The sequence below is a fragment of the Streptomyces sp. NPDC088732 genome (genome assembly GCF_044751205.1).
In the GTDB taxonomy this organism is placed as follows: Bacteria; Actinomycetota; Actinomycetes; order Streptomycetales; family Streptomycetaceae; genus Actinacidiphila.
In genome coordinates this window covers 1-54,040 of the sequence record NZ_JBIVLI010000027.1, presented here as the reverse complement: position 1 = coordinate 54,040, position 54,040 = coordinate 1, and the positions used below count along the sequence as shown (strand labels likewise).

Annotated in this window: 56 protein-coding genes and 5 pseudogenes (1 of these 61 cut by a window edge); 34 read left to right on the top strand and 27 right to left on the bottom strand. The window is 68.4% G+C overall.

Features of this window, described 5'->3' with window-relative positions; translation table 11 throughout:
• Positions 1–839, bottom strand: the 5' portion of a protein-coding gene (locus ACIP9H_RS35050) for a hypothetical protein (RefSeq protein WP_401597395.1). 85 nt of this gene lie to the left of the window's left edge; 839 of the gene's 924 nt are visible here — the first part of the coding sequence; the start codon lies at positions 837–839; the stop codon falls past the left edge of the window.
• Between the two features lie 183 nt (positions 840–1,022).
• On the opposite strand from ACIP9H_RS35050, the gene ACIP9H_RS35045 reads away from it, so the two are divergent.
• A complete protein-coding gene (locus ACIP9H_RS35045; RefSeq protein WP_401597397.1) occupies positions 1,023–1,247 on the top strand; it encodes a multiprotein-bridging factor 1 family protein in 225 nt (74 codons plus the stop codon).
• A gap of 291 nt (positions 1,248–1,538) precedes the next feature.
• Here the strand turns inward: ACIP9H_RS35045 and ACIP9H_RS35040 are convergent, their stop codons facing one another.
• Complete coding sequence (locus ACIP9H_RS35040) at positions 1,539–1,997, bottom strand: hypothetical protein (RefSeq protein WP_401597399.1); 459 nt, start codon at positions 1,995–1,997, stop codon at positions 1,539–1,541.
• Positions 1,998–3,404: 1,407 nt separating this feature from the next.
• Here ACIP9H_RS35040 and ACIP9H_RS35035 point away from each other — a divergent pair.
• A complete protein-coding gene (locus ACIP9H_RS35035) occupies positions 3,405–3,797 on the top strand; it encodes a hypothetical protein (RefSeq protein ID WP_401597402.1) in 393 nt (130 codons plus the stop codon).
• A gap of 82 nt (positions 3,798–3,879) precedes the next feature.
• Here the strand turns inward: ACIP9H_RS35035 and ACIP9H_RS35030 are convergent, their stop codons facing one another.
• The 3 genes and pseudogenes from ACIP9H_RS35030 to ACIP9H_RS35020 form a co-directional block, all read right to left on the bottom strand.
• On the bottom strand, positions 3,880–5,013 hold the full coding sequence (locus ACIP9H_RS35030) for a hypothetical protein (RefSeq protein WP_401597405.1): 1,134 nt from the start codon (positions 5,011–5,013) through the stop codon (positions 3,880–3,882).
• An 896-nt stretch (positions 5,014–5,909) separates the two neighbouring features.
• Positions 5,910–7,724, bottom strand: a complete 1,815-nt coding sequence (locus tag ACIP9H_RS35025) for a thiamine pyrophosphate-requiring protein (protein WP_401597407.1) — start codon at positions 7,722–7,724, stop codon at positions 5,910–5,912.
• A 376-nt stretch (positions 7,725–8,100) separates the two neighbouring features.
• Positions 8,101–8,351, bottom strand: a pseudogene (locus ACIP9H_RS35020) (hypothetical protein); the annotation flags it as partial.
• 217 nt (positions 8,352–8,568) lie between these two features.
• Here ACIP9H_RS35020 and ACIP9H_RS35015 point away from each other — a divergent pair.
• On the top strand, positions 8,569–9,759 hold the full coding sequence (locus ACIP9H_RS35015) for a zinc-dependent alcohol dehydrogenase (protein WP_401597410.1): 1,191 nt from the start codon (positions 8,569–8,571) through the stop codon (positions 9,757–9,759).
• A gap of 51 nt (positions 9,760–9,810) precedes the next feature.
• Here the strand turns inward: ACIP9H_RS35015 and ACIP9H_RS35010 are convergent, their stop codons facing one another.
• Positions 9,811–10,866, bottom strand: coding sequence for an iron-containing redox enzyme family protein (locus tag ACIP9H_RS35010; RefSeq protein ID WP_401597413.1), 1,056 nt, complete (start codon positions 10,864–10,866; stop codon positions 9,811–9,813).
• 135 nt (positions 10,867–11,001) lie between these two features.
• Between ACIP9H_RS35010 and ACIP9H_RS35005 the strand changes: the two genes are divergently transcribed.
• The 5 genes from ACIP9H_RS35005 to ACIP9H_RS34985 all read left to right on the top strand — a co-directional run bounded on the left by ACIP9H_RS35005 (position 11,002) and on the right by ACIP9H_RS34985 (position 14,942).
• The gene (locus tag ACIP9H_RS35005) at positions 11,002–11,673 is read left to right on the top strand and encodes an HAD family hydrolase (RefSeq protein WP_401597416.1); all 672 of its coding nucleotides are present in this window, start codon (positions 11,002–11,004) and stop codon (positions 11,671–11,673) included.
• 55 nt (positions 11,674–11,728) lie between these two features.
• Positions 11,729–12,385 (top strand): HemK2/MTQ2 family protein methyltransferase, encoded by a 657-nt coding sequence (locus tag ACIP9H_RS35000; protein ID WP_401597419.1) that lies wholly within the window; start codon positions 11,729–11,731, stop codon positions 12,383–12,385.
• Complete coding sequence (locus tag ACIP9H_RS34995; protein ID WP_401963080.1) at positions 12,366–12,623, top strand: CDGSH iron-sulfur domain-containing protein; 258 nt, start codon at positions 12,366–12,368, stop codon at positions 12,621–12,623. The genes ACIP9H_RS35000 and ACIP9H_RS34995 overlap by 20 nt, the downstream gene beginning before the upstream one ends.
• A gap of 292 nt (positions 12,624–12,915) precedes the next feature.
• Positions 12,916–13,413 (top strand): DUF6328 family protein, encoded by a 498-nt coding sequence (locus tag ACIP9H_RS34990; RefSeq protein WP_401597424.1) that lies wholly within the window; start codon positions 12,916–12,918, stop codon positions 13,411–13,413.
• A 968-nt stretch (positions 13,414–14,381) separates the two neighbouring features.
• Complete coding sequence (locus ACIP9H_RS34985; RefSeq protein ID WP_401597427.1) at positions 14,382–14,942, top strand: hemerythrin domain-containing protein; 561 nt, start codon at positions 14,382–14,384, stop codon at positions 14,940–14,942.
• 570 nt (positions 14,943–15,512) lie between these two features.
• Here the strand turns inward: ACIP9H_RS34985 and ACIP9H_RS34980 are convergent.
• Positions 15,513–15,674 carry a hypothetical protein gene (locus ACIP9H_RS34980; protein ID WP_401963078.1) on the bottom strand — a complete coding sequence of 54 codons (162 nt, stop codon included), beginning with the start codon at positions 15,672–15,674 and terminating at the stop codon, positions 15,513–15,515.
• Between the two features lie 868 nt (positions 15,675–16,542).
• Between ACIP9H_RS34980 and ACIP9H_RS34975 the strand changes: the two genes are divergently transcribed.
• Positions 16,543–17,355 carry a histone protein gene (locus tag ACIP9H_RS34975; RefSeq protein ID WP_401597431.1) on the top strand — a complete coding sequence of 271 codons (813 nt, stop codon included), beginning with the start codon at positions 16,543–16,545 and terminating at the stop codon, positions 17,353–17,355.
• 4 nt (positions 17,356–17,359) lie between these two features.
• Positions 17,360–18,391 carry an SRPBCC family protein gene (locus ACIP9H_RS34970; protein ID WP_401597433.1) on the top strand — a complete coding sequence of 344 codons (1,032 nt, stop codon included), beginning with the start codon at positions 17,360–17,362 and terminating at the stop codon, positions 18,389–18,391.
• A 48-nt stretch (positions 18,392–18,439) separates the two neighbouring features.
• Here ACIP9H_RS34970 and ACIP9H_RS34965 read toward each other — a convergent pair whose 3' ends face one another.
• The 4 genes from ACIP9H_RS34965 to ACIP9H_RS34950 form a co-directional block, all read right to left on the bottom strand.
• Positions 18,440–18,931 (bottom strand): TspO/MBR family protein, encoded by a 492-nt coding sequence (locus ACIP9H_RS34965; protein ID WP_401963130.1) that lies wholly within the window; start codon positions 18,929–18,931, stop codon positions 18,440–18,442.
• Between the two features lie 826 nt (positions 18,932–19,757).
• Positions 19,758–20,990 carry a PP2C family protein-serine/threonine phosphatase gene (locus ACIP9H_RS34960; protein ID WP_401597467.1) on the bottom strand — a complete coding sequence of 411 codons (1,233 nt, stop codon included), beginning with the start codon at positions 20,988–20,990 and terminating at the stop codon, positions 19,758–19,760.
• A 250-nt stretch (positions 20,991–21,240) separates the two neighbouring features.
• Positions 21,241–21,396, bottom strand: coding sequence for a DUF6131 family protein (locus ACIP9H_RS34955; RefSeq protein ID WP_401597438.1), 156 nt, complete (start codon positions 21,394–21,396; stop codon positions 21,241–21,243).
• Positions 21,397–21,476: 80 nt separating this feature from the next.
• Positions 21,477–21,800, bottom strand: a complete 324-nt coding sequence (locus tag ACIP9H_RS34950) for a plasmid stabilization protein (protein ID WP_401597440.1) — start codon at positions 21,798–21,800, stop codon at positions 21,477–21,479.
• A 344-nt stretch (positions 21,801–22,144) separates the two neighbouring features.
• Here ACIP9H_RS34950 and ACIP9H_RS34945 point away from each other — a divergent pair, with 344 nt between their 5' ends.
• The gene (locus tag ACIP9H_RS34945) at positions 22,145–22,372 is read left to right on the top strand and encodes a hypothetical protein (protein ID WP_401597443.1); all 228 of its coding nucleotides are present in this window, start codon (positions 22,145–22,147) and stop codon (positions 22,370–22,372) included.
• Positions 22,373–22,528: 156 nt separating this feature from the next.
• Here the strand turns inward: ACIP9H_RS34945 and ACIP9H_RS34940 are convergent, their stop codons facing one another.
• Positions 22,529–22,732: a hypothetical protein gene (locus ACIP9H_RS34940; RefSeq protein WP_401597446.1), complete on the bottom strand. Its 204-nt coding sequence runs from the start codon at positions 22,730–22,732 to the stop codon at positions 22,529–22,531.
• A gap of 942 nt (positions 22,733–23,674) precedes the next feature.
• Here ACIP9H_RS34940 and ACIP9H_RS34935 point away from each other — a divergent pair.
• From ACIP9H_RS34935 to ACIP9H_RS34920, 4 genes are all read left to right on the top strand, one after another.
• Positions 23,675–24,292: a hypothetical protein gene (locus ACIP9H_RS34935; protein WP_401597449.1), complete on the top strand. Its 618-nt coding sequence runs from the start codon at positions 23,675–23,677 to the stop codon at positions 24,290–24,292.
• A 103-nt stretch (positions 24,293–24,395) separates the two neighbouring features.
• Positions 24,396–24,563 (top strand): hydrophobic protein, encoded by a 168-nt coding sequence (locus tag ACIP9H_RS34930; RefSeq protein ID WP_401597451.1) that lies wholly within the window; start codon positions 24,396–24,398, stop codon positions 24,561–24,563.
• Positions 24,564–24,833: 270 nt separating this feature from the next.
• The gene (locus ACIP9H_RS34925) at positions 24,834–25,019 is read left to right on the top strand and encodes a CsbD family protein (protein WP_401597454.1); all 186 of its coding nucleotides are present in this window, start codon (positions 24,834–24,836) and stop codon (positions 25,017–25,019) included.
• 679 nt (positions 25,020–25,698) lie between these two features.
• Positions 25,699–26,475, top strand: a complete 777-nt coding sequence (locus ACIP9H_RS34920; protein WP_401597457.1) for a hypothetical protein — start codon at positions 25,699–25,701, stop codon at positions 26,473–26,475.
• Between the two features lie 146 nt (positions 26,476–26,621).
• On the opposite strand, the gene ACIP9H_RS34915 is transcribed toward ACIP9H_RS34920, so the two are convergent.
• From ACIP9H_RS34915 to ACIP9H_RS34905, 3 genes are read right to left on the bottom strand one after another with little or no spacing between them, the layout of a single operon-like run.
• Positions 26,622–26,999 (bottom strand): hypothetical protein, encoded by a 378-nt coding sequence (locus ACIP9H_RS34915; protein ID WP_401597460.1) that lies wholly within the window; start codon positions 26,997–26,999, stop codon positions 26,622–26,624.
• Positions 26,996–27,679, bottom strand: a complete 684-nt coding sequence (locus ACIP9H_RS34910; protein WP_401597463.1) for an Asp23/Gls24 family envelope stress response protein — start codon at positions 27,677–27,679, stop codon at positions 26,996–26,998. Before ACIP9H_RS34910 ends, ACIP9H_RS34915 begins: the two co-directional genes overlap by 4 nt.
• Positions 27,670–28,302 (bottom strand): RNA polymerase sigma factor, encoded by a 633-nt coding sequence (locus ACIP9H_RS34905; RefSeq protein ID WP_401963073.1) that lies wholly within the window; start codon positions 28,300–28,302, stop codon positions 27,670–27,672. Before ACIP9H_RS34905 ends, ACIP9H_RS34910 begins: the two co-directional genes overlap by 10 nt.
• A gap of 150 nt (positions 28,303–28,452) precedes the next feature.
• Here ACIP9H_RS34905 and ACIP9H_RS34900 point away from each other — a divergent pair, with 150 nt between their 5' ends.
• The 5 genes from ACIP9H_RS34900 (at position 28,453) to ACIP9H_RS34880 (ending at position 30,942) form a co-directional block, all read left to right on the top strand.
• On the top strand, positions 28,453–28,938 hold the full coding sequence (locus ACIP9H_RS34900; RefSeq protein ID WP_401597363.1) for an Asp23/Gls24 family envelope stress response protein: 486 nt from the start codon (positions 28,453–28,455) through the stop codon (positions 28,936–28,938).
• 77 nt (positions 28,939–29,015) lie between these two features.
• A complete protein-coding gene (locus ACIP9H_RS34895) occupies positions 29,016–29,207 on the top strand; it encodes a hypothetical protein (protein WP_401597361.1) in 192 nt (63 codons plus the stop codon).
• 242 nt (positions 29,208–29,449) lie between these two features.
• On the top strand, positions 29,450–29,608 hold the full coding sequence (locus ACIP9H_RS34890) for a hypothetical protein (RefSeq protein WP_401597358.1): 159 nt from the start codon (positions 29,450–29,452) through the stop codon (positions 29,606–29,608).
• A gap of 64 nt (positions 29,609–29,672) precedes the next feature.
• Positions 29,673–30,314 carry a DUF6286 domain-containing protein gene (locus ACIP9H_RS34885; protein WP_401597355.1) on the top strand — a complete coding sequence of 214 codons (642 nt, stop codon included), beginning with the start codon at positions 29,673–29,675 and terminating at the stop codon, positions 30,312–30,314.
• Positions 30,315–30,333: 19 nt separating this feature from the next.
• Positions 30,334–30,942 carry an alkaline shock response membrane anchor protein AmaP gene (locus ACIP9H_RS34880; RefSeq protein WP_401597352.1) on the top strand — a complete coding sequence of 203 codons (609 nt, stop codon included), beginning with the start codon at positions 30,334–30,336 and terminating at the stop codon, positions 30,940–30,942.
• A gap of 368 nt (positions 30,943–31,310) precedes the next feature.
• On the opposite strand, the gene ACIP9H_RS34875 is transcribed toward ACIP9H_RS34880, so the two are convergent.
• From ACIP9H_RS34875 to ACIP9H_RS34860, 4 genes are all read right to left on the bottom strand, one after another.
• On the bottom strand, positions 31,311–32,156 hold the full coding sequence (locus ACIP9H_RS34875; protein WP_401597371.1) for an RNA polymerase sigma factor SigF: 846 nt from the start codon (positions 32,154–32,156) through the stop codon (positions 31,311–31,313).
• Positions 32,157–32,299: 143 nt separating this feature from the next.
• Positions 32,300–32,731 (bottom strand): response regulator, encoded by a 432-nt coding sequence (locus tag ACIP9H_RS34870; RefSeq protein WP_401597349.1) that lies wholly within the window; start codon positions 32,729–32,731, stop codon positions 32,300–32,302.
• The gene (locus ACIP9H_RS34865; protein ID WP_401597346.1) at positions 32,728–33,081 is read right to left on the bottom strand and encodes a hypothetical protein; all 354 of its coding nucleotides are present in this window, start codon (positions 33,079–33,081) and stop codon (positions 32,728–32,730) included. Before ACIP9H_RS34865 ends, ACIP9H_RS34870 begins: the two co-directional genes overlap by 4 nt.
• 110 nt (positions 33,082–33,191) lie before the next feature.
• Entirely contained in the window at positions 33,192–33,872 is a 681-nt protein-coding gene (locus ACIP9H_RS34860; protein ID WP_401597343.1) for an HSP18 transcriptional regulator, read from the bottom strand.
• A gap of 127 nt (positions 33,873–33,999) precedes the next feature.
• Here ACIP9H_RS34860 and ACIP9H_RS34855 point away from each other — a divergent pair, with 127 nt between their 5' ends.
• The 3 genes from ACIP9H_RS34855 (at position 34,000) to ACIP9H_RS34845 (ending at position 35,420) form a co-directional block, all read left to right on the top strand.
• Positions 34,000–34,434, top strand: a complete 435-nt coding sequence (locus tag ACIP9H_RS34855; protein WP_401597341.1) for an Hsp20/alpha crystallin family protein — start codon at positions 34,000–34,002, stop codon at positions 34,432–34,434.
• Between the two features lie 111 nt (positions 34,435–34,545).
• Entirely contained in the window at positions 34,546–34,935 is a 390-nt protein-coding gene (locus ACIP9H_RS34850; protein ID WP_401597339.1) for a DUF2267 domain-containing protein, read from the top strand.
• 53 nt (positions 34,936–34,988) lie between these two features.
• Positions 34,989–35,420, top strand: a complete 432-nt coding sequence (locus tag ACIP9H_RS34845) for a DUF2267 domain-containing protein (RefSeq protein WP_401597337.1) — start codon at positions 34,989–34,991, stop codon at positions 35,418–35,420.
• Positions 35,421–35,666: 246 nt separating this feature from the next.
• Here ACIP9H_RS34845 and ACIP9H_RS34840 read toward each other — a convergent pair.
• Together ACIP9H_RS34840 and ACIP9H_RS34835 are read right to left on the bottom strand one after the other, a co-directional pair.
• Positions 35,667–36,005, bottom strand: a pseudogene (locus ACIP9H_RS34840) (cytochrome ubiquinol oxidase subunit I); the annotation flags it as partial.
• A gap of 663 nt (positions 36,006–36,668) precedes the next feature.
• On the bottom strand, positions 36,669–37,277 hold the full coding sequence (locus ACIP9H_RS34835) for a TetR/AcrR family transcriptional regulator (protein ID WP_401963068.1): 609 nt from the start codon (positions 37,275–37,277) through the stop codon (positions 36,669–36,671).
• A 103-nt stretch (positions 37,278–37,380) separates the two neighbouring features.
• Here ACIP9H_RS34835 and ACIP9H_RS34830 point away from each other — a divergent pair, with 103 nt between their 5' ends.
• The 6 genes and pseudogenes from ACIP9H_RS34830 (at position 37,381) to ACIP9H_RS34805 (ending at position 41,264) form a co-directional block, all read left to right on the top strand.
• On the top strand, positions 37,381–38,391 hold the full coding sequence (locus tag ACIP9H_RS34830) for a zinc-binding dehydrogenase (protein WP_401597332.1): 1,011 nt from the start codon (positions 37,381–37,383) through the stop codon (positions 38,389–38,391).
• A gap of 20 nt (positions 38,392–38,411) precedes the next feature.
• A pseudogene (locus tag ACIP9H_RS34825) lies at positions 38,412–38,624 on the top strand (NAD(P)-binding domain-containing protein); the annotation flags it as partial.
• A gap of 182 nt (positions 38,625–38,806) precedes the next feature.
• A complete protein-coding gene (locus ACIP9H_RS34820) occupies positions 38,807–38,971 on the top strand; it encodes a hypothetical protein (protein ID WP_401963133.1) in 165 nt (54 codons plus the stop codon).
• 63 nt (positions 38,972–39,034) lie between these two features.
• Positions 39,035–40,123 carry an alkene reductase gene (locus ACIP9H_RS34815; protein WP_401597326.1) on the top strand — a complete coding sequence of 363 codons (1,089 nt, stop codon included), beginning with the start codon at positions 39,035–39,037 and terminating at the stop codon, positions 40,121–40,123.
• A gap of 430 nt (positions 40,124–40,553) precedes the next feature.
• Entirely contained in the window at positions 40,554–40,985 is a 432-nt protein-coding gene (locus tag ACIP9H_RS34810; RefSeq protein ID WP_401597323.1) for a hypothetical protein, read from the top strand.
• 33 nt (positions 40,986–41,018) lie between these two features.
• Positions 41,019–41,264: a hypothetical protein gene (locus tag ACIP9H_RS34805; RefSeq protein WP_401597320.1), complete on the top strand. Its 246-nt coding sequence runs from the start codon at positions 41,019–41,021 to the stop codon at positions 41,262–41,264.
• Positions 41,265–41,337: 73 nt separating this feature from the next.
• On the opposite strand, the gene ACIP9H_RS34800 is transcribed toward ACIP9H_RS34805, so the two are convergent.
• Complete coding sequence (locus tag ACIP9H_RS34800) at positions 41,338–41,955, bottom strand: TetR/AcrR family transcriptional regulator (RefSeq protein WP_401597318.1); 618 nt, start codon at positions 41,953–41,955, stop codon at positions 41,338–41,340.
• A gap of 419 nt (positions 41,956–42,374) precedes the next feature.
• Between ACIP9H_RS34800 and ACIP9H_RS34795 the strand changes: the two genes are divergently transcribed.
• The 4 genes and pseudogenes from ACIP9H_RS34795 to ACIP9H_RS34780 all read left to right on the top strand — a co-directional run.
• Positions 42,375–42,989, top strand: a complete 615-nt coding sequence (locus tag ACIP9H_RS34795; RefSeq protein ID WP_401597315.1) for an ester cyclase — start codon at positions 42,375–42,377, stop codon at positions 42,987–42,989.
• 148 nt (positions 42,990–43,137) lie between these two features.
• Entirely contained in the window at positions 43,138–43,905 is a 768-nt protein-coding gene (locus ACIP9H_RS34790; RefSeq protein ID WP_401597312.1) for an SDR family NAD(P)-dependent oxidoreductase, read from the top strand.
• 321 nt (positions 43,906–44,226) lie between these two features.
• A complete protein-coding gene (locus ACIP9H_RS34785) occupies positions 44,227–44,595 on the top strand; it encodes a DoxX family protein (protein ID WP_401597309.1) in 369 nt (122 codons plus the stop codon).
• A gap of 35 nt (positions 44,596–44,630) precedes the next feature.
• Positions 44,631–45,079: pseudogene (locus tag ACIP9H_RS34780) on the top strand (sigma-70 family RNA polymerase sigma factor); the annotation flags it as partial.
• Between the two features lie 352 nt (positions 45,080–45,431).
• Here the strand turns inward: ACIP9H_RS34780 and ACIP9H_RS34775 are convergent.
• The 3 genes from ACIP9H_RS34775 to ACIP9H_RS34765 all read right to left on the bottom strand — a co-directional run bounded on the left by ACIP9H_RS34775 (position 45,432) and on the right by ACIP9H_RS34765 (position 48,903).
• The gene (locus tag ACIP9H_RS34775; RefSeq protein ID WP_401597307.1) at positions 45,432–45,617 is read right to left on the bottom strand and encodes a CsbD family protein; all 186 of its coding nucleotides are present in this window, start codon (positions 45,615–45,617) and stop codon (positions 45,432–45,434) included.
• 272 nt (positions 45,618–45,889) lie between these two features.
• Positions 45,890–46,057, bottom strand: a complete 168-nt coding sequence (locus ACIP9H_RS34770; RefSeq protein ID WP_319660878.1) for a hydrophobic protein — start codon at positions 46,055–46,057, stop codon at positions 45,890–45,892.
• Between the two features lie 521 nt (positions 46,058–46,578).
• Positions 46,579–48,903 carry a SpoIIE family protein phosphatase gene (locus ACIP9H_RS34765; RefSeq protein WP_401597303.1) on the bottom strand — a complete coding sequence of 775 codons (2,325 nt, stop codon included), beginning with the start codon at positions 48,901–48,903 and terminating at the stop codon, positions 46,579–46,581.
• Positions 48,904–49,929: 1,026 nt separating this feature from the next.
• Between ACIP9H_RS34765 and ACIP9H_RS34760 the strand changes: the two genes are divergently transcribed.
• Positions 49,930–50,469, top strand: coding sequence for a phosphate-starvation-inducible PsiE family protein (locus tag ACIP9H_RS34760; RefSeq protein WP_401597369.1), 540 nt, complete (start codon positions 49,930–49,932; stop codon positions 50,467–50,469).
• On the opposite strand, the gene ACIP9H_RS34755 is transcribed toward ACIP9H_RS34760, so the two are convergent.
• The gene (locus ACIP9H_RS34755) at positions 50,443–52,617 is read right to left on the bottom strand and encodes an FUSC family protein (RefSeq protein ID WP_401963127.1); all 2,175 of its coding nucleotides are present in this window, start codon (positions 52,615–52,617) and stop codon (positions 50,443–50,445) included. The two genes, ACIP9H_RS34760 and ACIP9H_RS34755, sit on opposite strands and share 27 nt — an antisense overlap.
• A gap of 253 nt (positions 52,618–52,870) precedes the next feature.
• Positions 52,871–53,944: pseudogene (locus tag ACIP9H_RS34750) on the bottom strand (glutathione-independent formaldehyde dehydrogenase); the annotation flags it as partial.
• Positions 53,945–54,040 lie beyond the last annotated feature (96 nt).

Here is a 54,040-nt window from a genome sequence, read left to right as displayed (position 1 = left end):
GTGTCCACACCGGCGGCTGCGACGATCACGGTGATCGGGAGCCGCTCCTCGAAGAGCTCCAGCAGCCAGGTCGCGCGCAGGCGGCCCATGACCAGGCGTGGAAAGTCGTGGCTGCGCCGCGTGCGGGATAGGAAGTTCGTCACGGTGTTCGTACCGCGGCTGTGGCAGTTGGGCCGGAACAGATAGCTGGCGGTCCCAGGGTTCTCCAGACGCTCGGCCGCGGCACCCAGGACGCCCTCCCAGCGCCTACGGCACACGATGAGCCGCTCCCGGCGGCCGCGGGTGGCCACGACGACGGCTCCTGCCCCGCTGAGGGGCCGGCGTACGTCGTGAGCACGCAGAGGGATGATCTCGGGCGAGTCGAGGCCTGCACCGGCTCCCAGGGCCATCAACGTCTTGCAGCCCCAGCGCAGTTCATCGGTCGGCTGGCTGCCGGCCCAGCCCCACAGGTCGGCCAGTTCGGTGCGGCTGTAGGGACAGTTCGCGGTTGAGGCGGAGAGCTTCGCGGGAGCGCCGGTCAGGCACTCGCCACCGATGACGATCTCGCGCAGGCGTAGCAGCCGTGTGCGGTAGTTCCCGCGCGTTCCTGCCCCGACCTGAGGGCAGCCCACGGCGATGAACCGCTCGATGACCTCGCGCGAGAGCCAGACCTCCGCCGTGGCCGGCAGGCCTTCGCCGTTACAGAAGAGAGCCAACTGCGCCAGCGCCGTGAGCAACTCGCGCGCCTTGTAGGGCGTCAGCGGGTCAGCAGCCAGGACCACGCGGCGCACCTCGTCGCCGACGCGGCTCCACCCCGCGGGGGAACCGGCCGGACGATAGGAGTTGATCCGTTGACTCATCACATGCCGCCACACCAGCACCCCAGCGGACGGGGTGCTATTCGAATAACATCTATCCGAGGTGGAGGCCGGACGCGACTTGGGAGGACCGGATGAGTCAGACTGCACTTCATGCCGCAAGGAGATGCCCGCAGACTGCCACCGCGTGCTTATCGCATCAGCGGCACATGGCCTGAGGCCGTCATGGAGGAACACCACGGGGCCCGTGTCGCCCAAGCGCTTGCTGCCAAGCTCCAGGCCGCGATCGACGGGAAGCAGTGGTCCGTTGCCGAACTCTCCCGTCAGAGCGGCGTCGCGCGGTACACGATCACAAAGGCCCTCGCGGGGGAGGCGTGGCCGGACTTGTTGACGATCGCGAACCTCGAGAAGGCGCTCGACGTGGATCTGTGGCCTGGGCGCGGTGTATGACGTACGCCCGGTAATCACGCGCGCTCCGACGGCAGCGGTGGGCAGAGTCATTGAATACGCGAGATCGAACATGAGGTGGTCATCCCTTCGGGGGAAGGGCGGCACCATTTCTCGTAACCCGCTACCGGCGGCACGCGGCCGTCCGTAAAGTGAAGCGTGGCACGAACTGATCCGGCTCTGTGGAAGGTTCTCGGAATGTTCGTTGCTGTCGGCCGCCACCAGAGGCGTAAGTCCTGGTGGCGGCCTTCCTTTTACGCGCTCTCGCCAGGAGTGGTGCCTGTGCCGAGCACGCTAGCCGTGATCGACGTTGTACTGGTAAAGCGCACCGGGGTGCTTGTGGAGAATGCCGGCACGCCACATGTCGTCCATAGCGACGCGGAGAGCCTTCTCGTTTCCGTCCTGCAAGGCGGCAACGACCTGGGCCACCTTCCAAATGCGGCTGGGGTCCTGGACCAACAACTCCTTGACGAGCTGCTTGCGAGTGGGGCCTCGGGAGCCACTTGAGCCGGACTCCTCGTCCGGATCGCCGTAGTCGGGCGAGTGTAGGTCGTCTGCCTTGCGCTGATCAGGCACTCCGTTGCGTTTCCAGTCCTCGAAGGTGTCCTTCTGCTTCTTGAGGTGACGAACGTGTCGCAACCTTTGGCGCACCTTGAAGAGATCTTTTTGAGTTGCTTCCTCCTCCTGTTCGAGCATCTTGACGTACTTATCCGGATCGCTGGCGTACTCCGCCCATGGAAGGTCCTCAATCATGTGAGAACGGTATCCATGAGAAGGCACAGGGGAACCCCTTCGCAAGGGGTAATTCACCCGATGTGGCGACAAGATCGAGTACCTCAGGTGAGGTGTACATAGAGCGCTGCAAATTACCTGTGCCCCTGTTTTTGGCCCTGTCTGCATTTTTCCTGTCTCGAGGCACGGGTGACACAGGGGCAGGTTTGTTGGGTTAGCTAGCACAGTGGGCTGTGAAACCATTCCGCCTCGCCAATTGGACAGGTTGTGTGCCAGGCCTGATTTTCCAGGACGTGAGGCCTGTTTCGTTGAAGGCATCTGCGTGTGTATGTCTGTTGAAACCTGCTGCGCAAGGTCGGGTAGGGCTGGGGGCGGCAGATGGGTAGCTGGTGCGGCGTTTGCGTACAGGGCTGGATTCACAGCGCCTGCCAGAATCGACCGGCCCGTGTTGATGTTGCGATGGACTTCTGAAGGTCGGGTCAGGAGGACAGGTCCTGGTGGGCGGATGTTGTCTGAACAGTCCTGGGCCATGCCGACGGCAAGCCTGTCGACCTCTGGTCTGCCCGTCTCGACTGCCGCGTCCTAGTGGTTTGGGGGACAGGCCTGTGTAGGAGTTTCCTACTTGAGCTGTCCCCCACGGCAGCCAGACATTGTCGCGAGCCCGTGTAGGCAGGGCCGCTTCGAGAGAAGGTGGCTCCCGTACCGGGTGTACCGCGGTTCCTCAGGGAAGCCCCTGCCTCGGCGCCTTCATCAGTCAGGACCGGCAGGGTACGCGCAGACTATTGCCACTCGAGGGTCAAGGGCCCGTCAGGTAGCCATCCGTCCCAATAGCCATCCACGACATCCGGTAGCTCTGGCGGTAGGACGCGAGTCCCAGGCTGACGCAGCTGTGCCGGAGTCCACCACCTGGCGGGTTGGGTGGGATCCGCAGCCGCGATGTGTCTGATGAGCTCCGCGGGTAGGGGGCTCTCCGGGATGGCCAGGAGTAGTCGCCTCTCAACCCGGTGGCCTGAGGAGGGATGGGGATGCGACGCCCAGATGTGCCCGACCACAGATCCAAAGTGCACAGCGACGGTCCCGGCGGTTCCCGCCTTTGTGAGAGCCGACGCTGCGGACCCGTACGAGGCTGGGCTGGTCGTCTGGCCTGCCATGGGTGACCAGGACCCTGCCCGATCAACAAGTAGGACAGTGCGCCGGCAGCGGTCCAGCAGAGCAACAAGCGCAAGTCTTTGAAGGCGAGGCCCGGGAATCAGCATGTGGCTAGCCTGAGGGCATGTTATTCGAATCGCATTCCAATTGGTGCATACGGGTGAGGGGGCAGTCGGCGGTTATCGGAGCCGGAGGTTATCGTGGCCATCCTGTGCTCGTTTGTGTGTTTCGTCGCGAAAGTGAGCCGGGTGCTGGCCCTGCCGGAGCAGACTTCTGGGCATGACGAACAAGAACAGTGGTGTCTCGACCGACGATGCCTTGCGCGCCATGCGGCGCATCACCGGCCGTCGAGTCGAGGGCGATCGCGCCGCTGATGCTTCGGCCCTGGATGGTCGGACGCAGGAACGTGTCCGGGCGCTTACCCAGCTACTCGGCCGAGACTCAAGGGCGCGAGGACGCGGCCACGAAGATCCCATGGATGATTTCTCGATCATGCGCTGGTGGCTGCTGCAGCAGGAACACGAGGCCATCCAGGACGCTCTCGAGGCGGGAGAGACATGGGAGACGCTGGCGGGCTCGCTCAGCCTCGGGTCGGCGAACGCTGCCAAGGAGCATGCACAGCTTTTGGAGTGCGTCTTCGGCCCAGAAGAGGCGTCGCACGGGACGGACTAAGCAGGCCAGGCGGCTCGGACCCAGTGGGAGTGCGCCGTGCCTCCGGCGGGTCAGGTTCCGAATCGCCCCAGCGGCTCTTCTTCTAGCTGCTGGCGTACGGGTGTACGTACCTGCCTTTGTTGAACGGGGTGAACCAGGAGCCGAGATCCATCGGCGCGATGCCCAGGGACGCTGTCTCCGGGGCCTCGTCGATGCCGTCCATGGAGTCGTCGTAGAGCCACTCGAAGTCCATGTCCTCGTAGACGCCGTTGGCGAACACGTCGAGTGCCGACGACACTCCCGAGCTGAGAAGGCCGTGCGTGTCAAGAACGACGCTCGCCTCCCGTAGCAGCAGCTTCAGGGCCAGCTCTTCGGCGACGCAGCTGAGCTGTTGGAATGTGCCTTCCGTGAATCGGGTCGTCATGGCGAGGGCTGTCACCAGGAAACGGCGGGTGAACTGAGCGTTGTATTGGAGGGCGTAGCGGCCAGGCAGCTCATCCAGCAGCCACATCATTCCCTCGCACTCGGCGACGTTGCTGTTCTCATGGCTCAGGGTCTCGGCGTCCTGGAACAGTTCATCCACCAGCAAGCTCGTGCCGTACACCAGGGCGCCGGCCGCGAGTTCGGCGTCGCTGGCGGTGGTGCTGAAATCCTCGTCGTAGGTCGACTCCGGGTCGCCGTCCTGGAGCTCCTCTTCGGTCAGGCAGCCGAACATCCCGGGCCCGAACGCCCGAAGCTCGGTGGCCATGGACCGCATTGACCGTTCAGCTTCTTCGGCGTCTGCCTGGGCATCGAATGGCTCCGTTTCGGCTCCAGCCTGAGGCGACTGCCCGAGAATTGCCCGTCGGGCCGCAGGGTCGTCAGGGGGAGCATCGGGTCCATCCGCGGCTTCCAGGCTCTCGCGAGCCAGATCAGGGTGGAGCTCGACCGCACACCGCTCGATGGTCCAGTCAGCCAGGAGCTCGGACCTGTCCAGGAGCTCGGCGACTGCCGCGGACACGGATTCTTCGGCGAACTCCAATGCCGGCGCCTCCACGAACACCTTCACCATGGCCCCGCCGGGGTGGACGGCGACGATGCTGTCGAGGAGGTCGACCTCGATGCCGTCCGGTCCTTCGATTGCTTCGATCGCATCGAAGCCCTCTTTGAGCAGCGCCAGCGCCCCGGTCCGGTGCAGGGCGTCCATCTCCGCACCGCCGGCGGGAATGCGGGTATCCACGGTCACGACGTACACCACCCCGCCAGCCTGCCAGGCCCACGCACACTGTGAGGCCGATTCTGTGAGTCCGGCGGGAGCGCACCGGCCCCCGCGCAGCGGAGCAACTCGTCCGGGCTTGGCCGCGGGTCTCCGCGATAGGTCCACGCGTCGTGGCATTGCTGCGTCAACGGTGCCTTGGCAGTGCTCGACGGAGGGGGGTCGCCGCGTGAGCACAACCCCACGCTGGAATGGGTGCTTGCGGAGAAGGCTCATTCCGGCAACTTGGCTGTAGCGGATGCACCCTCAGCCATCCGGGTGCACGGTAGGAGTGCGGCCCCGCTCGCACACCCCGGCAAGTCCATTGCCCGCGCAGCGGGACCGCCCACTTTTCCGCTGGAGCGCCCAGCGAAATCTAGTGTTGGAGCCGTATCCGAACAGGGAGAAGCGGTGCTCGCAAGCGTTTCCGCCGATGAGCACGCTGATCGCGTCGGCGACGCTGTGCCACAGGGCTCACTCCTCCGCCACGCTGGCGCTCTGGTCCGTGCAGCACTCGACCGCCGGGTTGTCGGCGAGGTTGCCCAGGCGCAAGTCCTCCGGTCGCCCAGAAGCCGTTCGCCCTGCGGTCCCGGCAGGTCAGGCCGCGGCCAAATGCGCCGGGACGCCGGGGACGCTCGCGCCCCCGGCGGGGTCGAGGGTGCCGTCAAAGAAGGAATCCTCGATGCGGTCATGGTCGTAGAACCACTCGAGGCGCCTCAGATGGAATCGGGGCCCCGGGTGGGGTGCAAGTGCGGGACGCAGTGGTCGGCGGGGCCGATGCCGAAGCGTGGGCCAGGCCGCGAGACCACCGCGCAGCCTGGGGGCGGGCACGGTGGACGCGGGGCAATTCACCGCGTCCGCCACGTCCACCGGCCGTCCCGCTGCGGCGGAGGGGGTCGTCATCCTTGCCGGTCTCCGGGCTCGTGCTGCTTCCGGCCGGGGAGCATCTCCTGCACCTTCGCCTTGAAGCCCTGACGGACCATGGCGGCCCGGTCGGAGTCGCCCTTGAGGACGGAGGCGGCCGCGGCCTCGATCTGGTCCAGCGTGGCGTGCGGCGGGATCGGGGGCACGGCGGGGTCGGTACGGAAGTCCAGGACGAACGGCCGGTCCGCGGCGAGCGCCCGCTGCCAGGCGTCCTCGACGTCCGCGGGCTTCTCCACCCGCAGTCCGTCCAGACCGATCGAGCGTGCGAAGTCCGCGTACCGTACGTCCGGAAGCGACTGCGAGGGCAGGAACTGCGGGGCGCCGGACATGGCGCGCATCTCCCACGTGACCTGGTTGAGGTCGCCGTTGTTCAGGACGGCCACGACCATGCGCGGGTCGGACCACCCCTCGTAGTACTTCGCCGCGGTGATCAGTTCGGCCATCCCGTTCATCTGCATCGCGCCGTCACCGACCAGGGCGACCGCGGGCCGCTCCGGGTGGGCGAACTTGGCGCCGATGACGTAGGGGACCCCCGGACCCATCGTGGCCAGCGTGCCGGACAGCGAACCGCGCATGTCCGCGCGCATCCGCAGGTGGCGGGCGTACCAGTTGGCCGCGGACCCGGAGTCTGCCGCCAGGATCACGTCGTCGGGCAGGAGAGCGTCCAGGGCGTGCACGACGTGCTCGGGGTTGATCGGATCGGCCTCGACGGCCGCCCGCCGCTGCATGACCTCCCACCAGCGGGCCGTGTCCTTCTCGATCTTCTTGCGCCAACTGCCGTGCTCCTTGCGCTCCAGCATCGGCAGCAGCCGCGCCAGGGTGCGTCGCGCATCGCCGACGAGGTTGACCTCGAAGGGGTAGCGCAGCCCGACCATGAACGGGTCAATGTCGATCTGCACCGCGCGGGCCTTGCCGAACTCCGGGAGGAACTGGGTGTAGGGGAAGCTGGAGCCGATGACGAGCAGGGTGTCGCATCCGTGCATCAGCTCGTAGCTCGGCCGGGTGCCGAGCAGGCCGATGGCGCCGGTCACGTACGGCAGTTCGTCGGACAGGGCGTCCTTGCCGAGCAGGGCCTTGGCCACGCCTGCGCCCAGGGTGTCGGCCAGCTGCTCCACCTCGGCCCGCGCACCCCGGGCGCCCTGGCCCACGAGGATGGCGACCTTCTCGCCGGCGTTGAGCACCTCCGCGGCCAGTGCCAGGTCCGCGTCGTCGGGTACCGGTGCCGACGCGGACATGCCGAGGCTGGAGGGCACCATCTTGAAGGCGTGTTCGGGCTCGGAGTATGCGAGTTCCTGGACGTCCGCCGGAATGATCACCGCAGTGACGGTTCGCCGGGCCTGGGCCGTGCGCATGGCCCGGTCGATGACATTGGGCAGCTGCTCGGGAACGGTCACCATCTCGACGTACTCGGACGCGACGTCCTTGTAGAGGCTCAGCAGATCGACTTCCTGCTGGTACGAGCCACCCATCGCGCTGCGGTTGGTCTGGCCCACGATCGCCACCACCGGCACGTGGTCGAGCTTCGCGTCGTAGAGCCCGTTGAGCAGATGGATGGCACCGGGCCCGGAGGTGGCAGCGCACACCCCCACCCGTCCGGAGAACTTGGCATAGCCCACCGCCTGGAAGGCGGCCATCTCCTCGTGCCGGGCCTGCACGAAGACCGGCTTGTTGTCCGCCCGTCCCCAGGCGGCGAGCAGTCCATTGATGCCGTCGCCGGGATAGGCGAAGACGTGCTCCACATCCCATTCCCGCAGGCGCTGCAGGACGAAGTCCGAGACCTTGATCGACACGGGGTTTCCTTCCTCTGTCATCGGTGTTGCCGGCTGTCAGCGGCGCCTCAAGGCCGGGCCGAAGGACCGGGCCCCCAGGGCCGCTGCGGGCACGCGTCCGTCCCGCCGTGACGCTCGGGCCGCTCGGCGAGGCGTCCGCCCAGGGCAGGTGCACGCCGGTCGCTGCCGCTCTGCTTGATCTGGGGTGCGGCATCTGAAGCCGTCGGCGAGCCCGACGGCCTCGGGGGGCCGCGGCCCGCACGACGGGCAGAACCGCCCAGCTCACCCACCGCCATGGGCGCCGGGCCGCAACAGCCCTCGTCAAGCACGTCCGGGCCCGGACCTGCCAGGGATCAGTTCGCGGTCCGCGTCGTCGGTCAGTAGGGCGTGCTGGCGGCATTACGGCCCCATTGGTGCAGCGCCCGCCCAGGCTCGTCCCACCGCCGCGCCACAGCAGGGGCGCGCTGAACCTGGCGCACACGGCATGGCCGCGGCACCGACGTCCGGGGTTTTCGGCACCACGAGACCGTTGGGCACCTGGCGGTAGTTGGATCCGTCGGTGGTGTGCGCGCCCCGGGTGCCGCCGTTGAAGCGCACCTCCCCGTCAACCCGCTCGCGCAGTGCCCGTTCCAGCGGGGGTGCGTCCAGGCCGCGGTCCGGCCCGCTGAGGGTCTCCGCTCCTCGCGCATGCGTGCCGCCTCCCGCCCGGCCGGGCGGCCGAGTGCCGCCCCAAGGGTCGGCTGCCCGAAGGCCGCGTTCCCTAACGCTCCGGGCGCAACGGTCCACAGGCGGTTGGCGGGCCGTCCCTCGGGTACGCGACCCTTCCGCCCCGACGGAGGTCCATGTCCGAGAGGAGTGATCGACCATGCGCGCGACCGTGTGGCAGGGAAAGCGTGACGTGAGGGTCGAGACGGTGCCCGACCCGCGGATCGAGAAGCCGACGGATGCCGTCATCCGCATCACCTCGACCGGCCTGTGTGGCTCTGACCTGCACCTGTACGAAGTCCTGGCGCCCTACATGACACCCGGGGACATCCTCGGCCACGAGCCCATGGGCATCGTGGAGGAGGTGGGCGCCGACATTACCGATCTCGCTCCCGGTGACCGGGTCGTGGTGCCGTTCCAGATCTCGTGCGGCACCTGCTACATGTGCCGGGAAGGCCTGCCCACGCAGTGCGAGACCACGCAGGTCACCGAGTTCGGTTCCGGTGCCGCGCTGTTCGGCTACACCAAGCTGTACGGCAGGGTCCCCGGCGCCCAGGCCGAGTACCTGCGGGTGCCGCAGGCCCAGTTCGGGCCGATCAAGGTTCCGGACGGGCCGCCCGACGACCGCTTCGTCTACCTCTCGGACGTCCTGCCCACGGCATGGCAGGCCGTGGAGTACGCCGCAGTGCCGGCCGGCGGTTCCGTCGCCGTGCTCGGTCTCGGACCGATCGGCGCCATGAGCTGCCGCGTGGCACGCCATCTGGGAGCAGGCCGCGTGATCGGCATCGACCATGTGCCCGAGCGGCTCGCGCGGGCAGGGCAGGACGGGACAGATACGTACGACCTGAACGACTTCGACGACGCGGAGGAGCTGGTCGCCGCCGTCCAGGACGCCACGGACGGCCGCGGCCCGGACGCCGTGATCGACGCCGTCGGCACCGAGGCCCACGGCAGCACGTTGGGCAAGACGGCGCAGCAGGCAGCCGGCCTCCTGCCGCGGGCCTGGGCAGCCAAGCTGATGGAGTACGCGGGCGTCGACCGCCTCGGCGCGCTCCACCTGGCCATCGACATGGTCCGGCGCGGCGGCACCGTATCGGTGAGCGGCGTGTACGGCGGGATGAGCGACCCCATGCCGATGATGACCATGTTCGACAAGCAGATCCAGCTGCGCATGGGACAGGCCAACGTCCACCGCTGGAGCGACGAGATCCTGCCGCTGCTCAACGACGACGACCCCTTGGGCGTCGACTCCTTCGCCACCCACCACATGCCGCTGGAGCAGGCGGCACAGGCCTACGAGATGTTCCAGAAGAAGGCCGACGGTGCCATCAAGGTGCTGATGCGTCCCTGAGACCGCGTGAACACCGCCGGAAGCGGTCCGCCGCGCGACGTCGCCGGCCACTCAACTCCACAGCGCTTGTCGCCGCGTTGAGTGATCGGGCAGGGGCAGGCGCAGCGACGAGCGTCCGGTGCGCCATGCGTCGAGCACATGGGTTTCGAGGTGTTCCTCCAGCAGCGCGGCGGCGCGCACCCCGAACACGATGTCAGGTGTGAGCGCGGGTTCACGTGCGACGAGGTCACCCAGGACGTCGCGCCGCATGACCTGCTCGTGGACCGCGTCCGCGTCGATGTGTTCGGCGTAGAAGTGCCGGCACGCGGCGCCCCCGCCCAAGCGGTCGATGGCCTGCACCAAGCGGCGTGCGCTGGGAGCGGTGGTGATCTCTCCTGCGGCGAAGTGGCCGACGAGCGCGCCGCGCAGGCGGCGGTGCAAGCCCAGATGCGATACCAGGTTCACGGTGGCCAGTGTGACGGCGGGCACGCTGTCCACATAGTGCCCGTAGACCGGATCGAGTCCCGCATCCCGCATCAGGTCGGCGAAGAGCTGTGCGTGCACACGTTCGGCGCGCCCTGCTCCGAACTCGTCGTACTCGACCGCGACCAGCGCGGCCTTGGCGCGACCGGCCAGTCGGGGGATCACCCAGGCCTGCGGGTCCGCCTCTTTGAGCTGATACACCGAGCGGTGGACGAAATACTCACGCAGCTGGTCCCAATCCGCACGGTCACGCAGATAATGCCCCACGCTGGTGCCGTCGACGGGTTCGACGAGCATCGTGTCCAGTTCGGCCTCGAGGTCCGCAGCGCTGCCGACTCCCCTGGTGTCGGCGCGAAGGGCGCTCTCGAAGGCCGCTTCCAGGGCCGCGCGGAACCGCAGGAGCGCCGGATCCCACTCCCAGGAGGCGTCGACGTCGGCGAGCCCCCTGTAGTGCAGCTCGTAGCACACATGCAAGGCCAGTTGAAGATCGTCGCCGTATGGATCGGTCCGTTCGCATTCTGCGTCCGGGGCGGGTAGCGGGCGCGGAGGCGGTCCGCTGGTCAGTGCGTCCGTGACGAGTGCGGAAAGCGGTCCGCGCGCTGATGGGACCGCAGGCTCACCGCTGATGCCGGAGACCGTGGTCATCTCGCGACTCCCCTCCACGCTCGGGTACGGGGGCGCATGCCCCAGCGCCGGGAGTCCATGCCGGTCACGTCTATCCGGATGCGCGGAGGGTAGTCGCCGTGCGTGAACCTTTCATCCAGCGGGAGGGAGCCCCGCATGAGCGACGAGGCTGAGCGTGCCGCCCTGTTCGACATGGACGGCACTTTGGTGGATACCAATTACCTTCACGTCGTGTCGTGGTGGGAGGCGTTCCGGCAAGCCGGATGTGTCGTGTCGATGGCTGACATCCACCACGCCATCGGCATGGGCTCCGACCATCTGCTGGACCGGCTGCTGGGAGAGACCCGCGACCGCCGGGGCGACGACGCGATCAGCGGCGCACACAAGGCCCTCTACGGCGCCTATGGTCCGGCGCTCGCTCCTCTGGACGGCGCCGCGGACCTGCTGCGCGCGGTCGCGGCCAGGGGCTTCCGGGTCGTGCTGGCCACATCGGCCGACAGCAACGAGCTCGCGGTCATGCGGGCCGCGCTCGACGCCGATGACGTCATCGCCGACGCGACCAGCAAGGACGACGTTTCCGCGAGCAAACCGGCTCCCGACCTCGTGACGCAGGCCCTGGAGCGGGCGGGTGTCCCGGCCGGCCGAGCAGTGTTCGTGGGCGACACCGTCTGGGACATCGAAGCCGCCGGTAAGGCGGGGGTGCCCTGCGTCGCGCTGCTCTCCGGCGGCATCGGACGAGCGGAACTCGAGGAGGCGGGCGCGGCCGCGGTCTACCGGAGCCCCCGGAACATGCTGGCTTCCCTCGACAGCAGTCCGCTGTGGCGCTGACCGCGCCCGACCCGAGCGCACGTTTGACCGGTGACGTCCGGGTAGTGATCCACACATGCGGCTTTTGCGCCTGCCGGGGGTCTACCGGCCTCAGGACGACACTCTCCTCCTGCGGGATGCTGTGGAGCGCGAACCGCTACCGGACTGTGCCAACGTCCTCGATCTCGGGACCGGTTCCGGCGCGCTCGCCATGACGGCGGCGGAGCGCAGAGGTACGCACGTGACGGCGGTCGACGCCGCTCTGCGCGCGGTCTGCACGACATGGTTCAACGCCAGAATCAACGGCATGCGCGTCCGGGTCCTGCGGGGCGACCTCACCAGGCCGGTCATCGGTTGCAGCTTCGACCTGATCATGGCCAACCCGCCGTACCTTCCGTCACCGCTGGCCTGCCTGCCACGACGCGGCCGCGCGCTGGCCTGGGACGCCGGCCGTGATGGCCGTGCGCTGCTCGACAGGATCTGCATCGACGCCCCCTCCCTGCTGGCCCCGGGCGGCGTCTTGCTCCTGGTGCACTCAGGGCTGTGCGGCGTCGAGGACACCCTGAGCCGGTTGCGCCGTGCCGGACTCCGTGCCGCCGTCTCCGAGCGCCGGTGCATCCCGTTCGGGCCGGTGTTGCGCCGCCGTGCCCGCTGGCTGGAGGAGCAGGGGCTGATAGCGCACGGCACGCAGAATGAGGAACTGGTGGTGATCCGTGGTGAGCACCAGGGGTGAATCCGTCCCAACTCGCGTGACGATCACCGACGATGGCCCGATCCTCATCGAAGGTCCCGTCGAGGTCGTTCTCAGTGACGGCCAGCTCCTGCGATCCGACCGCTTCCTCGTTGCCGTCTGCGCATGCCGCCGCAGCCGTACTTTTCCGTGGTGCGACACCAGCCACCGTCGACGCACACGGCGTGTGGCGGCTTCGAAGGACCGACCGTCCACCGGTTGCGCCCCGGAGACTCGCTGACCACATGATGGGCGCCATTTTTATTCCCGGTGACGACGAGGCCGGCCACACGGGTTGTGCGCGATGGTCCGACCGTCGTCGTCCCAGAGAGCATCGCGTCCGTGCTGCCGTTGATTCGGGTCCCTTCATGCCGGTCGTCCACATCGAGGCACCGCGACCATCCCTGTACCAGCCTTCCTGCTTGCCCGTGAGCGGAGACACCGACTGGATGACGCGCCATCGAACGGTAGTCGCGGGGTTCGGGGGTACACGCGGCGGGAGGGACGACATCGCTGGAACCGGGGAGGGCCGCATGAACTCTGGAAGCAAGACGCCCCCCTCGGGGCGGGGGCGCGACGAGACCCGGGAGGAGCGCGCCGACCGGCAGTGGGGCGAGCTCATCCAGGAGGTGCGCGTCGCGCAGACGGGGGTGCAGATCCTCTTCGGCTTCCTGCTGACCGTCGTGTTCACCCCGCACTATCCGCGGCTCGGGGACACGGAGAAGGCGATCTACATCGTCACGGTCGTCCTGGGAGCCTGCGCGACGGGGGCGCTGATCGGCCCGGTGTCCTTCCACCGCCTGGTGTCGGGACGGCGCATCAAGCCCGAAGCCGTCCGCTGGGCGGCACGGCTCACGTTCGCCGGGCTGGTCCTGCTGCTGGCCACCATGACCTCGGCCCTGCTGCTCGTGCTGCGGGTGGCCACCCACGACGCATTCGTGCCGTGGCTGGTGGCGGCGGTCCTGCTCTGGTACCTGCTGTGCTGGTTCGTGCTCCCGCTCTGGGCCCGGATCCGGCTCGCCGAGGACTGAGGGCGGATCTCACCAGGTACAGAAGGCTTCGCCCGTACGGCCTATCCGCACGGGGCGTGCTGGTGCCGATGGTCCGAGTGTGCATTCACCGGTCCGATGAACCAGAGCCGCACGGTGTGCCGCGGCCCCGAGGCCCAAGCCTAGAAGGCAGGCTGGCACCCGTGCGAGAGCACGCTGACGGCGGCCGTCCCCTGCTGTTGCAGGTTCTCGACGAACTGTGCTTGCGCGGCCTGCTGACCCTCCATACGCCCACCCTGGTGCGACCGCCTACTCAGCGGGATCACGACGGCCGTTCTGGGTGGTGACGGCTGTGAAACCCCTGGAGGCCGTGGTGCCGGAGCCGCTCAACGAGGTGCACGACCTGCTCGGCCAGGAGATCAGGGAAGGGGCTGGCGCCCTGGGACGTTGCCCTCTCGCTGCACCGATCGCCGGAACTCTCCTTTGAGGGGCACGCCGGCGGAGGAGTGCGGTGGCGGCAAGGTCGTACTCACCGACGAGGGTGTTTTCGAAGGCGTCGATGCCGCGCCGATGTTCCACCCCGCTGTTCACAACTGGCGGTGGGCCCTCTGACGGCATCAGCCCAGGTCCGCGTCGCGTGTCCGGCCGTTTTTCCAGCCATCTCGCCCGGCAGGGTCTGGACCTCAGCGAACCGGTTCCGGGGGCCTGGCTCGGCTCTTCCGACACCGGTGACGTCAACCATCGTGCGTCGCCATCCGCCGGGCTCGCCGGCTTCGGATCACACAGCGTAGTTTGCCTACGGCGCAGCCGGTCCGCGGGGTCGCGCGGCAATGCTCGCGGCCGGCGAGGCTCTCGCGCGCACCGCCGTTGACGTACTGCTCACGCCGGGGCTCGTCGACAGGGCGTGGGCCGTGCACGATCCGCCGGCCGAGGGATGCGTGCGTGCCTTCGGCGAGATCGGGAAGCCGCCTTTGAGGAAGCGTTCGTCTCTGCCCGAGAAGGAGATCGTGATGGGACACGGCGGCAACGTCATCGCAGAGCTCACGGCGGACCACCGCGAGGTCGAGGAGTACTTCGCTCGCCTCCAGGCCCTTCCTGTCGGCGACAAGCAGCGCCGTGACGTGCTCGACGACCTGACCATCGAGCTCGTACGGCATTCGGTCGCCGAGGAGATGTACCTGTACCCGGCGGTCCGGGAGCACGTGCCCGGGGGCGGGCCGATGGCCGACAAGGAGATCGAGGAGCACGCTGAGGTCGAAAGGGTCCTGAAGGACCTGGAGGACGTCGACGTGGACGACGCGCGGTTCGACGCCCTGGTGCTCAAGCTGATCACCGACGTCACGGAGCACGTGCGCGAGGAGGAACAGCAGCTCTTCCCCAGCCTGGCCCAGGCCTGTACCCCCGAACAGCTGACGGAACTGGGCGATCAGGTCCGTCGGGCCAAGAAGGTCGCGCCCACCAGGCCGCACCCGAGCGCACCGGACACCCCTCCGGGCAACAAGCTGCTGGCTCCCGGCGCGGGTCTCGTCGACCGGGCCAGGGACTTCGTCACCGGACGCGGCAGGTCCTGACCGACCTTGGCGGCAGGGGCCGGCCGACACCCGCCGGCCCTGCTGCATTGCGCACCCGCGATCGACATCGCGACCTGCTTACGCCGATGCCGCACGCAGCCAGACTTGTGTCCGCTTGACCGCGGCGCCACAGCTCACCGGGCGATCTTGGGCGAGCATGTCCCCACGTGACCGCGTCGGCGGCCCAGTGGGAAGAGCCGACGTCGTTGAGGGCCTGGACCGCGTCCCCGCTGACCTTGTGCCCGCCGTCCTCGTTGCCGATCGGGCATACGCTGCGACTTTGCCGTAGGCAGCGGTCCCAGATCGTCGGATTCGGATCGCCCACCGTCCAAGCGTTCCAGTACGCGCTGGGCGGCGCTGCTTGGTGGCTCAGCCAGAGCGACTCCCGGTCGCAGGCCAGGCGTTCCGCTCAAGCATGTCCACTGACCCACCCCAGGACGTGTGTTGTGGTCACCCGACTCCCCGGTCACGCCCTGCTTGTACAGTGCCGGCTAGGGAGTCATAGGTGACCGGTAGAGCACGGGCATCACACAGGGGTGCGCTACGCCTCGAACGCATCCGCGGGGCGTGTCAGCGGGTCTTGTCGTCCACGGTGCGGAGCTGCTGCAGTCGGGCGATGAGCAGCTGGATGACCGGGGTCCGGTCCCGGTGTTCGCGTTCGTACCGCAGTACCTTCTGCGCGCCGTCCTGGTCGAGTGTGCCGACCCGGCCTTCGACAGAGATCCGCGGCAAGTGTTTGTAGTCGGGTATCGGAAGCTCCTGGGTCACCGGAGCGGGAGTTATGTCATCAGGCATATCCACCGAAGTCACTCCTCAGCATGTCTAGTTCGGCTTCCCGGCCAACGGGCCGCAAAACAGCCCGAGTATGCACGGGAGGTCGGCGTGCCGATCTTCCACGTGGCAGACGTCGGAGCTGCCGGTTGCCGAGGGCAGCCGTCGGCGTCCATCCAGCAGGTCCGGGGGTGGGTCCGCGCCGCCGTCCCGGTACGCGGCCCGCGAAACGCAGCCCGCCACACCACTTCGGCTGGGGCGGGTATGCATCGAGGCACGCGGGGACGTCCCCGGGCTTCTGGGAGCCTGGAACCTCCACCGCGTGACGTAGTTCGCGCACACGTTCGACTGTGGTGAGGTGAGGACCCAGCCACCCACCTTCGGTCGCCGCTGCGGGTCGCTGTCCCTCGTAGTCCAGGCCGCGTGTCGGTTCCGCAACGTCCGTCTCAACGTGTTGGTATCGAACTCCGCCTCCAGCCCCGGCCCCTCGGCGCCCGACTCCACCCCTACTGCGCGCTATGCGTAAAAGAACTCGTCGTTCTCCGAGGGTTGTACGACTCCTATTGGCGCACCCGGGACCGAGCTCACGACATGGCCGGCCGCCCGGACAGCGCCGGTTGCGTGCCCTCGGCGTGGCCTCCATTGGTGGGGGACTTCTTCCCGCATGCGTCTGCTGAGATCACCGCTCAGACTGGAAAGAGGCGGAGAGACGAGCACGTCAACGGCTGCTGCTCCATCGCACACTCCACCTGCGAGGTAGACGGCCCGCATACATGGGTGCCACTCGCCAGCCGGAGCCCCTGCTCGGCAGCCCCTGAAGGGAAAAACAATGGCTGATGTACCCAAGGCCGCTCTTGCTGCCGCGGTTCTCGGCGGCTACGTCCTGGGGCGGACGAAGAAGGGGCGGGTCGCGTTCGCGATGGCGACCTACCTGGCAGGTCGCCGTTTCGGGCTGGAGCCGCAACAGCTGCTTGTGGAAGGGGTCAAGCGGTTGCGTGAGCTTCCGCAGTTCGACGACCTCAACAAGCAGCTTCGCGGTGAGGCCCTCGAAGCCGGACGCAGGGCGGTGAGCGCGGTGGCCGACCGCAAACTCGCCGATCTGGCCGACTCCTTGCATCAGCGCACCGAACGCATAGGCAGCAGGGGCCAAGAGGAGCCGCACGACGAAGACGAAGAGCCCGAGGACGACTACGAGTACGAGGAAGAGGAGGAGGAGGAGCCGGAGGACCAAGAGCGCGACGAAGAACGGGATGAGCCTGAGGACGAGTACGAAGAAGATGAGGAAGAACCTGAGGAGGAAGAGGACGAGTACGAGGAAGAGCCGGAGGACGAGCACCAGCAGGAAGAAGAGCCCGCCCGTCGCCGTCGCCGTCCCGCCAAGGAGCCGGACGAGGAGCACGCTGCGAGTGCCCAGCGTCGTCGCGGTCGTCCTGAGAAGGCCGCCGCCCGTAAGACACCTGCCAAGAAGTCGGCCCCCGCGAAGAGGGCCCCCGCGAAGAAGGCAGCGGCGAAGAAGGCAGCGCCCGCGAAAAAGACGTCGACGGCGAGAAGGTCCTCGGCGTCGCCGAAGAGGACCACCGCAAAGACGAGCGGTGCGAAGAAGGCGACGGCGAAGAAGGCATCTCCAGGGCCGCGGAGGTAGACGCATGGTCGGGACGGCACGTGACACCGAAAATGGGCAGGGCTCGGGACTGGACCAGCTACGCGGAGCGCTCAAGGAGTTCGTGGGAGCCCAGGCGGAAAACCTTGCGGGCAAAGCCGGCGGCAAGCTGGGCGACCTCACCGACGGACTCTCGGGGGTAGCGGAGAACGGTGGCGTGCTCTCAAAGGCCGGTTTTCGGATGCTCCAGGGGGACTCACCGGTCAAGGCTCTGGTCGGCGAGAAGGCGAAAAGTGTGAAGGAAAGTGTGGTCGGCAAGGTCAAGGAGACGTTCGGTGGCGGAGGCGGCGGGAAGGGACGTAAGTCCGGCACCACCAAGGTCATGAACATCATCGAAGTGCAGGACGTGGGCATACCTATCCGTGACGCCTACGACCACTGGACCCAGTACGAGAAGTTCAGCAGCTTCACCAAGGGCGTGCGCAGCGTCTCGAAGGGTAAGGACGCCGACAGCGACTGGAAGGTCAAAGTCGGTCCCTCAACGCGTGGTTGGAAGGCTACAGTCCAGGAGCAGATACCGGACGAACGTATCGTGTGGACCTCGGAGGGAGCCAAGGGCACCACCCGTGGCTGCGTCAGCTTCCATGAAATGACACCCAATCTCACCCGCATCGTACTGGTCGTCGAGTACTACCCTTCCGGCTTCTTCGAGAAGACCGCCAACATCTGGCGTGCTCAAGGGCGGCGGCTGAGGCTGGATTTCAAGCACTTCCAACGCTACGTCACCTTGACCGACGAGGAGCCGGAAGCCTGGCGGGGTGAAATCCGTGACGGTGAAATCGTCCGCACACACGAGGAAGCCGTCGAGGAGGAGCAGCAGCAGGACGCAGGCGCCGACGAAGGCGCCGACGTCTACGCCGATGATCAGGACATGGAATATGAGGAGGGAGATGAAGGCGAGAGTGAGTACTACGACGGAGACGAAGACGAGGGGGAGGAAGACGACAACGAACTGCAAGAAGGTGAATACGAAGACGAGGAATACGAAGACGACGAGGAAAAGCGGGACGATCGATGATCGTCGGTGCGAATCGCCACGATGAAATAGTAGGTGAGGCCTTACGCGTCAGGGACGTCGGTCGTGTTGGACGATCGCGGCGCTGAGGGCGGTGGCGTACCAGCACCAAGCTGCATACGGCAGGAGGGCGGCAGTACCTCGCCGATCGCTGCGGGATACGGTGCGGATGACGTGGAGGTTGCTGACGTCCAACAGCAGGTTGCTGGCCAAGCCAGCGCGTGGGCTGCGGGCTGCGAAAAAGCTCCAGCTCCAGGCTGCGTTCAAAGTCAGGTTCACCGTCAGCGCGACTACCAAGTTCCTGCGCTCTGGCTCGCTCGCCCGGTTCCAGGTCCGTCCCGCCGACCATGCGATGGTCGCGTACAGCGGCGTCCAGACTGTCGGAAACACCCATGACGGCGGTTGCCACGGCGGTTTCGGTAGTTCCCGGTACCAGGCACTGTTCGTGTCAACGGCTGCAGCACCTGTTGCTGCTGCGGCGGCTACAGCGATTGCTGCACCAACGTAGGGCCTCCAGTTCAGCTCTGTGCCGAAACCCGGCATGAGTCGCGAATAACCCCCGCGTTCACTGATGAGCCTCATAGGCATAGACCTTCTTCGTTAACCCGTTATGGCAGATGGCTGTGCGAATTCTGACAGGGAGTAAGGCGTAAGGCCTGGCAGGCGCTGCACAGTAGTCAAGCGATCAAATAATTACGTCTTCGCCACTCGGCCTCAATTGTGCCTCGACGGGGGCCGTTTTGTACCCAACCTCTGCCTCGCTGTTGCCGAGCGCCGAAGCATTTCCCCCTGGTGGCCTGGTTGGTCACATGCCGAAGGAGTCAGTCCTAGTCTTTCCCGTGTCCGTCCGGCGGGGATGCGATGGCAACGGCCCTCGCTGTGTCCCCAGAGGATCGTTCTGTCGATGCGGACGCGGCGACCCCCGGCTCTGCATCTGGTCGGAACCACTGCCCCTCGCCGGGCCTGGAAGTGGCCTCGCTTCCGCGGGTGAGTGATCCCTCGGAGCGGAGTCTCCCGTAGAAGAGAACGGGCGCATGGTCCCGGGTCTCCACGCTGGGCCCGCCCGTCATTATCCGTTGGAGGTCACCCGTAAGGAGGCCCACCGGTTGCGCCTCCCGCCGGGACCGGCCACCGTGGTGTTTGTTGCTTGAGGGCTTCGTTCATCCCCCGGCGGAGTCCTCTGCCCATGAGCCGGCCCCCGCCACGGTGGTGTGGTGGGGGCCGAGCCGTGCGCCACGCAGGTACAGGTCTCGCGCCAAAGCCGCCAACCGCGGCGCTGGTTTCTGCGCAGGGACAGCCAAAGTTCGAAGTGGTCGAATGTGGTGGCAGCAGAAGTCGGGACGCCGAGGGGCGATGGCAACCGGCCCTCTTAAGAAATTTCCGGCCCCCTGGGGTTGTGCGATGCTCCTCCGATTACCCTGCTTTCGGCGCCAGGCACGGGGTACGGCCCATGCCACTCACAGATCAGGACGGTGGCATCGTCCTGGAGGCGCCCGCGGTGGTGATTGAGGACGGCGTGCATCAGACGGCGCAGCGTTTCGGGAACTGGCAGGTCCTCGGCCTGCTGGCGGATGATGAACTCGGTGAACCGGTCCAGCCCGAATTCCTGGCCTTTCGCGTCCCGCGCCTCGGTGACGCCGTCGGTGTACAGCAGCAGGCGGTCACCGGGTTGTAGATGCGCATGGCACAGGTTCACGGGAAGGCCGAGACCAGTGCCCATCGGGTGGGAGGGGGAGCAGACGCACATGGTGACCGAACGGTTGCCGCGGATCAGCACCGGTGGGGGGTGGCCGCGATTGACCCACGTCAGGCGGCCAGTGGACAGACTCAGGTCGGCCAGCACACCCGTGGCATAGCGGGTATGCGCGAATTGCTCGATCAGCACCTGATCGATGCCCTCGCTCATCGCCACCAGGCCGGCGTCGTGACGACGCTGATTTCGGCAGGCAGCCATCGCCAGGTTCGCCGTCAGTCCAGCTGCGGTGTCGTGGCCCATGGCGTCGAACACCGCCAGGTGCAGTACGTCACCGGCCAGTGCGTAGTCGAACGCATCACCGCCGACACGGTAGGCGGGCTCCATCTCGGCACAGACCACGATCTGGCCGTTGGCGAAAGTCCGGGGCGGCATCAGCGCCCATTGCATCTCCGCGACGATGTTCATCGGTTCGCTGCGGACCAGACGGGCGTGGGAGTCGCTGAAGGACCGTTTGCTCACGAGGTGCAGGCCGACCAGCGAGGCAAGGTGGCGGGCCGCTTCGAGCGCCTCGGCATCGGGGACATCCACCCGCAGGACACCCAGGCGCTGGGTACCGTCGAGGACGGGAACCCAGTGCCGCTGCAGCCCCGCCACAGATCCAGGCTCCGCCATGGTCCGTGTGAGGCGAAACGCCCGCCCTGGCAAGGTGGTCTCGATGGACAATTCATCACCATCCTGCCCGGCATTGACCCCCCGCCCGGTCAGTTCCCGCAGCATTTGCTGTCGCAGATCCGCCACATAGACGCGGACGTCCTGGAGACCGGCAACGGCCGCGTGCTCGGCCACCAAGCCCGGGAGCTGTTCCATGCTGGCCAGGTGACCGGCGCCCAGCAGCCCGCTCAGCATCCCCAGTAGGTCTTCCGTTCTCACCACGAAACCTTTCGCCACCTTGTCTCAGCGGCCGGGCGTGAGGTGCTCTGATCCACGGTGCGTCGAATCCGGCAGTGCGCAGCACGTCGGCCTCGGTCGTTCCACGAATCGTGTTGATGCTGCAGGCCTTCTGCCACGCGAAGGTCATCGGCGGCGGCGGCGCGGAGGCGACTTTCCGCGGAGGCTTTCCTGCCATACCAGGAAGGTCGCCTGAGCATCCAGGCATCTACCAGTAGTGCCGTCGTCCGCCAATGGCGTGGCCCAAGGCTCCCATGACCCACAGCACGAGGCCGATGACCACCAGGATGATGCCGATGGTCCACAGAATCGAGATTCCGGTGAGGAATCCGATGATCAGCAGAATGATGCCCAGGATGAGCATGGTGCCCTCCGTATGCCGGCGTTGAATGGGCGGTGGTGCGCCTGTGCCGTGCGTGCCTGACCGCTGGTTCCGCTCATCGGCTACTTGTCGAGAGCGCGCTCGAGTTCGGCCTTGTTCATGTGGGACCGGCCGTCGATGTTCCGGCGCTTGGCCTCCGCATACAGCTGGTCGCGGGTCGGTCCCTGTGATCCCTTGCCCGACCGTTGCCCGCCGCGGTGCCCAGAGGGCACGTCCTCGGTTGAACTGCGGCTGGCGGTCGAGGACTCGCCGGCCCGGGCGCGTTCCTTGTTGACCGTGCGCGCGGCGATTTCCTCGGCACGCTTCTCGCTCTCGCCGCGCTCCTTCGCACTCTCCTTGATGTGCTCGTACTGCCGTTCGCGCTTGCGGTTCGACCCTGCTGGCATCTCTTCACTCCACTTTGTGCGGTATGTCCATCGAGAAGCGACTACCCCTGCGGTGCATCCTCACCCGCATTCCGTCCTGGAGCAGGCCCAGCGTCTGGTCGTCCTCGGCTTTGGCTGCGGGTTTCCCGGGTGCAGGCCCTACAAGTGGTGGCTTTGGGGGCTCGCTCCCCTCGCTGCTCCACCCGGGCGGCACTTTGCTGGGCGGATAACGTGACCCGATTTGTTGGTCAAAGGTCAAGGCCGCCCGAGACCCTTCAACGCGCGGCCCCGCAGCGCACCAGGCCGTACGTGCACTTACGCTCCTGTGCAGCACGCTTCACCAGACGATTACGGGAGCGTTGGTCATGCCCAAAGCCCGGCTCAAGTGCCGTACGCCCGCCTCGGCCGCCGCCGTCGTCATCGCCGGCACCGGGCCCGGGGACGCGCAGCACCGCGTGCGCCAGGACGGCCGCCACGTCGTGATTGCCTACGCCAATGCCGGCTGGCCGTTCGACGTTGCTGAATGGGCGGCGCTGGAAGGGCACGCCAGCGACAAGGCCGCGGCCCGCATGATGGTCAAACTGCGGGACTAAACGCCGCAGCAGCCGGCTTGCGGCGAGTCAGGGTGCGTCCGGTTGGGCCAGCGCTCAGTCTTGATGTGCAGCCCCGTTCGTATATGAGTCGCGCACGCCTATCGGGCGGGGCTGCTCGGGCGTGAGCCCTCGCCATGCATGGCTGCGGCGGGGTTGCTACTGCCAGACGGCCGGGCCCTCGTCGCGCCAGTCGATGAGCTCGGGGTCGGTGATGTCGACTGTGTCGGGGTCGAGACCGGCGCGACGCAGGAACTCCAGCAGATCGTCCGCGTTGAAGGCGACGCCGAGGATCTCTTCCTCCGTCCGAACCTGCCGGCCGCCGCTCGGTGACACGGGCATCACGATCACGCGGTGGTCCATTCGCTCAGGATGACCCTGGGCGAATGGCGGCGCATCCTGGAATTGCGGCCCTGCCTGCGCATCGGCAGCTTCGGCGCCTTCGGGGCAGGGCCGCCCGGAGAGAGGTCCGGCGCCGCCCTGGCTAGGCCGCGTCGGATACTCCACGTCACCCATTGAGCGCCCTCCGCGTGCGCCTGTAATCGAGACCGGGCAGGCTCGGGGGTGCGAGCCCGAGGGCCACGGTCCGGAACCCGCCAGGCACTCGCGCCATTGGGATCGGCCCCCCGCTGCGGCGAAGCGACGGGGGGCCGAGGTCGTTGCACCTACGGTTTGGGCGCCGGCAGATCATTTACGGGACGTTCGTGGTCCCGACTGCGGCCGTGCAGGGGCGCGGCTCCGGGAGAGAGCGGTTGGTGCCGATTGCGCCTTGACGGTTCGAGACAAGAAGATGGACGGTACTCGCTGTACTGCAACAGGTATGCCCTCGCGCAGTGTTCGAAGGCTGAAGCTCGTCGTCCTTGCCGGCGCCATCGGGCACTGGACCGGACTGCCCTCACCACCTCCCACAGCGTCCCCGCCCGGGCGATTTGCCCACCTTGTTTTCCATCAACAACGCAACGCGTGCGGGGAACCGCTTCCGCCCGTCAAAAATGGGGACGCTTTCCGACTGGGAGACCGCGATCGGTCTGTCGCAGTTCCACGTACAGATCGAGGAACACGGCAAGGTGCCCACCCGGCCAGCGCCGTCATACAGCACGGGGCCGCCACTAACCAGGCAGGCCGCCCCGGGTCATAAGCCATGGCCGGGCCCCGAAACGTGGATTCTTCGCTGTCAGATCGGCACCTTGTGGGCTCTGCCCGCCCGTTCGTACCAGCCGCGATGGCGGCGGCGGCCGCGGTGGGTCACGGTGGGGGAACACCGGCGGGCGCCGCTGTGTGAGCGCTATCCAAGGAGCCGGGAGCATGTCCGAACGCCATACGGTCTTGCGGAGCTTGCACGATGTGGGGCTGGCCGCGTGGTTCGGCGGCTCCCTGATGGGCGCGGTCGGTCTGAACGGCGCCGCCCGGGCTGAAGGCAGTGGCGAGCGGGAGACCGCGCGGATCGCGGCCTGCGGCTGGGAGAGGTGGAGCCCGGTCAACGCTGCCGCGATCGGCTGCCACCTGGTCGGCGCCGGCGGCCTGCTCGCGGTGAACGCGCCCCGGGTCGCCGTCCAGCAGGGCGTGGCGACCTCCACCCTGGTCAAGACGGTGCTCACTGGGGCCGCGCTGGCCGCTACCGCATACAGCGGCGTACTCGGAAGGAAGATCAAGCTCGCCTCCTCCGACCGTCCGGAAGACGCGCAGAAGGCGACCGAGCACCCCGTCGACATCACCACCGCGCAGCGACATCTCGCCTGCCTGCAATGGCTGGTGCCCGCGCTGACCGGCGGACTCGTCATCGTCAACGCCCTACACGGAGAACAGCAACGCCCCGTCCAGCAGGTCCACGGCGTGTGGCAGCGAGCCCGCTCCCTCGCCCAGCACACCACCGCACTCCCCACCCACGCGCCAGCCGTCCCCAGCTGGCACATGACGCACTGACCCCAGCACATGCACCCCGGATCGCTTCCCGCGGCCGGCTCCGGCCCTGTTCACGCGTAGTGCTCGCATCGCGGGGCAGACGCGCAGTCAGGAGGTCGACGACATGGTTCCTTTGATTCTTGTTCTGCTGCTCGCCCTAGTCCTGTTCGGCGCGGGCTTCGCCCTCAAGGCGCTGTGGTGGATCGCCATCATCGTGCTGGTGGTGTGGGCCCTCGGGTTCGTCTTCCGAGCCGCCGAAGGCGGCGGACGCCGCCGCTGGTACCGATGGTGACCTGACACCACCCCAGATCAAGGGCGGGGTTCGTGCCGCCGACCGGGCCGCGAGCCCCACCCCTTGCACTGTTCGGCCACGGCCCGGGGTAGGCGAGCAGCAAGCGGCTTGCTGGCACCGCGCTCCCGGGAACCGGCGGACCTCCCCGGCGAGCCGCCCCGTCACACGCGGCCGGCAACAAGAGAATCGCCCGCCCGGCACGTTTGCAGCGTTGTCCGGCGGTCAGACGCACAACAATTCCTCGACGTCAACGGCAGAAAGGTGCACCGTATGACTGCCAACGAGAAGGCCAAGGCGAAGACCGAGCAGGCTGTGGGCAAGGCAAAGGCGGCCGCGGGCAAGGCCGTGGGCAACGAGCGCTTGACTGCCAAGGGCCGCGCCGAGCAGGCCAAGGCCGACGCCCGCGAGGCCAAGGAGAAGCTCAAGGACGTCGGACAGGACATCACCCGGCCCTGAACCAGCAGCACGAGCCACATTGCGTGTGGGGCCGCCCCTAGGGGCGGCCCCACACGCACGTCTGCGGCACTGATCACGAAAGTGTCGGGCTGAACCGGTCGGCCCGTCCTACGTTGGAATGCGTCCGTCCGGCCGGTGCAGAACACGTTGCCGCGTGCGCCACCGGCCGGACAGACACCTGACAGGACGCCGTGCGGCGCCTGGTGGTTTGGACGTTGGCCAGATCGTCCCCGACGCCGTAGTGGAAGGTCCGCTGGACCACAGGAAGGGTGTACTGCGCCAGTTCCTTGCGCTCGATGAGACGGCACGGCACAGCTCGTGCAGGTCTGGCGGTACGCCGTAAACGTGACGTGGCCGACGGTTCGTCGTTGAACCCATGAGACGCACATCGCCTCCAGCACGGGGCCCCGGCCACCAGTGGCCGGGGCCCCGTGCTGTTCGTAGGCGTCATCCGACGGCCGCGCCCTGGGAGGGGCCTCCACAGGTAGGCGCCGCCGGGACGGCCAGGAGCGGTCGCGGCCTGCTCTGGTCGGCACGGCTCTGCCTGAACCGCCCCGTCTCAGCAGGCGGCATCACCATGCGTCAGATACGGTGACCGAGCGTGCATGCCGTCGTGTATGCGTCTGGCATGTGCCAAATGCGGCCTACGGCCGGCCTTTACTCTGAGAGAGGAACACCAGTGAACGCTCGAATCGGGATGCGCTGCGGCAAGGCGCTTGCGGTCATAGCCCTGGCCGCGACAGCGGCGTCGACGATCTCGGGATCGTCGACTGCTGTCGCGGACGAAAAAGGTCTCTTCTCGGACCACTGGGGGGTGATCACCCGCAACACGATCGGCTCCCCCGTTGCGATACTGCGGAGCGGGCCGTTCGGCTCCTTCGGCGTGCAGGGGCCTGCGTCCCAGCCGCCCTACGGCACCGGCAGCCTGGGTATCGCGGTCGCGAACAATTCCACCACGCTCACTCCTCCGAGTGAGAAGGTTGACTTCGGCAACGAGCGCGACTTCTATGGCAACCCGGTGCTCGGCTTGACCAGGGTCGGCTTCCACGTCTTCCAGACCGGCGAGAACGTCGGCTACGGCGGCCCGAGCAACATGCCGAACATCAGGTTCGAGATCGACCCGAACATGACCGCCGGCGACAACTACTCCACCATGGTGTGGACCCCGCCCCCATTGCCGGTGGTCGACCGCTGGAGCCCCTACCTCGACGCCACCACCACCGGCACCTGGTTCCTCACCGGCAACGAGACCTCCTGCACCCAGACCACCCCGTGCACGTTCGCGCAGCTCAAGGCGTCCTTCACCGGAGGCGTGGGGCAACCGACCATCCTCACCGTCGCGGTCGGCAAGGGGCGCGACCACATGTGGATCGGCGCCGTCGACGGCCTCCGCATCAACCGCAACGTCTACGACTTCGAAGCAGACGGCGTCAAAACCCGCCTCCAGCCCTTCTGACAGGACCAGGCCAGCAGGGCAATCACATGCATCACCATGTGGCGTGCGTCCACGGCCGGCTGATGCGGGCACTTTCCGGTGCCGGGCCCATCCCTGGGCCTGGCACCCATAGAGAGGTGACCGCTGCCGTCACGGGGATCGTCAGCTCAGAGTGGCGGATGGCTCATGCGTGTGATGGTGACGATCACGGTGAGAGCCTTTGCAGGCAAGCCGTGGGTAGCCAGCAGCGTGAGCAGGGAAGCCGTGGTCCGGTCGTGAACGGTGCGGGCTACATCCAGAGCTCGCAGGCCTTCGGTCATGACGCAACGCACCTCCACTATCCAGCCCGAGCCTTCCTCGCCGGACGTGACCCGGATGCCGGAGCGCGGTGAAGCGAGACCGTCGCCTCTCACGCCTGGGACCTGCCGTGAGGCAGCTTGAGCCAGTCGGCTGGCGAGGGTGGGCTGCAGAGCGACCACCCCGGGGACCGCGAGCGTGGTCTCGGCGGCGACCTGCCGGATGTCAGCGATGGTGCAGGCGGTCATCGGGTGCCGTCCTGCCCGCCGCCGCCCTGAGAGACCGAATGATGCTCCCGGGCTGCCTGCTCTACGTCGATCACGGTGACGTCCACGGCGGTCACCCTCAGTCCCAAGGCATGGTCGGCTGCGGCGTTGACCGCGTGCCGTACCAGCGCAGCGGTTTCCTGCAGCGGCCGGCCCAGAACAGCAGCCAGGGTGATGCTCACCGACACGCCCGCCGACTGGTCGGCTGGAATGATGCGGCAGCTCGCTGTGGTGACGCCGGGTATCGAGTCAGCTGCGCGCCGCAAAACGGCGGCTGCCGTATGTTCGGCGATCTGGAGACTGCGCGTGACATCGTCCAACGGCACCATGGGCCCCAGGCGCACCTCGTTCCGGATGATGTCCATGACGCGGGAGATCAGCTGCTGCGAGCTGGGTGGTTCTTGCTCCCGCAGGGCTGTTGTCGCCGTGTTCAAAGCGGCCAGGCCCTCCGTGGCTTCGCGGCAATAAGGGCAGGTGGACAGGTGGTTGTCGGCGGCCGGGGTGGCGTCCCGCGCCTGTTCCCACGCGTGGCTGAGGGTGCGCCCGCAGGTGAGCAGTTCGTCACCGGTGAACCGGCGGACCTCTTCGAGGCTGTCGCCGTCTAGGGACGCCGATCGGCTTCCGGAGTGCGGGGGCCGGGGTGGACGGTCGTCTAGCGCCATGTGCCCAGTGCCTCCTTCAGGGTTCGCCGTGCTCGGAAGAGCCGCCCGCGGACCGTCTGCTCGGTCGTGCCGGTCACGTGGGCAATCTGTGCGTAGCGCAGTCCGTGGAGTTCACGCAGGATCCAGCAGATCCGCTGCTGCGGTTCCAGAGCACTGAGGGCGCCGGCAAGGGCATCGGACAAGGCGTCGTGTTCGGCTGCCCGTGCTGGGGAGCTGCCTATGCCCGCGGCAGTGGGTTCGGGCACTGAATTCAACGGTACCGGTGTCGGCTGGGCGCGCAGGAGGTTCAGGCAGCGGTTGACGGTGATGCGGTACATCCAAGTGCTGAAGGCCGAGGCGTGGCGGAATTCGGGCAGCCGCCTCCAGGCGCTGATGAAAGCGTCCTGAACGGCATCCTCTGCGTCCTGGAGGTTGCCCAGGGTGTGAAAAGCCAAGGCGAGCAAGGGACTGCTGTGGCGCCGGACCAGGATGGCGAAGGCTTCCTCATCGCCTTCGCCGGCGCGTATCGCCAGCAGATCATCCGGTGCGGAGGCCAAGCCGTTGGACCAGGCCGGGGCAGATGGCTCGGAAGCCGAGTTCAGGCCGGCCGTTCCGCGTGAGGAGGCACTGACGCTGTGTGTCATCACCGCACCTCCTCGCGGCCTTACACGTGCCCCACATGGGCCGCTTGATGCTTATTTACGGAAAGACGTGACGATTTGCCCAGCGGGTGTGTCGAACCTTGTGACGGGACACCTGAGCGGTGCCCACAGTGACCAATCGAGGAGACTGCCATGACGGACACCAGCGACCGTCCCTCCACTGGACTGGGCGGCTCCGAGCGCATCGGAACCCTGCTGAAGGGACCCACCGGCGCCGACACCAGCCCCGAAACGCGGGGCAAGACCACCATTGCCGATGGTGTCGTGGCCAAGATCGCGGGAATGGCGGCCCGCGAAGTACCCGGCATCCACAACCTTGGCGCCGGCATGGCCCGCGCCATCGGCGCAGTGCGCGAACGCGTTCCCGGCGGGGGGCCTGGCGTCAGTCGCGGAGTGAAATGCGAGGTGGGCGAGAGCCAAGCCGCCGTGGATCTCGACGTCGTCGTGGAGTACGGCTGCCCCATCGTCGACGTGGCGGCGGAGGTCCGAGTCAACGTCATCTCCGCCGTGGAACGCATGACCGGCCTGGAGGTCGTCGAGGTCAACCTCGTTGTCGACGACGTGAACCTGCCCGACGAGGAAGACGAGACCGAGCCGACCGAGGGCCGCGTCCGGTGAACATCGACAGCGGGCGACGCGGTCCCCCACCGGGCGGAGCGCGGCGCACGAACGCCCGTGGGACAGGTGAGTGAGAGATGAATACAGCAATAGCGGGTCTGGCAGCCGGGATAGCCCTGGGATTCGCCGGGTACTTCGGCGGATTCTGGGCCTTCCTCCTGGTGGCAGTCCTGGGCGCGGTGGGCTTGGTCGCCGGTCTGGTCATGCAAGGCGACGTCGACCTGCTCACTCGGCGGCAGCAGGACCACTCCGCTCGGAGGCCACGGTGAGTTCCACCCTTCCCGCCGCCGAACCACCCGAGCATCACCGCCGCGAGCAGGCGGACGGCCCCATGACGCCTGCCCTACGGGGAGCGACGGTCATACCGGACCGTGTCGTGGCTCGAATTGCCACGCGGGTCGCGAGCACAGCCCTCAAGAGGCTCACTGGTCCGCGGCATTCGCCCACGCGCCCGGCATCACCTGACGTTCGTGCGACGACTCACGACGGCACGGCTCGACTGGCGCTGTCGGTGGACCTTCCCTACCCCACGGACATTGCCGTCACTTGCCGGGAGCTCCAGCGCGAGGTCACCGAACGTGTGGCCCAGTTGACCGGTCTGCACGTCAACGATGTCGCACTGACGATCCGGCGCTTGGACACCGCCGACCGGCCGCACCGCGTCCAGTAACCCTCCATTCAGCGGAACCGCCCGGCCCCGGGCGCAGCTCCGCGCCCCACAGAGGATGGCTGCCATGAGGTCCAAGACCGAGGAACCTGCCACCCCGCACCGTTCCGAGAAGGACGCCTCCGGTACCAGGCCCTCGCCGAACGACACCCGCAGGCGAGGGAAGAAGGCACCTCGCCTCTGGTCGGACCGCCGCATTCCAGCCACCCTGATTGCCCTGGTAACCCTCTGCGTCAGCGGAGCGCTGCTGTACGACGTGATCGCAGTACGCGCCGGACATCGGGCCTGGGCGTGGCGCACCCATCTTGCCCAGGAGATGGCCACCCGCCCGGTCGATGACCTATGGATGCTGGTCGGCAGCTCGCTCGCCGTTGTCCTTGGCCTGTGGCTGCTCATCCTCGCCGCGACTCCCGGCCGGCGCCGACTGCTGCCCTTGCGGGCGCCGGCGGACTGCGCCGACACGCAGGCATGGCTTGACCGTCGGGGTGCCGAACTGCTGCTGCGTGACGCCGCGATGCGGGTCCCGGGCGTCGGTAGCGCCCGAGCCACCGTCGGACGCCGCCGCCTCACCGTCCACGCCTACGTGAGCTTCCGCGACCCAGGCACCGTACGCGACGACCTGACCCGCACCCTGCACGACCAGTGCCGCCTGCTCGCTCTGGCACACACCCCGCGACTGACTGTCCGAGCCCGACACCACACCCGCTGACCCGCCCCGGGAGCGCGCCATGAACGGCCGATCCACCCTCAACCGCCTCCTGCTGACCGCCGGCGGCCTGGTACTACTGGGCGGCGGCCTGCTCATCCTCACCGCCGGATTCGACGTCTACCGCCAGCTCAACCTGGCACCGCCCGCCGACTGGCCGCTCACCGCGCCGCACGACGTCCTGCTCAGCAACGCCGACCGCGTCCGTTGGAGCAGCCAAGGATGGTGGTGGTGGCCCGCAGTCATCGCCGCACTCACCCTGACCACCGTCCTCGCCCTCCTCTGGTTGATCACCCAAGTGCGCCGCCACCGCACCCGTACCGTGCACCTGGGCGGGACGCCCCCACCCGACGGCGTCGAACTGCGAGGCAGCGCACTGAGCAACGCCGTTGCCGCGGAAGCAGGCATGCTGTCTGGCGTGGAACGGGCGGACGCCCGCATCGCCGGACGGCCTGCACATCCCTGCCTGCACATGGCCCTCACCCTGACCGATGACGCCACGCCCGGCCCCGTGCTCAAGGCACTGTGTCACGGCCCCCTCGCGCAAGCCCGCGCCTCCACCGGCCTGGCTCACCTGCCGGCCCGGACACGCATGGACGTCGCGCGGCACAAATCGCGCCGCGTCACCTAGGAGCCCAGCGTTTGGACACCATCCGGAAGAGAAATCTGATGGCCGACATACCCAAGTCCGCTGTTGCCGACGCGGGATCTCGGGTCTGTCCAACGGACGGCACCTCTCCGTGCCAAGCGGGGGCGAACAGAGAAGTGCCGTGCTGACTACCCGGCATCGGCCTGCTCTCTCGGGCAGCGGCCCGCTGACCGCCAGAGGCAGCGAGATGCGTGCGAACGGACCGGGTACGCAACAGCGTCCCATTCGCTGCGCGGCCTCGCCCACGTGCGACCACGTTGGGCCTATGGTGTGCCATGTCGGCCCGGCCGGGATGCGGCGGTACAAGCCGCCGGTGGGTCCCCGGCCGTGCCGGCAACCGGGCGGTGAGGCTACGCCAGCGCCAGCGCCTGGGTGCGTAGGCGCTTCAGGATCCTGGTCAGGAGCCGGGATACCTGCATCTGCGACACGCCCAGTCGTTCGCCGATCTGCGCCTGGGTCAACTCGTGGCCGAAGCGAAGCGACAGGATGAGCCGGTCCCGCTCCGGCAGCTGCGCGATCAGCGGCCTGACTGCCTCGAGGTCCTCAATCTTGGTGAAGGCGTTGTCGTTGTAGCCCAGCCGGTCCGCCCACCCGGTTCCGCTGTCGCTCTCGTCGGTGGGTGGTGCGTCCAAGGATGCGGCGGAGTAGGCGTTGGCGGCCGTCATCGCCTCCACCACCTCTTCCTCGCCGATCTCCAGCCGGGTCGCGAGCTCGGCGACCGTCGGCGCCCGGCCCAGCTCAGCAGCGAGCACGTCTGTGCTCTTGGCGAGGTCCACCCGCAGCTCCTGCAGGCGCCGCGGCACGTGGACCGACCAGCTGGTGTCGCGGAAGAACCGCTTCATCTCGCCCACGATCGTCGGCAGGGCGAAGGTGACGAACTCCACCCCGTAGTCGGGGTCGAACCGGTCGACGGCCTTGATCAGGCCGATCGTGCCGACCTGGAGGATGTCCTCCATCTGCTCGGCGCGCTGGGAGAAACGGCGGGCCGCGAAATGCACCAGCGCCGTGTTCATCTCGATCAGCGTGTTCCGGACGTACTGGTAGTCCGCCGTGCCCTCTTCCAGCGTCTGCAGCCTGGCGAACATCACCTTGGAGACCTGCCGCACCTCGGGGGCCGTCATCGCACCGGAAGTCTCCGGCAGCGCCTCCTCGGTGCCGGTCTCCCGTACCGCGCCGACCACGCCGTCGGTCACCATCTGCATCCCAGCGACCCTCCTCACCAGTACGTTCTTCGTCACGCCTTTGAGGCACCGCCCGCTTACCCGCGATCACGCCGCCCATGCACCTCCCGTGAGAAGCGCCATCACCGCTGTTCTCCGCCATGGCCGCGCACTGCCAACTACCGCCGAGGAAACTTGGTGACCGTGTCGAGATAGAACGTGTCGATGCTCTGCACCGCGCGCTCGAAGTCGTCCAGATTGACCGGCTTGGTGACATAGGCATTCGCGTGCCGCTGGTACGCGCCGCTGATGTCGTCCGGTGCGGCCGACGTGGTCAGCACCACCACCGGGATCGTCTGCAGGTCCTCGTCGGTCTTGAGGACGGCCAGCAGTTCGCGGCCGTTCATCCGCGGCATGTTCAAGTCCAGCACGATCAGGTCCGGCCGGGGGTTGGCCGGGTCGCGCAGGTACTCCAAGGCCGCCATGCCGTCCTCGACCTGGGTGAGATTACGAGCGCCACGCGCGGTCAGGGCGTCCTCGATGAGCATCGCATCAGCGGCATCGTCTTCCACCAGCAGCACGTCGTAGGGGCGGGCGGGGGCGGCCATCATCGAGTACTCCGGGGCGATGGGTGGGGGGAAGGGTGGGTGATCAGTCCCGGCCAGCGGCGGCGAGCGCCCTGCCGGGTCATGTTCGACGCCCGGCCGATCTGCGGGTAACCAGCGCCGGCATCAGCCGCGTCATGCGCTGCCTGCTCCTCCAGGCGCTCAATGGCCTGCCGCAGATGAACCAGCATGTGCAGATGCGCCAAAGCTTCCGCCTGAGCGGGCGACTGCTCACCCCACGGCAAACGCTCGAACGCACGCCCAACGAGTTCACGGACAAGGCCGTCGACCGCACCATCGGCGAGCGCGGAGATCTCCTCCTCGCTCATCCGCAGCGAGAAATGCACACCAGGCATGAACACACCATAGGAGCTCCCAGCCGCTTTCGACAACAAGCGTTGTCATCCTGTGCACGGGTACGCCTGTACCGGCGGTGCGGGCGCGCTTCGGCCGTGGCCGTCGCGGCCTACGGCAAAAAGGCGTCCCCCTGGCGTTCTTGGTCGCTGATGTGACGCAGCTGGTCGGCGTGGCGGGTGAGGCGTGCGATGCCTTCGGCGAGGTCGGGGTGTCCGGTCATATGGGGATGGGCGTCGGCGAGGGGGCCCATCAGCTCTGCCGCGTCATCGCCGGCCAGGGCCAGGTCCACGGCCGTGATGGCCGGGCGTGATGCCGGGGGGAGGTCGGGAAGGGCGGTGACCTGTGCGGCGAGCCGGCGCAGGCTGGCGGCGTTGTCGCGGGCCCATGCGGTGACCGAGCGGTCGGCGGCCCGGCGGTCACGGGTGGCCTTCACCCGCTGCTCCCCGGTGGTGCCGTCCGCTCCCGGCCGTAGGCGCAGGTAGCGGCGCTCGGCGGCCTGCCGGCTCGCGACGCCCAGCGGATCGGCCAGGTCCGCCCAGCTCGCGCCGGCGGCGCGGGCGGCTTCGATCAGGCCGGTTTCCCAGCGGGCGAGTTGCTCCCGGACCTCGCGGAGCAGGACCAGTGAGGCAAGCGCCTCCTGCCGCCCGCTCTCCGGGCCGGGCTGCGGCGTGGTGCCGTCGGCGGAGCGGGCGACGCGGAGGGCTTCCTCGATGGCGGCCAGGGCGGTCGCGGCGGCCAGGAACGGAGCGGGATCGTCCTCATGGGCCCCGGCGGGCGGATTGGTCGTCATGCGAGCACTCCCGGCTGTCATCCTTCCGACGACATCTGCGTTTGTCATCGCTTGGACGACATGCTACAACGGATGGCAGGTGAAGCGCATTGGCAGCTACTGCCCGAACACTTGGAGGTGTTTCACAATGTTGATGCGCACCGACCCCTTCCGTGAGCTGGATCGCCTGACGCAGCAGATGCTGGGAGCGACCGGTACCTGGTCGCGGCCGACGGCCATGCCCATGGACGCCTACCGCGAGGGGGACCAGTACGTGATCGTCTTCGACCTGCCCGGCGTCACGCCGGAGGCGATCGACGTCGACGTGGAGCGGAACATGCTCACCGTCAAGGCCGAGCGACGGCCCGTGGCCAAGGCCGATGACGTGCAGATGGAGCTGTCCGAACGGCCGCTGGGCGTGTTCTCCCGGCAGTTGGTGCTGGCCGACACCCTCGACACCGAGCACATCCAGGCCGACTACGAGGCCGGAGTGCTCACGCTGCGCATTCCGGTCGCGGAGCGGGCCAAGCCCCGCAAGATCTCCATCACCTCATCGACGGACCGCAAGCAGATCAGCGGCTGATCCCTGCCGGGCGCAGCCGCGGCCAAGATCCACAAGCAGCGGAGGGCGGGTCGCTCCATCCCCCCTCTTCGACCCGTCCTCCGCACCCGCGACAAGGGGCACATCGTGGTCATGCGATCTCAGGCATTCCTCGAGCGCGTTCAGGAACGCGGTGAGTACCCGACGCTGCAGGAGGCGGACCGCGCGGCACGCGTCGTGCTCGCCCTGCTCGGGGCGCACGTGGTCGGCCAGGAACGCGCCGAGCTCGCCGCCCGACTTCCGGAGACCTACGCGCTCATACTCCTCAATCCCCTCCAGGCCACCGAGCCATTGGACGCGGAACGGTTCGTGCGGGCCGCCGCCGCCTGGATCGACGGAGCCACCGAGCAGACCGCGCGCTGGGACGTGGGCGCGGTCCTCAGCGTGGCCGCCGAGGAAGCCGGCCCCGACCTGCTGCGACGACTGCTCCTGCAACTGCCCCCGTCCTACGACCTGCTGTTCGGCCACCTCGCGGCCGATTGACACCACGTCTCCTCCCGCTGACACCCAGCACTCGCAAGGAAGGACTCCCGCCGATGTTCCCGCAGCCCAACGCCACCAGCCCCGCGCCCGCGACGACATTCGGCCAACTGGTCGAACGTGTGCGGTACGAGGGCGTCTACGCCACCAGCGAAAAGGCCGAGCAGGCCGTATGGGACGTCCTCGCCGCCCTCGGCCGGCAACTCACCGGCGAAGAACGCGCCGCCCTGGCGACCGCCCTTCCCGTCGAGGCGGCCCTGGAGCTCACCGCCCAGATCACCACTGCCCCACGCACCGGTGCCGAATTCGTCAGCGACCTCGCCACCCGCACCGGCGGCACCACGGCCACCGCACGCTGGGACGCCGGCACTGTCTTCACCGTCATCGCCCAGCTCGCCGGTGACGACCTCGTCACCCGCATTCTGCACCAGCTGCCCCCCGGCTACGCGCTGCTGTTCGGCCGCGCCGACCTCACACCGGCAGCCTGACCCCAGCCGCAAGCCGGACGCGAGCCGGACCGACATAGTGCCGGGTGACCTCTTCGCGCTGGGCCGTGGTCAGCCAGGGCATGCGGTCGGTGAACGCTACGGCCGCACGGTGGGCGTCGCTGATCTCGCTCTGCCACACCAAGAAGTCTTCGCACTGGGCGACGCCCTCGGCAGCCGCGGGATGAGCAGCGGGACCCGGGAAGGGCTTCACTCGTGCTCCCCTTCGCCGAGGGACTTGGCTGCTCCCTAACCGGGCTCGACAACGTCGCGGCGCCCGGCGTTGAGTTCCTGGTCCCTAGCGGCGATTTCGGGGCGGTGGAGGTCGAAGGCCGAGGATTCGGATCGGATGCGGGGCAGGGTGAGGAAGCTGTGGCGTGGTGGGGGCAGGAGGTGGCCCATTCCAGGGACCGGCCGTAGCCCCATGGGTCGTCGACTTCGACGGGCTTGCCGTAGCGGGCGGATTTCCACACGTTGTAACAGGAACGGCAGCGTGGACAAGCCCAGCAGGAAGGCTCCGAGGGCGGAGACGGTGTTGAGGGTGGTGAAGCCGTCGGCGGCCAGGTAGTTGGCGTAGCGGCGGGGCAGGCATCGGCGTGGTCGGTGGGCCCGACGGGTGTCGTCGTGTGTCAGTGCGTCAGGTGCCAGCTTGGGGCGGCGGGCATGGGCGGGCAGCAGAAGCCGGGACAGTTACCACCTCACCCCAGCCGGTGGGGAACTGACGGTCCTTGCCGCCCTGCAACAGTAGGGGGGGGCACCGACAAAATGTGCTGATCAGGGGTTTGCATCCCATCAGCGAAGATCGTTTCCCGCAGGCCAGCTCACGCGCTGCATGAACCGCGACGGCCGCCCCGTGAGCGCGCCCAGAATCCGAGCCCGCCGTCCGGGCTCGACTTCGTGGACCACCGCCCATCCCGTCGAGCAGACGTTTCAGGCGGCGTGGGCCTGCCCGATCCGAGGGCGGAGATGCCTCGCAGACCGATGACGATGGCGCGCTCGCCGTCTGGTTTCGTCGTTCAGCAGCTCGGTGAGCAACGTGATGGGGAAGCACCCCCGAGGGCGCACGACCTTGGGGACGCCGCCCTCGGCTCGGGTGCGGGGCGCTAAGCGGCGCGGGCCGCCCGTGGGGTTCACAATGCCCAGCTCATTGCTCTCGGGCCGTTGCACAACGCCTGCGCCTCCGCCTGTGGGGGCCGGGCCGTCTGTCGCGAACGCCTCGGCCCCACGATCCCGCGGCGGCCCTGAATCGCATCAGTCGACGGCGTAGTTGCGGCCGGTCTGCAGGATCTCGTCGGAGAGTTCGGGCTCGACGTGGCGTACGGCGCGGGCGAGCATCAGCGCGCCGACCATTTCGCTGAGCAGACGGACGGCCCTGTGGCGGGCCTCGGCCGGGTCGAGCTCGTGGCCCTTGTCCTCGGCTTCGCGCAGGAACTCGGCGGCGAAGCCGGTGAGGTAACCCTCGACGCCTTGGGCGTACGCGCTCTGCACGGCTTCGCTGTGCCGTCCGGCGTCGGTGGCCAGGGAGGCGGACGGGCAGCCGCCGTCCGGGGCGTCACGGTGCGCGGTGGACAGGTAGTCGGCCATGACCCGCTCCAGCGGAGAGCCGCCTTGGCCCGGACCGTCCTCGATCGTCCGGGCCAGGCCGGCGAGCGAGGCGGCGTAGGAGGCGCTGCACACCTCCACAGCCAGGTCGTTCTTGGAGGCGAAGTGGTTGTAGAAGCCGCCGTGGGTGAGTCCGGCTTCCTTCATCAATTCGGCGATGCCGACCGCGTCGATGCCCTGCGAGCGGAACATGCGGCTCGCCGCTTCGAGGATGTTCTGCCGGTTGCGGGCCTTGTCCTCCTTGGTGATCCGTGGCATGGCCGTCCTCTCGCATTGCTCATTTGACTTTTTTAATGATGCCCCTCATCGTAGCAGGAGGCTTCAATGACACCCATCATTAATATTCAGGAAGGGGAGCACCATGCGCGCCATCGCCTACGACCAGCACGGAGAAGCCGGGCAGGTACTACGCCTGAGCGAGCAGCCGGCCCCCGCTGCGCCCGAGGCCGGGCAGGTGCAGGTGCGGGTGCTGTCCCGGCCGATCCACCCCGGCGACCTGGCGGCAGTGGCGGGCTTCGCGGGTGGGCCGCGGCAGCGGTTCGCCACGCCACGGATTCCCGGCGTGGCGGCAATGGGCCTCATCGAGACCGTCGGCGAGGGTGTGCAGGACCTGCGGCCCGGCCGGCGGGTGGCGTTCTTCCCGGTGCCGGGCGCCTGGAGCGAACTCGTCACGGCGCCGACCGATCTTGTGGTGCCGGTGCCCGACGACCTCAGCGACGAGACCGCGGCTTTGATGCTGGCCAACCCGCTGACCCTGCTCTCCTTGCTGCAGGCGGTCCAGGACGCCCAGCACGGCCAGGCCGGTCCGGTGGTGCAGAGCGCCGCCGGCTCGTCGGTGGGAAAGCTGGTCAGCGCCGCAGCACTCAAGCACGGCATCGAGCTGGTCAACCTGGTGCGCAGCGCCACCGGGGCGGAGACCTTGCGGCAGCGCTTCCCCGCACTGCCGGCCATCTCGACGGCCGACGCCGACTGGCGCACTCAGGTCCAGGACGCGACCGGCGGCCGGGGCGCCCAGGTCGTACTGGACGCGGTGGGCGGATCCCTGTCCGGTGAGCTGGCCGGGCTGCTCGCCGACGGCGGCACGCTGATCACCTACGGAGGGCTCGGTTCCGGCAGCACGCCGCTGGAGTCACTCGCGCTGACCCCGCGGGGCCTGACCGTGCGGGGCACGTCCGTCTTCCAGTGGATGGCCGCCCGCACGCCCGAGGAACGGGCCGAGGACGTCGCCTTCGCCGTCCATCTGGCCGCGACCGCCCCGGAACTCTTCGAGGTCGCCGCCAGCTACGACCTCGCCGACTTCGCGAAGGCCATCGACCATGTCCGCCGCCCCGGCAGGAGCGGAACCGTCCTGCTCACCAGCCCCGCACCCTGAACCCCACGAAGGGCACCGCCATGAAGATTGGAACCCTGGGCGCTGGAACCGTCGCCCAGGCCATCGCCCGCCACGCCGTGGCCCACGGCCACGAGGTCGTCCTGAGCAACAGCCGCGGCCCCGCCTCCCTGGCCGGCCTCGCCGGCGAACTCGGACCGCTCGCCCACGCCGGCACCCCGCAGGAAGCCGCCGCGGCGGAACTCGTCGTGCTCGCAGTCGGCTGGCCCCAGATCCCGGACGCGGTAGCCGGCCTGCCGCCCTTCGACGGGCGCATCGTCATCGACGCCACCAACCAGTTCGCCGCCCCGCCGCCGCCCATGAAGATCGCCGACCTGGGCGAGCTGACCGGCAGCGAACACGTCGCCTCACTGGCCAGTACATCGCCGCCGACCCGCGCCACCAGGCCGGACGCCAGGTGCTGTTCCTCGCCGGTGACGACGCCGACGCCAAGACCACCGTCAAGGACCTCACCGCCGCCTTCGGCTTCGCCCCCGTCGACCTCGGCTCCCTGCGAGAGGGCGGACGCCTCATGCAGCTCGGCGGCCCACTGTCGGGCCTCCACGCCCTCAAACAGGACTGAGCCGGGCCCTCGCCCATTCCTGACTTCTCCTCCTCATCCCCCCTCAGCACAAGGAAGTTGCTCATGACCACCACCCAGCCCCTGCTGCAGCCCGTCCGTCTCGGCGCGCTGGAGCTTTCCAACAGCGTCGTCATGGCCCCCATGACCCGTGCTCGCGCTCAGAACGCCGAGCTGGCCCCCACCGACCTGCACGCGACCTTCTACGCGCAGCGCGCCGGCGCCGGCCTGATCGTCACCGAGGGAACGTGGGTCAACTCCGACGCGATCGGCTTCATCCACGCGCCCGGCATCTACACCGACAGCCAGACCGCCGGCTGGGCGAAGGTGACCGAAGCCGTCCACGAGGCCGGCGGGCGGATCGTCTCCCAGTTCGGTCACCTCGGCGCGGCCTCGCACCCCGACCACCTCGGCGGCCGCCTGCCCGCCGGACCCTCGGCCATCAACCCCGGCGAGAAGTCCTTCACCCCCTCCGGCCCGAAGGACACCGTCACCCCGCGCGCCTACACCGCCGCCGAGATCGCCGCCACCATTGCCGACTACCGCCATGCGGCCGAGAACGCCCGCCGCGCCGGCTTCGACGGCGTGGAAATCCACGCCCAGCAGTCCCACTTGATCCCGCAGTTCCTCAACCCGCGTCTCAATCAGCGCACCGACGCCTACGGAGGCAGCAGCGAGAAGCGGGCCCGGTTCCTCCTCGACATCCTCGACGCCGTCAGTGACGTGTGGGGCAGCGACCGCGTCAGCGTGAAGATGTCCCCGGGCTGGGCCAACGGAACCACGTTCACCGCGGACGAGGAGACACTCACCGACTACGACCAGCTGTTCAAGAAGCTCAGCGACAGCAACCTGGCCTACCTGCACCTGCTGGGCACCCCCGGCACCATCGAGGAGCGCATCGCCCTCTTCTCCCGCTACCGCGCCCACTACCTGGGCAACATCGTCGCCAACCTCGGCTTCACCCAGGCCCTCGGCAACGAGATCCTCGACCACGGGATCGTCAATGCGGTCTCCTTCGCCGAGCCCTTCATCGCCAACCCCGACCTGGTCGAGCGCTTCGCGCAGGGCCACCCGCTGGCCGACGGCGACCGGGGCACCTACTACGGCGGTCACGCCGAGGGCTACACCGACTACCCCGCCTTCACCGCCAACTGAGCAAGAAAGGTTCAGTGCTGGTGTGTGGGGCGGCAGAAGGTTTCCTGCTGCCCCACACCGAACGCAGCGCCGACCGGTTCCCGGACGCCACTGGCCGCGAACCACAGCAAACAGGGGCAACATCACAGGCCGGGTACCTCCAACGCAGCGGGCCCAGTCCCGAGCCACGAAACTGGGCCCGTTCGCGTCCCCCGGCGACTGACCTCCCCTTCCCGGCGGGCCCCCCGGCTCACCCCAGGATGCGCCGGCGTCCGCGAGCCGGGTTTCCAGTCCGGGAGGGGAGCAAGCCGACTGCATGGGTCAATGGCAGGGGCTCTGCCGTTCCTCTCCCGTGGCTTGCCCTCGCCAGCTGCCGCATCCTGGTGGGGGCGGTCTCGTCCCCGCGGAACTCACAGCCCCCTCAGGGCGGGGCCGCCCTTCCCCCTCGGCCGTGCCCGGTCCTTTGTCCGTCTCCCGGTGCCGGCGCCTGGGGTGGGGGTTCGTCGACAAGGTCCGCCGCGTCGTCGCCTCGCACGCCGAGTGCATCCGGTACCTCTCCGACCCGGGCACCGAAGCCCTGGCCGCGCAGTACGAGCTGGAGCAGGCCTTCGCGACGCTCCCAGCCGCTGCCGGTGCCCACGCCCATTCGGCGTTCCTGTGCGACCACGCCACCGCCACCGACACCGTCGGCGCAATGGGCGACCTCGTGGAGCACCTGGCCTTCGGCCTGCTCTACGACCCTGACGCCAAGCCCGAGGACCGGCCCAACACCGCACGCTCGTCATCAGCCAACAGCAACGGCTCCAACTTCGGACCCCGCCGTGGCACCGACACACCACCAGAAATACTCATCAAAAATCTTTCGGCGTGGCGGGCGGCGTAGCGGGCGACGACGGCACACGGCTGCCCGATCGACGTGTCGCCGCCCAGCGCTGGGTCCACCACCGACCTTGAGGAGTTCGGCCGCCGACACGCCGGCCGCTTCGAACGCGAAGACATCCATGCCGACCTCGCCGGCGCCGAGTGGACCGACGACGAGGTGTTCGCCGCCTACGGCCTGGACGACGCCACAATTGCCGCGCTGCGCTCCTGGGCCGTGGAGTGGGCCGATGAACCGGTGGCCGGGCTTCTCGAGGAGTCCGTCGGTCCTGACGCCGACTGAAGCGGCCCCCGCTGGTCCATCCGCGGACACATCGTGGACGACTCGGCCGCCGCACCGCGTAGGACGCGGTCTTTCAAGCGTTCGACGTCTCGCTGCACGGGCGCGGAAGCAGTAGACCATGGAGGACGAGGCTTGAGAGTGCGTCGGCCATGGTGTTCCTGTCCTGTTCGGCCGCCGGTGCGGCGGCGGGGTTCAGCCGTTCTGCGATCGGGTCTTGTGCGAGGGCCAGTGCGGGACCGGTGACGGCGAAGTACAGGATGTGCGTCGGCACACGCGGAATGCGGCCTGACGTCATGAGCCTGTCGACGAGCGGTGCGATGCTGTCCCAGAACGGCTTGATGAATCGCTGGTGGAGGTAGTCGAGGCGGTCGGAGTCGCGTGTTGACTCATCGCTGATCAGCCGATTCATACCCGAGGCGTTCGCGGCCACGCGGTAGAGCGCGACGATGACGTTCCTCAGGCGTTCGTCGTCGTCGAGGCACTGTGCGAGCAACCGGTCGAGCGCGGGCTGGGTATCCCGCAGCCCGAAGTCCACCACGGCGCGCCAGAAGTTCCCCTTCGACCCGTAACGCTCGTTGATGAAGTTGTGGCTGACCTCGAGCCGCCGGGCCAGCTCCCGCATGGTGGTCGCGGCGTAACCGAACTCGGCGAAGGCGATGAGGCCCCGCCGGAGGATCTCGCTGTCGTCCATGCGGACCGGGGCGTACTTCCCGCGCGTCGTCTCCTCCGGGTCCTGTGCTGGTGTTCCGTCCGTCACTCCGGCATCTCTCCGTTCGGTTCCCCGCGGCCTCATCGTGATCGCCGCTCTCTGCCGAGCGGCGAATGTCGCATTCCCTCGGGGTGCCGGTGCGCTTCCGGACCGGTCGTGCACCCCAGGTCTGCCATTTCCTGGCGTACGGCCCGGGGAATCGGTGGTTGTCATGCTTCTCCGTCGCAGGCCACGAGGCTTTCCGGGATGCGAGTCTTTCACGCCGTCCGCAGCCCGGGCGGGAGAGTGCGTATCCGACCATGAGAAGTGCTTGACGCTTGTCAAGCATCGACGCATGATTGACGCGTCAAGTACATCGGCGCCCGTCAGGCACCGACTACTACGTCTTTCAGGAGTGCCCCGTGTTCTTCAGTAAGACCCGTGAGGCCGTATCCACCTCCGGTGCCACCTCCGCGTCCACGCGACGCCGCAAGGTGATCGGCACCGCGGCCGGCATCGTCGCCGTCGCCCTGACCGCCGTGGCCGTGCCGGCCGCGGCGCAGAGCCAGGGGTCGCACACCGGCTCGTCCAGCCACTCCCGCCACCACTACCTGTCGCCGCTGCAGGTCACCTCGGCGTACTACGCCAGCTACAACGGCGACCTGGCCGCCGGATTCGACCGCTACATCTCCAAGGACCTGGTGCTCCACGGATTCAACGGCCCCGAGAGCCGCGAGGACTGGATCAACGGCGATCTCAACATCAAGGCGGGGCTGACCGGCTTCAAGATGACCGTCCTGGACCAGATCGTGGAGGGCGACAAAGTCGTCACGCGGTGGAGTTTCGCAGGCCGTCACACCGGGACGGTCTTCGGCATTCCGGCCTCCGGCCGCGAGGTTCAGCTCAGCGGTATCTCCATCGACCGCGTGATACACGGCCAGTCCGTGGAGCACTGGTCGGAGGGGAACTTCGGAGTGTTCCTGGACGAGCTCCGCGCTGAGACGCCTCCCGGCACCGTCCACCCCAGCACCAAGTAAACCGGCGCCCGCTTTGGCGCAGGGCCCTGCCAAGGCCCGGTGACCGACCCACCCCGGGCGCACCGTGCACACGGGGCGCCCGGGGACCGGGGCTGCTGGCACGGGGCGCAAGGCCACTCGCACAATCCATTCGGCAGGAGAACGTTCCATGGCATCCCTTCTTGACGGCAAGGTCGTGCTGATCACCGGCACCGGCGTAGGTATGGGCCGCGTCGCGGCGCAGGTGTTCGCCAGAGAGGGCGCGAAGGTCGTCGGATGCGACATCCGGGCCGACGCCAACGAGAAGACCGTCGGACTCGTCCGCCGCGCGGGCGGCGAGATGACCGGCATCGCGCCGGTCGACCTCACCGACCCCGACCAGGTACGGCACCTGGTCGAGGATGCCGCGGGGGCCTACGGCGGACTCGACGTCGTCTACAACAACGCCGCCTCCCTGCGCTTCGGCGCCATACCTCACTTTCCCGTCGAGGACTGGCGGGCGACCATCACCGGGGAACTCGACATCCCCTTCTTCGTCTCGAAGTTCGCCTGGCCGCACCTGGTGCAGCGCGGTGGCGGCGTCATCATCAACGTCGCGTCCATGGCCGGAATGATCGCCGGCCACAACCCCCCGATGGTCGGGCACACCGCGGCGAACGCCGGGGTCATCGGCATGACGCGGCAGATGGCTCTCGAGGGCGCCGACCACGGGATTCGCGCGGTGGCGATCAGCCCGGGCCCCGTCCTGACCCCCGCCAGCGACCGCGACCTCGGCGACAACCAGGCGATGCGGGACGCGATCACCAGCAAGACACTGCTCAAGCGCTTCGCCCAGCCCGAGGAAATCGTCGAGCTGGCCGCCTTCCTCGCTTCCGACCGCGCCTCGTACATCACGGGCACGAACTACGCGGTCGACGGCGGCGCGAGCGCCTGGTAGCGGAGTACGCCCGGTCCCACCCTCGTCTCCCCGGGGTGGGACCGGGACCCCGAAGATCGCGACCGAGACGCAACCCGGACCGAATCCCGACCGACCGCGGCACGTGGGGATCGAAGGTCCACTCACCTGCGCTCCGCCCCCGCGGCTCGGACGAAGCGACGCAGGCCGCGCACCTGACCGCCTCCCTCCCCAGCGCCCAACGGCCCGGCAGAGCAGCCTCTGCCGAGCGGCACGCCAGTCGGCCCAGAGTTCACCGGGCCCCGCCGTCCCAACACTCATCACGCCACCCATCGTTACTTTCTCTTCTGACTAGGAACCGTCGTGTACATAGCCGCTGTCATCCTCAGCGTTTTGCTTGCCCTCGTCCTCCTCGCCGCCGGCGCCCCCAAGATGCAACTCAAGGGGGCCGTGCCGGACGGCCTTATCGAGAAGGGGCTCAGCTCCGCCCTGGTCCGATTCATCGGAATCGCGGAGGCGGCCGCAGCCGCCGGACTGATCGTCGGCATCTGGTGGCAGCCGCTCGGCATCGCGGCTGCGGTTGGCACGGTTGCGGTACTCATCGGCGCAATCAGCTTCCATGCAAAGAAGGGCGAGTACAGCGACAGCGCGACGCGCAACGCCGCAATCACCCCCATCGTGTTGCTGCTCGTGGCCGTGGCCAACGGCATCACGCTGGCCGCGTCACTGTAGGTGCGACCTGCGGCCCCCGGGCCGGAGCATGTAGGCCGCGCCGTCTGCAGGAGCTGCGGGTGGACCTGGCCAAGGCCACCGATGCACTGGCCGCGGATTTGGGCCGGGCGCCGACGGTGGCAGAGCTCGCGGCTCGGCTGGAGATCGGCGAGGAGGAGGTGGTGGAGGCGATGACGGCCGCCAATGCCTACTCCGAGGCGTCCTTGGACGCGCCGCCCACCGATGAGGGCTACAGCGGGACGGGGTGGGCGGACCGGCTGGGCTACGACGACAACGCCTTCGCGAAGATCGAGGGCCTCGAGGCGGTCAAGCCGCTGATCGCGCAGCTGCCGGAACGGGACCGGCTCATCCTGTCCCTGCGCTCGGCCACGAATTGACGCAGGCGCAGATCAGCGAACGGCTGGGAGTGTCCCAGATGCAGGTCTCCCGGCTCCTGACCCGGATCCTTGACCGCCTGAGGGAGCAGGTGCTGGCGCTGCCGTAATTCGTTGCCGAGATAGCGGCCCGGCCGGGGACCCACCGGCGGCTTGTACCGCCGTATCCCGGCCGGGTCGACACGGCACACGATAGGCCCCGGGCTGTCGCACATCGGTGAGGCCGTGCATCGAGTCGGACGCTGGGATGTACCGGCGGGACTTCGGTGCGGGTGAGGGGATGAGGCGAGGCGCCGCAACGGACGCCTGACAGCGTAGGACGGGCCGACCGGTCTGGCGTGCCGACAGCAGCGCCGCGCTCCCCGGCGCTGCTGTCGGCACGTTCTGGATCAGTGCCGCGGACATGCGTGTGGGGCCGCCCCTTAGGGGCGGCCCCACACGCATGTGCCCATTGGTGCTGGGTCAGGGGCGGGTGATGTCCTGGCCGACGTCCTTGAGCTTCTCCTTGGCCTCGCGGGCGTCGCCCTTGGCCTGCTCGGCGCGGCCCTTGGCGGTCAGGCGGTCATTGCCCACAGCCTTGCCGGCGGCTTCCTTGGCCTTGCCGACGGCCTGCTCGGTCTTCGCCTTGGCCTTCTCGTTGGCAGTCATACCGTGCACCTTTCGTGGCGTTGACGTCGGAGCGTTGTTGTGTCGTCTGACCGCCGGGCATTTCTGCAAACGTGCCAGGCGGACGATCCCGTGCGCTGTGCCGAATGCACGGGCGGCGGCTCGCCGGGGAGGTTCCGCGTTGGTTCCCGGTGCGCGGCCGGCGAGCCGCTTGCCGCTCGTCTACCCCGGTCCCAGCGGGGGTAGTGCAAAGGGTGGGGTTCGCGGCTTGGTCGGCGGCACGAACCCCACCCTTGGTCTGGGATGGTGTCAGGTCACCATCGGTACCAGCGGCGGCGTCCGCCGCCTTCGGCCGCTCGGAAGACGAACCCGAGCGCCCATACCACCAACACGATGATGGCGATCCACCACAGCGCCTTGAGGGCGAACCCGGCGCCGAACAGGACCAGGGCGAGCAGCAGGACAAGCAGCAAAGGAACCATGTCGTCAACCTCCTGACCTCGCGTCTGCCCCGCAAGCCGGCCGCTACGCGCGAACGGCGGAGCAGGCATCGGTGTGGTCGGTGGCCCGACGGGTGTCGTCGTGTGTCAGTGCGCCAGGGGCCGGCTCGGGGCGGCGGGCATGGGCGGGCAGCAGAAGCCGGGACAGTTGCCACCTCACCCCAGCCGGTGGGGAACTGCTCGTCGTCCTTGCCGCCCTGCAACAGTGGGGTGACTGCTACTGCATACGCCCTTCCGGACCCACCGTTCTGCGCCGTCAGTGCTCCTCGGGGGATTTCCGTGCATGTTGGTCTCATCTCCGACAGCCGTGGTCTTGAGATTCCCATGGCAGACGTTGACATGGTGATCGTCAATCCTGGTTGACCCCCGCGGTGTTGCTGGCGATGCCGGTCGGTCCAGCAGACGATGCGGTAGATTTCCGCGCCAGGACGGCAGCCGGGTGCCCGAAACTTCCTGGGCCCCAGGCAAGTCCGGTTTCTGTAGATTTTGTACGCGTCTTGCAGCTAGGAAGCCGCAGGTGACAGCCGAGGTGCAGGGTTTGTGGCCCTCCTTTTTGACTGCTCTGCCCATACGCTTTTTCCCTGATCCCCATATCGGGTACCCCATTGGTCCGCGAGGGTGGCGACGATGAACAGACCTCGGCCGGTCTCGTCGATGGTGCGGGCGTGTTTCACGTGTGGAGCGCAGGTCGAGGCATCGCTGACCTCGCTGGTCAGCATCTCGTCAAGGATCAGCCGTAGCTGCAGTGGTGGGGCGCCGTAGCGGACCGCGTTGCCGACGAGTTCGCTGACGATGAGCTCATTGGTGAACGCAATGTTTTCGTCCACGCCCCAGGCATGAAGTTGGCGCCGAGCTGCCGCACGGGCGAGCGGGGCGGCCTCGGGATACGGCGGCAGGGGGAGGACCAGCACCTGATCTGGGGGCAGCGCTTTCGTGCGCGCGAGCAGCATCAGTCTTTCGTCGGTCTGGTGGCCGTGTGTGAGCGCATGTGTGATGTCGTCTCGCAGTTCGGGCAGACTCCGTTCGTTGCCGCGGTCCAGGAGCGGGCGCAGTGGCCCCGTCAGGACCTCGCTTGCGAGTGGCGCGGTGGCCATGGCCAAGGTGGTGCCTTCGGGGAGGCTGACCGTGGTCGCGGGAAACGGGGCGTTGCCCGTTCCGGCGAGCAAGGGACCTGGAGGCACGGTCAAGGTGGACGAAGTGCCGTCGGGGAAGACGGCTACTGGCTCCGGGAGACCGGCACGGGCGAGGGCGCAGGTGAGAGTGACGGGGTCGTAGATCGCGATGGCGCAGCCGGCAGTGAGCGACTCGTGGTGCAGAGGATCGCTGGGCGGCAACGCGGCACGTTCGGCTGCGAGACGGGTCGCGGTGTCGCTCAATCGGGCCAGTAGCTCGTCGGGCCCCAGGTCCAGCGCGGCAATTGAGTGGAGCGCCGTCCGGAGCAGCCCCATCGTGACCGCAGCGGCGACGCCTCGCCCGGCGACGTCGCCGACGACCAGCGCGGTCCGTGCGCCGGGCAACGCGATCGCGTCGAACCATACGCCGCCACCTTCCGGCCCTGGAAAGTGCAGTTGGCAGACTTCTACGGAGCTTGGTGTGGCTGGGCGCTGGGGGAGAAGCCTGCGCTGCAGAGTGGCTGCGATGGTCCGCTCACGGGTGTACCGACGGGCGTTGTCGATGCACAGAGCGGCGTGCGCGCACACGTCGGACGCAAGCTGGAGGTCCTCCTCCTCGAAGGGATCTTCGTGCTGGTGGCGGTAGAAGCTGACGACCCCCAGAGCATGACCACGCAATGCCAGCGGTGCCACGATCAAACAGTGGGCATCGGACCGTTTGATGGAGTCCGCCAGGGCTGGGTCGGCGGCGAGCCATGCGGTGTCGGCGTCGATCGGGACCAGGCGTGGGCGGAGGTCGGAAAGTACGTGCGAGAAGGGGGTGCCGGATGGCAGCGGGCGCACGTCTCCCGACCGGTAGGCCGGGGTCCGTCCTCCTCGGAAGGCTGTTCGGTGCAGGGGAACGTTGTGGTCGACGGGGACCAGCGGAGGGTCCTCGCCGCGGACGACGTCTTCGATGACTTCGACGACGGCGATGCCGGTGAAGGCAGGCACTACTGCGTCCACCAGTTCTCGGCACACAGCCAGCACGTCCAGCCGGCGCCCCACGCATGTGCGGACGGTGTCCAGGAGGACCAGCCGTTTCAGCGCGTTCTCACGCTCGGTAACGTCAATCGCTGACGCCACCAGACCGAGCACGTCCCCACGGCCGCCCTCCAGGCGGGCGAAGGAGACGGAGTAGATGCGGCGTCTGTGCTGGCCAGGTGCTTCGGCGGTCCGGACGAGCCGGTTCAGTACCGGCACTCCGCTGTCCATGACCCTGTGAGCCACCGCGAGCTCTTGCTCAGGGTCTTCGAGTTCGAATGCCTCGGTGAACGGCTTGCCGATCAGGTCCGCCACTGGCGTGTCGCGCAGCCAGCGGGTGCCGGTGTTCATTCGGACCACGCGCAGTTGGTTGTCCAGGACGTAGATCCCCACCGGGGACTGGGTGAACATGGCCTTCAAGACCGCCACGTCCTGCTGTGAGACGGCGTTCGCTGCAGCGCGTACCTGCCAAACAACGGAAGTGCCGTTCAGTATTGGTCTGACCAGCACCGGGGCCCCATCAAAGATGCTGCCTCGGCGCCCGCGGTCAGTGCCGATCTCACGCATCAGCGCGACGACGGACTGGCCTACGGCTTCCTCGGCGGACCATCCGAACAACTCCTCCGCAAGGCGCTGCCACTCGATCACCCGCCCGTCCTCGGCGATCATCATGAGCACGTCGCGGTCGGGCATCGAAAACACCTCCCGCTCATCCACCCCCGGTGTGCGCAGTGCACTCCTTCACCAGTTCAAGCGCGTGGCGGCCCCCCGGCAACCCGACCCGGGCGCTTCAAGCTGTAGCGGCGGGCTGATCTACCTATTGCGGAGGATGCCGCGAAAGCCGCCCTCCCCTCCTCCACAGACGCGGTACGCACGCCGGCGTGCAGGCACTGCCGCCCGGACGCTGCCTTGGGGTTCGACCCGCGAGACGCCGACCACACGCACCGACCGCTCTTGGCCTCGGGCCACGATCGCAAGGTGCACGGCGACCGCGCTGTTCTTGTTCAACCACGCAGCTGGCGCCCACGTCTGACCCGCTCTTCACGTCGTAGAGCACGAAGGAGACCGGTTCGGCCACGGAGCCGGGGCGCATCCGGCGGGGGCGGATGGGACGGAAAACGGCCCGCGGGTTGTGTCGCAGGTGCTGTCGAGGATGGTGCGATCCCGTCCCGCGGTGAGGATGTCGGCCTTGACCGTCCACCGCTGGCCCTGCTTCTCGACGGCGATGCGCACCCGGCGCTGCTTGGGCCGCCGGTGCGGCGCTGCAGGCGTCGACGTCGGTGGTGTCCTGGACCAGGCGGATGGACGCGGGCAGCGGGCTGCACGGGGATCACCGGTGTCAGGATCGGGAAGTACGCGCGATACCCGATGCCGGAACGTCGCCTGCTCCGACGCGGGTGCGCCCGACCTGCCCCGACCGCGTTCCAACACGCCACGGGCGCCGGGGCCGTGGACACCCGTTGGACAGCCGTTCCTCCTGCTTGGCCGCCGACCGAGCCTCGAACGTGACAGGGCATGCGCCTGGTCAACGACACCACCCGCGCGATCCATGAATCACAGACCCTGCGCGTCGAGCGCGTCTACGCCACCCGAGGAGCCGGTCCGCCCTGGACCAGGGCCTGCCCCCGGGCTGTCACTACAGGGAGGGATCGGCTCGGCCACCCCGCCCGTCTACCCGTTCGGCTGCATGCCGCGCCCGCGGGCCGGGGCACACCTAGCATGCTGACTGTGCGACTTATTCTCCCGAAGGTCGAGGGTGGCGGCCGGGTACAGGGTCTGCTGCAGCTCATCGAGGACGGCATCCATCTCGTCGTCGCGGCGCTCCTCGTGCTGCTCGCGGGGCTTTTGACTGTCGGGGTCGTCCATGACGTCATCACATCGATCCAGGGGCCGTACCGCGAGGATGCGGTTGTTCTGTCCGCCCTGGACAACGGCCTTGTGCTGTTCATCGTGGCTGAACTGCTTCATACCGTCCGTCTCACCATCAGGAACCAGACCCTCGATGCGGAGCCGTTTCTCGTCGTCGGCCTGATCGCCGGCATTCGCAAGGTCCTCATCGTGACGGCCGAGGCGGAGAGGTCCTTCCGGTGGAACGTCGAGGGGATCGAACTGCTCATCCTGGCGGGGTTGATCCTCGTGATGGCGACGGCGGCGTATGTGTGGCGGCGTTCGACGCGGCCGGGAGACTACTTTCCGCTTCCAGAGGCGCGGCGCCGCCCGTCGCCGGCGCCGTCACCCGCTCCGGTGAGCGGGTCCTGATCCGTCACCTCCTGCCGCCGCGGCCGCCCGTACCCGCTGCTCCTCACGTGCAGAGCCGATGTCCCGTTCCAGGGGTGTGCGGCTGACGGCCGTCGTGAGGTCCTCCAGGGCCCGTTTCTGCAGTTCCGCCCCGCGCAGCACCACCGGGCTCCGGTCCTCGGCGGCGTTTTCCCACTCGTGGAGCGCTTCTTCCACCCGCCGCCAGTCCGGGGTTTTGTGCTCGCGCACGTCGTCTGCTGCCTGCGCGGTGTCCGCCTCCAGGGCGGCGGCGAGCCGCTCTGCCTCGGGGAAGGAGCGGCCGTCGGCCCGTGGGACGTGGCTCTCCATGAGCATCGCCGCCCGGCCGAAACCCTTGAGCGCCTTTTGTGCTTCCTCCGCCTCGCGCGACGTCAGGCCCCTGGGGCGAAGCGGTTCCTGCCGTGCCCGGTCGTAGGCCCCCTGCCAGGCGGCTCGTGCCTGCCTGCTCGCCAGCAGTGCCCTGCGCAGGTCGGCGCGATGTTCCCGGGTCGGTTCGGCGTAGCTGCGCAGCACCGCGGCCGCGTAGCGGCCATTGGCGGCGAGCCAGTCCGCGAGTCGGCCCGGCAGCCGGGGCGTCTCCCATGCGGGGAACACCACATACGCCAGCATGGCCAGGGCCCCGCCGATCAGGGTGAGCACCACCCGCTCCGGGACCGTCTGCTCCCATGCCTGGCCGCCCATGCCGAGCAGGAAGACGACGTACGCGGCGGTGAAGCACTGGGAGTAGGCGTAGCCCGTACGGATCAGCGTGTACGACAGGCCCGCCGAGACCACCGCAAGCGCACCGAACACGTGGGCGTCCGGGCCCACGGTGCGCACCATCGCGGTGGCGAGCGCGACTCCTGCCAGGGTCCCGGCAAGACGGGCCACCGCACGCGCGTACGTCCGGTGGAAGTCCGGCCGCATCACCATCACCGAGGCGATGGGCGCCCAGTAGCCGTGGTTCAGCGGTAGCCGGATGGCGATCAGATAGCCGAGCGTGGCCACCGCCGCCAGACGGAGGGCGTGCCGGAGCACGGGCGAGTCGAGGCGGAGTTCGCTGCGGGCGGCCCGGACGACGACTGGGAGCAGACGGAACATGGTCGGGCGCACCAGAAACTGGGCGCTCGCGGGGCCGGGTGGCGTGGGCGTCTTCCCGCGCGCGCCACCGCTCCCGGCGATCTCCATCGCCTCGCCGAGCAGTTCCACGAGCTGCTCGGCGGCTTGCCGGGCGGGCCCCTCCAGCACCTCGTGCTCGTCGTCGAGGTGCAGGATCTCCGCGGTCTGGGGCGGCACCTGTGCGGGGGTGCCGCGGCGGATCGTACGGGCGGCCGCGTCCAGGACGTCGGCGGCCGCGTCGAGCAACTCCCGCGCGCGGTCCCGCCCGGGTCCCTCCGCCGGGGCGCCGACGTCGGGGTCGGCGAGCGCGGCGACGACCGGCCGAATGCGTTCGGCCAGGCCCCGGGGGCCGTGGAGGACGGCAGGGCGGGTGCGGGCCTGTGACGGCGTCACGGCGGCCGCGTCCCGGGCTGTCATCAATGGCTCCGGGTCGAAGGGGGCGGTCGGGTCGTGCCGCAGCCGGCGGGCGTAGTCCGCCACGGCGGCCAGGGCGTCGGCGAGCGCGTCTCGATGCGCTCCCCAACGGCGGATCGGGAACAGCCAGATCAGCACGGCCTGCGCCACACCGCCGAGCGCGATGATCCCGGCGTGCTCCAGGGCTCGCCCGGCGCTCGTGGGCAGGGTGACGGTCACCAGCATGCTGCCTACGGTCGTCGCTGCGACGATCCCGGCGGTCGATCCGACGGCCCACGCCATCCCGGCGAGAAAGGCCCATACGGCCAGCAGTGGGAGGTACGTCACGAGCCGCCCCGCCGCCAGGTAGCCCACGAAGGTGCTGAGCGCCAGACCCGCGCCCGCGCCGAGCGCGATCACCTTGCGTGGACGCCAGGTGCGCTGGAATGTGGCCGCACCCGCGGAGTAGGCGCCGAGGGCTGCGGACGCGGCGTACGCGGGGGAGACCAGCCACAGGGTCGGCCCGAGGACGATCGCCACCCCGACTGCCGTACGCAGCGCGAGGAGGGGTTCCAGCCGTGTCTCCTCGATCGTGAGCCCGGACCGCACGACCTCCCAGAGGGCGCGCAGCCACGTCACGGGTGCGAGCTTGGCCGGACTGTCCTGCCGGGTCGCCTCGGGCCCGTTCGAGGTGCGGCAGCCGTCGGGCAAGGAAGCCTCCCAAGCTCCGTGAAAGGGCTGGCGGCCGCAGCCGCCAGCTCGGGGTGCGGCCACTGCGGACACCTGAGCGTCCGCTGTCCGTCCTACCGGGCCGGAGCGCGGGCGATGTGTCCCGGCCCCGGCCGGAGGAACTGGTGGGACGGCGGCTCGGAATACTTACCGCCCGGGACACCTACCGCTTGTGGCCGTTCCCGTGTCCGTTCGGATGCAGGACCACCTTGGTCCAGCCCTCGTCACGGGCGTCGAAGTGCTGGTAGGCGGTGGGGGCCTCATCGAGGCTGAGTTCGTGGGAGACGACGAAGCTCGGCTTTGCCTTCCCGCCGGCGATCAGATCCCGCAGCGCCCGGTTGTACCTCTTCACCGGCGCCTGTCCGGTGCCCATGTGCTGACCCTTGAACCACATCAGGCCGAAGTCGATCGGGACTTTGCCCTGCGCCTCCAGCTCCCCTTGGGCCTCGGCGCCGCCGGGGTCCTGGGGCAGGAACACGCCCACCACGCCGATGTCGCCGGTGAACCTGACCGAGTCGATCAGTGCGTTGACGGTGAGGCTGGCGTCCTCGTGGCCCTTGGGGTCGTGTGCCTGGTAGCCGACGCACTCACAGCCGTTGTCGGCGCCCAGACCGAGGGTGGCGTCCTTGACGACCTCCGCCGGCTTCTGCTCGGCGGTGTTGATCGGGATGGCCCCGATCTCCTCCGCCTTGCGCAGCCGGTCGGGCTGGTGGTCGGCCACCCAGACGCGGCCGGCGCCCTTGAGGAGGGCCGAGTAGGCCGCCATCAGCCCGACGGGACCGGCTCCGAAGACGATGGTCTGGTCGCCGGGTTTGACGTGGGCCATCTCGGTGGCGTGATAGCCGGTGGGGAAGATGTCGGCGAGCATCACGTAGTCGGTCTGCCGGTCGGCGGCGTCCTCGCCCAGACGCAGCGCGTTGAAGTCGCCGTAGGGTACGCGCAGCAGTTCCGCCTGGCCGCCCTGGTAGGGGCCCATGTCGGCGAATCCGTAGGCGGCTCCGGCGAGGGCCGGTTCCGGCTGCATGGTCAGGCAGTAGTTGGTCAGACCCCGCTCGCACTGCTTGCAGAAGCCGCAAGCGATGTTGAAGGGCAGGACCACGTACTGGCCGACCTGGACCTTGCGGACGGCCGAGCCGACCTCCACGACCTGGCCCATGTTCTCGTGTCCCAGGGTGCGGCCGGATTCGAACGAGGTGCGGCCTTCGTACATGTGCAGGTCCGAACCGCAGATGTTGGTATGAGGTTCCCCCGCTGTGCGGGAGTGGCTGACTAGCTGGTCAGGGCGGGTTGACGTGATTTCAGGTTCACCGGTTCGGCCGCTGCCTGGTCGGCG

Bases quoted from the DNA above. Each gene is read 5' to 3' on its own strand.
- ACIP9H_RS35045 (WP_401597397.1), top strand. From the start codon at position 1,023: ATGGAGGAACACCACGGGGCCCGTGTCGCCCAAGCGCTTGCTGCCAAG.
- ACIP9H_RS35040 (WP_401597399.1), bottom strand. From the start codon at position 1,997: ATGATTGAGGACCTTCCATGGGCGGAGTACGCCAGCGATCCGGATAAG.
- ACIP9H_RS35035 (WP_401597402.1), top strand. From the start codon at position 3,405: ATGACGAACAAGAACAGTGGTGTCTCGACCGACGATGCCTTGCGCGCC.
- ACIP9H_RS35015 (WP_401597410.1), top strand. From the start codon at position 8,569: ATGCGCGCGACCGTGTGGCAGGGAAAGCGTGACGTGAGGGTCGAGACG.
- ACIP9H_RS35010 (WP_401597413.1), bottom strand. From the start codon at position 10,866: ATGACCACGGTCTCCGGCATCAGCGGTGAGCCTGCGGTCCCATCAGCG.
- ACIP9H_RS35005 (WP_401597416.1), top strand. From the start codon at position 11,002: ATGAGCGACGAGGCTGAGCGTGCCGCCCTGTTCGACATGGACGGCACT.
- ACIP9H_RS35000 (WP_401597419.1), top strand. From the start codon at position 11,729: ATGCGGCTTTTGCGCCTGCCGGGGGTCTACCGGCCTCAGGACGACACT.
- ACIP9H_RS34990 (WP_401597424.1), top strand. From the start codon at position 12,916: ATGAACTCTGGAAGCAAGACGCCCCCCTCGGGGCGGGGGCGCGACGAG.
- ACIP9H_RS34985 (WP_401597427.1), top strand. From the start codon at position 14,382: ATGGGACACGGCGGCAACGTCATCGCAGAGCTCACGGCGGACCACCGC.
- ACIP9H_RS34975 (WP_401597431.1), top strand. From the start codon at position 16,543: ATGGCTGATGTACCCAAGGCCGCTCTTGCTGCCGCGGTTCTCGGCGGC.
- ACIP9H_RS34970 (WP_401597433.1), top strand. From the start codon at position 17,360: ATGGTCGGGACGGCACGTGACACCGAAAATGGGCAGGGCTCGGGACTG.
- ACIP9H_RS34965 (WP_401963130.1), bottom strand. From the start codon at position 18,931: ATGCCGGGTTTCGGCACAGAGCTGAACTGGAGGCCCTACGTTGGTGCA.
- ACIP9H_RS34960 (WP_401597467.1), bottom strand. From the start codon at position 20,990: ATGCTGAGCGGGCTGCTGGGCGCCGGTCACCTGGCCAGCATGGAACAG.
- ACIP9H_RS34955 (WP_401597438.1), bottom strand. From the start codon at position 21,396: ATGCTCATCCTGGGCATCATTCTGCTGATCATCGGATTCCTCACCGGA.
- ACIP9H_RS34950 (WP_401597440.1), bottom strand. From the start codon at position 21,800: ATGCCAGCAGGGTCGAACCGCAAGCGCGAACGGCAGTACGAGCACATC.
- ACIP9H_RS34945 (WP_401597443.1), top strand. From the start codon at position 22,145: ATGCCCAAAGCCCGGCTCAAGTGCCGTACGCCCGCCTCGGCCGCCGCC.
- ACIP9H_RS34940 (WP_401597446.1), bottom strand. From the start codon at position 22,732: ATGGACCACCGCGTGATCGTGATGCCCGTGTCACCGAGCGGCGGCCGG.
- ACIP9H_RS34935 (WP_401597449.1), top strand. From the start codon at position 23,675: ATGTCCGAACGCCATACGGTCTTGCGGAGCTTGCACGATGTGGGGCTG.
- ACIP9H_RS34930 (WP_401597451.1), top strand. From the start codon at position 24,396: ATGGTTCCTTTGATTCTTGTTCTGCTGCTCGCCCTAGTCCTGTTCGGC.
- ACIP9H_RS34925 (WP_401597454.1), top strand. From the start codon at position 24,834: ATGACTGCCAACGAGAAGGCCAAGGCGAAGACCGAGCAGGCTGTGGGC.
- ACIP9H_RS34915 (WP_401597460.1), bottom strand. From the start codon at position 26,999: ATGACCGCCTGCACCATCGCTGACATCCGGCAGGTCGCCGCCGAGACC.
- ACIP9H_RS34910 (WP_401597463.1), bottom strand. From the start codon at position 27,679: ATGGCGCTAGACGACCGTCCACCCCGGCCCCCGCACTCCGGAAGCCGA.
- ACIP9H_RS34905 (WP_401963073.1), bottom strand. From the start codon at position 28,302: ATGACACACAGCGTCAGTGCCTCCTCACGCGGAACGGCCGGCCTGAAC.
- ACIP9H_RS34900 (WP_401597363.1), top strand. From the start codon at position 28,453: ATGACGGACACCAGCGACCGTCCCTCCACTGGACTGGGCGGCTCCGAG.
- ACIP9H_RS34895 (WP_401597361.1), top strand. From the start codon at position 29,016: ATGAATACAGCAATAGCGGGTCTGGCAGCCGGGATAGCCCTGGGATTC.
- ACIP9H_RS34885 (WP_401597355.1), top strand. From the start codon at position 29,673: ATGAGGTCCAAGACCGAGGAACCTGCCACCCCGCACCGTTCCGAGAAG.
- ACIP9H_RS34880 (WP_401597352.1), top strand. From the start codon at position 30,334: ATGAACGGCCGATCCACCCTCAACCGCCTCCTGCTGACCGCCGGCGGC.
- ACIP9H_RS34875 (WP_401597371.1), bottom strand. From the start codon at position 32,156: ATGGTGACCGACGGCGTGGTCGGCGCGGTACGGGAGACCGGCACCGAG.
- ACIP9H_RS34870 (WP_401597349.1), bottom strand. From the start codon at position 32,731: ATGATGGCCGCCCCCGCCCGCCCCTACGACGTGCTGCTGGTGGAAGAC.
- ACIP9H_RS34865 (WP_401597346.1), bottom strand. From the start codon at position 33,081: ATGCCTGGTGTGCATTTCTCGCTGCGGATGAGCGAGGAGGAGATCTCC.
- ACIP9H_RS34860 (WP_401597343.1), bottom strand. From the start codon at position 33,872: ATGACGACCAATCCGCCCGCCGGGGCCCATGAGGACGATCCCGCTCCG.
- ACIP9H_RS34855 (WP_401597341.1), top strand. From the start codon at position 34,000: ATGTTGATGCGCACCGACCCCTTCCGTGAGCTGGATCGCCTGACGCAG.
- ACIP9H_RS34850 (WP_401597339.1), top strand. From the start codon at position 34,546: ATGCGATCTCAGGCATTCCTCGAGCGCGTTCAGGAACGCGGTGAGTAC.
- ACIP9H_RS34845 (WP_401597337.1), top strand. From the start codon at position 34,989: ATGTTCCCGCAGCCCAACGCCACCAGCCCCGCGCCCGCGACGACATTC.
- ACIP9H_RS34835 (WP_401963068.1), bottom strand. From the start codon at position 37,277: ATGCCACGGATCACCAAGGAGGACAAGGCCCGCAACCGGCAGAACATC.
- ACIP9H_RS34830 (WP_401597332.1), top strand. From the start codon at position 37,381: ATGCGCGCCATCGCCTACGACCAGCACGGAGAAGCCGGGCAGGTACTA.
- ACIP9H_RS34815 (WP_401597326.1), top strand. From the start codon at position 39,035: ATGACCACCACCCAGCCCCTGCTGCAGCCCGTCCGTCTCGGCGCGCTG.
- ACIP9H_RS34800 (WP_401597318.1), bottom strand. From the start codon at position 41,955: ATGGACGACAGCGAGATCCTCCGGCGGGGCCTCATCGCCTTCGCCGAG.
- ACIP9H_RS34790 (WP_401597312.1), top strand. From the start codon at position 43,138: ATGGCATCCCTTCTTGACGGCAAGGTCGTGCTGATCACCGGCACCGGC.
- ACIP9H_RS34775 (WP_401597307.1), bottom strand. From the start codon at position 45,617: ATGACTGCCAACGAGAAGGCCAAGGCGAAGACCGAGCAGGCCGTCGGC.
- ACIP9H_RS34770 (WP_319660878.1), bottom strand. From the start codon at position 46,057: ATGGTTCCTTTGCTGCTTGTCCTGCTGCTCGCCCTGGTCCTGTTCGGC.
- ACIP9H_RS34765 (WP_401597303.1), bottom strand. From the start codon at position 48,903: ATGCCCGACCGCGACGTGCTCATGATGATCGCCGAGGACGGGCGGGTG.
- ACIP9H_RS34760 (WP_401597369.1), top strand. From the start codon at position 49,930: ATGCTGACTGTGCGACTTATTCTCCCGAAGGTCGAGGGTGGCGGCCGG.